60 protein-coding genes, 5 tRNA genes and 1 pseudogene (1 of these 66 running past the window's edge) are annotated in these 57,671 nt (G+C 43.6%); 9 read left to right on the top strand and 57 right to left on the bottom strand.

Annotated elements, in window-relative coordinates:
* From M2444_RS29140 to M2444_RS29075, 14 genes are all read right to left on the bottom strand, one after another.
* Positions 1-2,343 carry the 5' portion of a PKD/REJ-like domain-containing protein gene (locus M2444_RS29140; protein WP_280788740.1) on the bottom strand. The gene continues 1,485 nt to the left of window position 1, outside the view, so only the first 2,343 of its 3,828 coding nucleotides appear in the window; the start codon lies at positions 2,341-2,343; its stop codon lies off the left edge, out of view.
* Between the two features lie 13 nt (positions 2,344-2,356).
* Positions 2,357-4,621, bottom strand: coding sequence for a PKD domain-containing protein (locus M2444_RS29135; protein WP_280788739.1), 2,265 nt, complete (start codon positions 4,619-4,621; stop codon positions 2,357-2,359).
* Between the two features lie 5 nt (positions 4,622-4,626).
* A complete protein-coding gene (locus M2444_RS29130) occupies positions 4,627-5,292 on the bottom strand; it encodes a hypothetical protein (RefSeq protein ID WP_280788738.1) in 666 nt (221 codons plus the stop codon).
* A 35-nt stretch (positions 5,293-5,327) separates the two neighbouring features.
* On the bottom strand, positions 5,328-5,825 hold the full coding sequence (locus M2444_RS29125) for a hypothetical protein (RefSeq protein WP_280788737.1): 498 nt from the start codon (positions 5,823-5,825) through the stop codon (positions 5,328-5,330).
* A 20-nt stretch (positions 5,826-5,845) separates the two neighbouring features.
* Positions 5,846-6,226 (bottom strand): hypothetical protein, encoded by a 381-nt coding sequence (locus M2444_RS29120; protein WP_280788736.1) that lies wholly within the window; start codon positions 6,224-6,226, stop codon positions 5,846-5,848.
* 15 nt (positions 6,227-6,241) lie between these two features.
* Complete coding sequence (locus M2444_RS29115) at positions 6,242-6,385, bottom strand: hypothetical protein (protein ID WP_156113062.1); 144 nt, start codon at positions 6,383-6,385, stop codon at positions 6,242-6,244.
* Between the two features lie 7 nt (positions 6,386-6,392).
* Positions 6,393-6,584, bottom strand: a complete 192-nt coding sequence (locus M2444_RS29110) for a hypothetical protein (protein ID WP_094870657.1) — start codon at positions 6,582-6,584, stop codon at positions 6,393-6,395.
* Positions 6,585-6,640: 56 nt separating this feature from the next.
* Entirely contained in the window at positions 6,641-7,510 is an 870-nt protein-coding gene (locus tag M2444_RS29105; RefSeq protein ID WP_280788735.1) for a hypothetical protein, read from the bottom strand.
* 11 nt (positions 7,511-7,521) lie between these two features.
* Positions 7,522-8,571: a hypothetical protein gene (locus M2444_RS29100; RefSeq protein ID WP_094876969.1), complete on the bottom strand. Its 1,050-nt coding sequence runs from the start codon at positions 8,569-8,571 to the stop codon at positions 7,522-7,524.
* Between the two features lie 12 nt (positions 8,572-8,583).
* The gene (locus tag M2444_RS29095) at positions 8,584-10,029 is read right to left on the bottom strand and encodes a P-loop NTPase family protein (protein ID WP_280788734.1); all 1,446 of its coding nucleotides are present in this window, start codon (positions 10,027-10,029) and stop codon (positions 8,584-8,586) included.
* On the bottom strand, positions 10,026-11,090 hold the full coding sequence (locus M2444_RS29090; protein WP_280788733.1) for a CpaE/TadZ family protein: 1,065 nt from the start codon (positions 11,088-11,090) through the stop codon (positions 10,026-10,028). Before M2444_RS29090 ends, M2444_RS29095 begins: the two co-directional genes overlap by 4 nt.
* A 12-nt stretch (positions 11,091-11,102) precedes the next feature.
* Positions 11,103-11,843 carry an SAF domain-containing protein gene (locus M2444_RS29085; protein ID WP_280788732.1) on the bottom strand — a complete coding sequence of 247 codons (741 nt, stop codon included), beginning with the start codon at positions 11,841-11,843 and terminating at the stop codon, positions 11,103-11,105.
* Between the two features lie 179 nt (positions 11,844-12,022).
* Entirely contained in the window at positions 12,023-12,922 is a 900-nt protein-coding gene (purU, locus tag M2444_RS29080) for a formyltetrahydrofolate deformylase (protein WP_094870663.1), read from the bottom strand.
* Positions 12,923-12,987: 65 nt separating this feature from the next.
* Complete coding sequence (locus tag M2444_RS29075) at positions 12,988-14,097, bottom strand: deoxyribonuclease IV (protein ID WP_094876965.1); 1,110 nt, start codon at positions 14,095-14,097, stop codon at positions 12,988-12,990.
* 172 nt (positions 14,098-14,269) lie between these two features.
* On the opposite strand from M2444_RS29075, the gene M2444_RS29070 reads away from it, so the two are divergent.
* Together M2444_RS29070 and M2444_RS29065 are read left to right on the top strand one after the other, a co-directional pair.
* Positions 14,270-14,734: a DUF2621 domain-containing protein gene (locus M2444_RS29070; RefSeq protein ID WP_094870664.1), complete on the top strand. Its 465-nt coding sequence runs from the start codon at positions 14,270-14,272 to the stop codon at positions 14,732-14,734.
* 40 nt (positions 14,735-14,774) lie between these two features.
* Positions 14,775-15,680: a TIGR01777 family oxidoreductase gene (locus tag M2444_RS29065; protein ID WP_280788731.1), complete on the top strand. Its 906-nt coding sequence runs from the start codon at positions 14,775-14,777 to the stop codon at positions 15,678-15,680.
* 28 nt (positions 15,681-15,708) lie between these two features.
* On the opposite strand, the gene M2444_RS29060 is transcribed toward M2444_RS29065, so the two are convergent.
* The 14 genes from M2444_RS29060 to M2444_RS28995 all read right to left on the bottom strand — a co-directional run bounded on the left by M2444_RS29060 (position 15,709) and on the right by M2444_RS28995 (position 28,660).
* Positions 15,709-17,364, bottom strand: coding sequence for a DUF6382 domain-containing protein (locus M2444_RS29060; RefSeq protein WP_280788730.1), 1,656 nt, complete (start codon positions 17,362-17,364; stop codon positions 15,709-15,711).
* 18 nt (positions 17,365-17,382) lie between these two features.
* Positions 17,383-17,892 (bottom strand): A24 family peptidase, encoded by a 510-nt coding sequence (locus M2444_RS29055; protein WP_094876962.1) that lies wholly within the window; start codon positions 17,890-17,892, stop codon positions 17,383-17,385.
* A gap of 23 nt (positions 17,893-17,915) precedes the next feature.
* Positions 17,916-18,908, bottom strand: coding sequence for a TadE/TadG family type IV pilus assembly protein (locus M2444_RS29050; RefSeq protein ID WP_280788729.1), 993 nt, complete (start codon positions 18,906-18,908; stop codon positions 17,916-17,918).
* An 18-nt stretch (positions 18,909-18,926) separates the two neighbouring features.
* Positions 18,927-21,185, bottom strand: a complete 2,259-nt coding sequence (locus M2444_RS29045) for a hypothetical protein (RefSeq protein WP_280788728.1) — start codon at positions 21,183-21,185, stop codon at positions 18,927-18,929.
* A gap of 60 nt (positions 21,186-21,245) precedes the next feature.
* A complete protein-coding gene (locus M2444_RS29040) occupies positions 21,246-21,920 on the bottom strand; it encodes a TadE family protein (protein WP_094876959.1) in 675 nt (224 codons plus the stop codon).
* Positions 21,917-22,105, bottom strand: coding sequence for a Flp1 family type IVb pilin (locus tag M2444_RS29035; protein ID WP_094870671.1), 189 nt, complete (start codon positions 22,103-22,105; stop codon positions 21,917-21,919). The genes M2444_RS29040 and M2444_RS29035 overlap by 4 nt, the downstream gene beginning before the upstream one ends.
* A gap of 12 nt (positions 22,106-22,117) precedes the next feature.
* The gene (locus M2444_RS29030) at positions 22,118-22,993 is read right to left on the bottom strand and encodes a type II secretion system F family protein (RefSeq protein WP_373455828.1); all 876 of its coding nucleotides are present in this window, start codon (positions 22,991-22,993) and stop codon (positions 22,118-22,120) included.
* 10 nt (positions 22,994-23,003) lie between these two features.
* A complete protein-coding gene (locus tag M2444_RS29025) occupies positions 23,004-23,798 on the bottom strand; it encodes a type II secretion system F family protein (RefSeq protein WP_256989837.1) in 795 nt (264 codons plus the stop codon).
* 31 nt (positions 23,799-23,829) lie between these two features.
* Entirely contained in the window at positions 23,830-25,071 is a 1,242-nt protein-coding gene (locus M2444_RS29020; RefSeq protein WP_280788727.1) for a TadA family conjugal transfer-associated ATPase, read from the bottom strand.
* Positions 25,064-26,227 (bottom strand): P-loop NTPase family protein, encoded by a 1,164-nt coding sequence (locus M2444_RS29015; protein WP_280788726.1) that lies wholly within the window; start codon positions 26,225-26,227, stop codon positions 25,064-25,066. Before M2444_RS29015 ends, M2444_RS29020 begins: the two co-directional genes overlap by 8 nt.
* A 187-nt stretch (positions 26,228-26,414) precedes the next feature.
* Entirely contained in the window at positions 26,415-26,849 is a 435-nt protein-coding gene (locus M2444_RS29010; protein WP_094876957.1) for a DUF6526 family protein, read from the bottom strand.
* Between the two features lie 36 nt (positions 26,850-26,885).
* Positions 26,886-27,794, bottom strand: coding sequence for a copper amine oxidase N-terminal domain-containing protein (locus M2444_RS29005; protein WP_280788725.1), 909 nt, complete (start codon positions 27,792-27,794; stop codon positions 26,886-26,888).
* Between the two features lie 74 nt (positions 27,795-27,868).
* A complete protein-coding gene (locus M2444_RS29000) occupies positions 27,869-28,288 on the bottom strand; it encodes a thiol-disulfide oxidoreductase DCC family protein (RefSeq protein ID WP_094870678.1) in 420 nt (139 codons plus the stop codon).
* Between the two features lie 93 nt (positions 28,289-28,381).
* Entirely contained in the window at positions 28,382-28,660 is a 279-nt protein-coding gene (locus M2444_RS28995; protein WP_042124803.1) for a hypothetical protein, read from the bottom strand.
* A 339-nt stretch (positions 28,661-28,999) separates the two neighbouring features.
* Between M2444_RS28995 and M2444_RS28990 the strand changes: the two genes are divergently transcribed.
* On the top strand, positions 29,000-29,479 hold the full coding sequence (locus M2444_RS28990) for a glutathione peroxidase (protein ID WP_094870679.1): 480 nt from the start codon (positions 29,000-29,002) through the stop codon (positions 29,477-29,479).
* A 176-nt stretch (positions 29,480-29,655) separates the two neighbouring features.
* On the opposite strand, the gene M2444_RS28985 is transcribed toward M2444_RS28990, so the two are convergent.
* Positions 29,656-29,738, bottom strand: a tRNA-Leu gene (locus tag M2444_RS28985).
* Between the two features lie 83 nt (positions 29,739-29,821).
* Positions 29,822-30,187: a helix-turn-helix domain-containing protein gene (locus tag M2444_RS28980; protein ID WP_094874825.1), complete on the bottom strand. Its 366-nt coding sequence runs from the start codon at positions 30,185-30,187 to the stop codon at positions 29,822-29,824.
* Positions 30,188-30,419: 232 nt separating this feature from the next.
* Here M2444_RS28980 and M2444_RS28975 point away from each other — a divergent pair, with 232 nt between their 5' ends.
* On the top strand, positions 30,420-31,043 hold the full coding sequence (locus M2444_RS28975) for a nitrogen regulation protein NR(II) (RefSeq protein WP_094874826.1): 624 nt from the start codon (positions 30,420-30,422) through the stop codon (positions 31,041-31,043).
* Between the two features lie 74 nt (positions 31,044-31,117).
* Here M2444_RS28975 and M2444_RS28970 read toward each other — a convergent pair.
* The 23 genes and pseudogenes from M2444_RS28970 to M2444_RS28860 form a co-directional block, all read right to left on the bottom strand.
* Positions 31,118-31,200 (bottom strand) — tRNA-Leu (locus tag M2444_RS28970).
* A gap of 6 nt (positions 31,201-31,206) precedes the next feature.
* Positions 31,207-31,278, bottom strand: a tRNA-Glu gene (locus M2444_RS28965).
* Between the two features lie 81 nt (positions 31,279-31,359).
* On the bottom strand, positions 31,360-31,533 hold the full coding sequence (locus M2444_RS28960) for a hypothetical protein (RefSeq protein ID WP_280788724.1): 174 nt from the start codon (positions 31,531-31,533) through the stop codon (positions 31,360-31,362).
* A gap of 248 nt (positions 31,534-31,781) precedes the next feature.
* The gene (locus tag M2444_RS28955) at positions 31,782-32,651 is read right to left on the bottom strand and encodes a PhnE/PtxC family ABC transporter permease (RefSeq protein WP_280788723.1); all 870 of its coding nucleotides are present in this window, start codon (positions 32,649-32,651) and stop codon (positions 31,782-31,784) included.
* A 1-nt stretch (position 32,652) separates the two neighbouring features.
* Complete coding sequence (locus M2444_RS28950) at positions 32,653-33,438, bottom strand: ABC transporter permease subunit (RefSeq protein ID WP_094874578.1); 786 nt, start codon at positions 33,436-33,438, stop codon at positions 32,653-32,655.
* Positions 33,428-34,216, bottom strand: coding sequence for a phosphonate ABC transporter ATP-binding protein (gene phnC / locus M2444_RS28945; RefSeq protein WP_094874579.1), 789 nt, complete (start codon positions 34,214-34,216; stop codon positions 33,428-33,430). Before phnC ends, M2444_RS28950 begins: the two co-directional genes overlap by 11 nt.
* 41 nt (positions 34,217-34,257) lie before the next feature.
* Entirely contained in the window at positions 34,258-35,319 is a 1,062-nt protein-coding gene (locus M2444_RS28940) for a PhnD/SsuA/transferrin family substrate-binding protein (RefSeq protein WP_280788722.1), read from the bottom strand.
* A gap of 97 nt (positions 35,320-35,416) precedes the next feature.
* The gene (locus M2444_RS28935; RefSeq protein WP_094874580.1) at positions 35,417-36,142 is read right to left on the bottom strand and encodes a phosphonate C-P lyase system protein PhnL; all 726 of its coding nucleotides are present in this window, start codon (positions 36,140-36,142) and stop codon (positions 35,417-35,419) included.
* Between the two features lie 17 nt (positions 36,143-36,159).
* Positions 36,160-37,341: a phosphonate metabolism protein PhnM gene (gene phnM, locus M2444_RS28930; RefSeq protein ID WP_280788721.1), complete on the bottom strand. Its 1,182-nt coding sequence runs from the start codon at positions 37,339-37,341 to the stop codon at positions 36,160-36,162.
* A gap of 25 nt (positions 37,342-37,366) precedes the next feature.
* Complete coding sequence (locus M2444_RS28925) at positions 37,367-38,221, bottom strand: ATP-binding cassette domain-containing protein (RefSeq protein ID WP_094874582.1); 855 nt, start codon at positions 38,219-38,221, stop codon at positions 37,367-37,369.
* A complete protein-coding gene (locus M2444_RS28920) occupies positions 38,218-39,087 on the bottom strand; it encodes an alpha-D-ribose 1-methylphosphonate 5-phosphate C-P-lyase PhnJ (RefSeq protein ID WP_280788720.1) in 870 nt (289 codons plus the stop codon). Before M2444_RS28920 ends, M2444_RS28925 begins: the two co-directional genes overlap by 4 nt.
* A 3-nt stretch (positions 39,088-39,090) precedes the next feature.
* Positions 39,091-40,200, bottom strand: a complete 1,110-nt coding sequence (locus tag M2444_RS28915; RefSeq protein WP_094874584.1) for a carbon-phosphorus lyase complex subunit PhnI — start codon at positions 40,198-40,200, stop codon at positions 39,091-39,093.
* 4 nt (positions 40,201-40,204) lie between these two features.
* Positions 40,205-40,795, bottom strand: coding sequence for a phosphonate C-P lyase system protein PhnH (phnH, locus tag M2444_RS28910; protein WP_280788719.1), 591 nt, complete (start codon positions 40,793-40,795; stop codon positions 40,205-40,207).
* A 20-nt stretch (positions 40,796-40,815) separates the two neighbouring features.
* Positions 40,816-41,247, bottom strand: coding sequence for a phosphonate C-P lyase system protein PhnG (phnG, locus tag M2444_RS28905; protein WP_280788718.1), 432 nt, complete (start codon positions 41,245-41,247; stop codon positions 40,816-40,818).
* Positions 41,248-41,266: 19 nt separating this feature from the next.
* The gene (locus tag M2444_RS28900; RefSeq protein WP_280788717.1) at positions 41,267-41,968 is read right to left on the bottom strand and encodes a GntR family transcriptional regulator; all 702 of its coding nucleotides are present in this window, start codon (positions 41,966-41,968) and stop codon (positions 41,267-41,269) included.
* A gap of 5 nt (positions 41,969-41,973) precedes the next feature.
* Positions 41,974-42,834, bottom strand: coding sequence for a PHP domain-containing protein (locus tag M2444_RS28895; RefSeq protein ID WP_280788716.1), 861 nt, complete (start codon positions 42,832-42,834; stop codon positions 41,974-41,976).
* A 173-nt stretch (positions 42,835-43,007) separates the two neighbouring features.
* The gene (locus M2444_RS28890) at positions 43,008-43,613 is read right to left on the bottom strand and encodes a class I SAM-dependent methyltransferase (RefSeq protein WP_280788715.1); all 606 of its coding nucleotides are present in this window, start codon (positions 43,611-43,613) and stop codon (positions 43,008-43,010) included.
* 52 nt (positions 43,614-43,665) lie between these two features.
* Positions 43,666-43,800: pseudogene (locus tag M2444_RS28885) on the bottom strand (GNAT family N-acetyltransferase); the annotation flags it as partial.
* Positions 43,801-43,852: 52 nt separating this feature from the next.
* Positions 43,853-44,044: a hypothetical protein gene (locus M2444_RS28880; RefSeq protein ID WP_280788714.1), complete on the bottom strand. Its 192-nt coding sequence runs from the start codon at positions 44,042-44,044 to the stop codon at positions 43,853-43,855.
* A gap of 185 nt (positions 44,045-44,229) precedes the next feature.
* Complete coding sequence (locus M2444_RS28875) at positions 44,230-44,631, bottom strand: CDI toxin immunity protein (RefSeq protein ID WP_280788713.1); 402 nt, start codon at positions 44,629-44,631, stop codon at positions 44,230-44,232.
* Positions 44,632-44,873: 242 nt separating this feature from the next.
* Positions 44,874-44,962: transfer RNA gene (locus M2444_RS28870), tRNA-Ser, on the bottom strand.
* A 7-nt stretch (positions 44,963-44,969) separates the two neighbouring features.
* A tRNA-Asn gene (locus M2444_RS28865) sits at positions 44,970-45,045 on the bottom strand.
* Between the two features lie 151 nt (positions 45,046-45,196).
* Entirely contained in the window at positions 45,197-45,949 is a 753-nt protein-coding gene (locus tag M2444_RS28860; protein ID WP_280788767.1) for an MBL fold metallo-hydrolase, read from the bottom strand.
* A gap of 126 nt (positions 45,950-46,075) precedes the next feature.
* Between M2444_RS28860 and M2444_RS28855 the strand changes: the two genes are divergently transcribed.
* Positions 46,076-46,507, top strand: a complete 432-nt coding sequence (locus M2444_RS28855) for an Lrp/AsnC family transcriptional regulator (protein ID WP_280788712.1) — start codon at positions 46,076-46,078, stop codon at positions 46,505-46,507.
* Positions 46,508-46,715: 208 nt separating this feature from the next.
* Here M2444_RS28855 and M2444_RS28850 read toward each other — a convergent pair whose 3' ends face one another.
* Positions 46,716-53,537: an S-layer homology domain-containing protein gene (locus tag M2444_RS28850; RefSeq protein ID WP_280788711.1), complete on the bottom strand. Its 6,822-nt coding sequence runs from the start codon at positions 53,535-53,537 to the stop codon at positions 46,716-46,718.
* Between the two features lie 204 nt (positions 53,538-53,741).
* Between M2444_RS28850 and M2444_RS28845 the strand changes: the two genes are divergently transcribed.
* The gene (locus tag M2444_RS28845) at positions 53,742-54,380 is read left to right on the top strand and encodes a pentapeptide repeat-containing protein (protein ID WP_280788710.1); all 639 of its coding nucleotides are present in this window, start codon (positions 53,742-53,744) and stop codon (positions 54,378-54,380) included.
* Between the two features lie 13 nt (positions 54,381-54,393).
* On the opposite strand, the gene M2444_RS28840 is transcribed toward M2444_RS28845, so the two are convergent.
* Positions 54,394-54,864 (bottom strand): SprT family protein, encoded by a 471-nt coding sequence (locus tag M2444_RS28840; RefSeq protein ID WP_081382729.1) that lies wholly within the window; start codon positions 54,862-54,864, stop codon positions 54,394-54,396.
* A 120-nt stretch (positions 54,865-54,984) separates the two neighbouring features.
* On the opposite strand from M2444_RS28840, the gene M2444_RS28835 reads away from it, so the two are divergent.
* Positions 54,985-55,347: a hydrolase/acyltransferase gene (locus M2444_RS28835; protein WP_094874035.1), complete on the top strand. Its 363-nt coding sequence runs from the start codon at positions 54,985-54,987 to the stop codon at positions 55,345-55,347.
* 65 nt (positions 55,348-55,412) lie between these two features.
* Positions 55,413-55,550: a cortex morphogenetic protein CmpA gene (cmpA, locus tag M2444_RS28830; protein ID WP_094874036.1), complete on the top strand. Its 138-nt coding sequence runs from the start codon at positions 55,413-55,415 to the stop codon at positions 55,548-55,550.
* A gap of 75 nt (positions 55,551-55,625) precedes the next feature.
* Here the strand turns inward: cmpA and M2444_RS28825 are convergent, their stop codons facing one another.
* The gene (locus tag M2444_RS28825) at positions 55,626-55,796 is read right to left on the bottom strand and encodes a hypothetical protein (RefSeq protein WP_156113060.1); all 171 of its coding nucleotides are present in this window, start codon (positions 55,794-55,796) and stop codon (positions 55,626-55,628) included.
* A 322-nt stretch (positions 55,797-56,118) separates the two neighbouring features.
* Entirely contained in the window at positions 56,119-56,613 is a 495-nt protein-coding gene (locus M2444_RS28820; protein ID WP_094876312.1) for a DinB family protein, read from the bottom strand.
* Positions 56,614-56,780: 167 nt separating this feature from the next.
* Here M2444_RS28820 and M2444_RS28815 point away from each other — a divergent pair, with 167 nt between their 5' ends.
* The gene (locus M2444_RS28815; RefSeq protein ID WP_094876313.1) at positions 56,781-57,347 is read left to right on the top strand and encodes a CGNR zinc finger domain-containing protein; all 567 of its coding nucleotides are present in this window, start codon (positions 56,781-56,783) and stop codon (positions 57,345-57,347) included.
* Positions 57,348-57,671 lie beyond the last annotated feature (324 nt).

Here is a 57,671-nt window from a genome sequence, read left to right as displayed (position 1 = left end):
ACTGTTCGTTACTTTCCAGTAGTATTCTAAAGAACCTTGATCTGATGTATCCTCATCGATATCCTCTGACGTAAATTGTTTCGTATCATACTGATTTACGAATGAAGGTCCGTTAATCTTAGCAACAGGAACATGATTCTTAACCATAAATGTACGGGTCGCATAAGAGCTCAACCTTCCATCAGAGGCTGTGAGCTGCATTTCCCAACCATCAGAAATGGCTTTTTTATGTGATATACCGTTACGATTAATAAGATCACGAATGGTCATTGATTGATAACGGTTGTTTCCTGCCCAGTAGTAGGGAGAGTCATTAAATTTTGCATTCCAGGCATAAGATAAAACATCTCCATCTTCATCCGGATCTGGTGTTAAGTTATCCATTGTGATAATCGTATCGCGGTATATTTCGTTAGGCATTGTAAATGCTGCAGCCGGTGGATGATTGACTACCTGTACATTTTGACTGTACCCATCTGACCACAAGCCACGATTATCATGTACTTGTAGATTGAGTTGATAGTTGCCTTCACCGAATGATACGATGTTCGGCGGTGTTGTAGCTCCACCCCAATGTTCCCATACTTTATTCCATCCGTCTTTGATTACAGTCCAGTAGTATACATCTAAAGGATCATTATCTGGATCAAAAGATTTGTCTATAATGGTCGTAGATTTACGATAGGAAACGATATTCGGATCAACGGTAAATAACGCAACGGGGGGTAGATTAACAGCAGCATTGCCCACAGTACGTTGACACCAATCACTCCAAACACCGATCCCATTATCTCCATCCACATCACGGACTCTTAAACGGATGTCGTAACTGTCCTTTTCAAAAACTCCCCCAGGCGATTGCCCGTCAATCCACATCTCATCAAGACTCTTTTTATATTGCCATTGCCACTGCACAATCCCTTTATCAGCACTTGTAATATGATCTAAATCGTAGGATGAATCTGTTAATTGAACATTTCCATTGATAAGCCTTGCTGAAAAAAGCGCTATTGGCTTACGGTGAACTTTAAAACTCATCGTAGATGCGGCATCTTTACTCCACATCTGATATTCAGCAAAGCGAGCATCCTGTTTCGGTATATCCTTAGCTTGATAACTCACTACATATTGTCCGGTATACGGAAATGAAGTGTAAAGGCTCGTCCTCCATAGTCCCGAATCCCCTATAATCCCCATTGAGTTATCAAAGTAATTCGGATCATGATCATATCTCACTCGATCAGCGTACTTAGCATCCCACTCATAATCTTCATAGGTGGTGCCACTATTCTCTATAGGACTATTAACGAGAACAAAAGCGTTTCGCTTCAGTCGGTTTGTAACTTTAAAGGTCATATTCACGGATTCCGACATATTTGAAGGATCCGCTACTTTTACAGTCATCGTATAATCGCCTGGCGGGATCGAATCAGCTACGGCATCTACGGGAATAGAGAAATACTGATACCCTTTCGTTTGAGAGACTATCGTTTTCCTATAAAATACATTGGGTATCTCAGCACTTACGATAAGATCATCATTATCTGGATCATGGACATATCCCTCGATGTTAAGTGTGTTGCGTCCAGGCTCGTTTTGCAGGACTTGATTATTAGGTGTATTTAACGAAATGGTAGGTGGACTATTAGGTATCAAAGGAAATACTCTTTGAAAACTATGACCAATGTACGGCCCTCCAAATCCTTTATCTGGATTAAATCCACCAAATGAATCCTGTTGACCAGCACCAACAGCGTAGTTAAGTACTAATCCTATTGGAAGTTCACCATAACTTAAATTCCCTAAAACATTTGAATAAGCATCTGTCGCTAGATTAAATGTATGATCAAATGTATTCGGGTTAAACGGTCCAGCAAAAAAGCTCCTATACAATGGGGTCCAATTGGTATTTGGATTTGACCAGTAGCTCGGACAATTATATTGGTAGACTGGTAAATCTAATGGTGCCCCCTCTGGTATTGCCGCTACACATAACTCCGCGCGAACGACACGTCTATCTAGAGCACTTTGTGAGGGAACCAAGTTCACTCCTACAGTCAATGTTGCATCCGAACTAAGGTCAAATGTAAGTTGCTTAGTGGTACGATTAAATTTAATATTCGTTAGCTTTTGGTTATTTATAGTCCCACGCATAGTACCATAATTCCAACCAGCATCATAAAACGAAGTATCAGCGGGTATATTTATATCTTTATAAGTAATGAAATTAGGATCACCAGTCGCAGCCTCTGCTGTCTGAAGATACACTCCCTGCCTAGGGAACACTCCGAATAGGATAGTGATTATAATTACTAGTGAAAGTATTTCTTTTGTTTTTTTCATTTAAGCACCTCTCCTACCAGGACCAATCAACTTCTGGCGCTCGATTTTTCACTTCTACAATCCGTGAGCTTAACTTTTGTCCATCTGAATTTGTAGATTTCCGATCAGCTTCTGTCACAAACTCATCAATGGTTGGTTGACCAAACTCTTCAAACACTGTAAGTCGGACTTCATATTTCCCTACCTCGCTCAGTTCTAAATTTAAGCGATCTTTGTTCTCATTACTGAAGATCACCCATGCTTCTCCGCTAAAACTCCCGTCATTATTCGAATCATAGCGATACTCCCAGAGTCTCCGACCCACTACATCTTTATCTGGCGAATAGGAAATATCATCCAATGAAACCACCGCTTTATTAGCGTAGTCAGGACTTCGATATACCACTCCAGGCAGAGTAAAATAGTTGTACGGCGCTTCATCTGGAATAATATCAAAAGTGATCTCATTACTTGAAGAATATCCAAGCGTGTTTTCCACATAGATCGTAGCCTTATATTTTCCAGGTTTCTTAAATAAGACGTCTTTGCTTTCAAAATCAGACAATGTGCCACTGTACTTAATATCTGCATTCGTCCCACCAGAAACCGCAGTAATAGTAACTCGTGTTTTCGATGGTATTAACGGAAAGCGTGTTGGACTCTGGCTTCTATTGGTCAATGTCGTTTTACGATTCTGTTTAAGTGTTCCTTCTATATCTATAATTGCTGCCGGTTTCGGCTCAATGACGGTAACTTCTGTACTTGTACTACCTATTTGTCCATCATTGTCAACGACTGTGAGAGCTATAGGAAATGTCTCTCCAACTTGCTCTATGGTATACCATACATACCCCCTTGGGACATTTCCGATTTCTCCCTGCGCTCCAGATGTACTCCAAGCATAATCAGTGATATATCCATCCGGATCATAGGAAGCATTTCCGCTAACGAGCATATCAGACCCTGCTTTTATGTATCTAGCTGTTGATATTCTCGCAATAGGTGGCTTTCCTTCCGGTTCTGTTGGCTTGGTCGGAGGTGGAGGAAAAGTAACCAGGGGTTGGTTTTTATAAACACCTGCTGAAATCTGTAGGGGCTGTTCCAGAGAGGTGATGGTTCCATTCTTTGTGACGATTGGCTTTTTAAAGCGGACGAGCACGGTTAAAGCATATTCCCGAGTAAAATGTTCGCCCGTTACACTCGACTTTTTGATCTCAAAGTCAAACAAAGTGCTTACGTTAAATGTCTTTGCAGACTCCTTTTTCGTTTTGAGTGTGTTGTTCCTGTCTTTCTCTTTAGCATAGAACACCCACTCATCAATGTTTGCAGCATCATTGTATCCTTGCAGCTGCCCCATTAGTGAAATTTGAACAGGTTCATCTTTATCTCCCAATTTCGTAGGATTGGGATTAGGTTTATTTAGAGTTACCGTTCCAGTAAGTGTAGGTTCTGTAGGTAGAGTGTAATCAAAGGAGACATTTCCACTATATTTGTACGTAGTTACATTAGCCGAACCACTAAAGTAGTAGCTTAAATTTGTTTTATAACGTCTACCTAACGCATGACCACTTGGATCAAAATTTGAACTTAATTGTTCAGGATTATAATTTTTTAAAGCTGCGTTAGTTTTATAATAAATAATAAATTGATTCCCATTTACAACATTATGATTAACATATGTTGTTGGAAGCGATTCCTTAGGTACAACTAATTGGACAGTTGACTCTATGATCTGAGATGAATTAATTACCGAATTTACGTTTTTGTCGTACCATTTAATTCCCGAACGTGATACTTCAGATTGAGTCACCACTGTCATATCAGGTGGATCATTTCTAGGTGTACCATTACCTTGTCCATTCCTATCGCTATGTTTTTGAGCATTAGCGTATGGGTCCCATTCATTTATCTGCCATCTTACTCCGTCTGAATATCGCCAAATAGAATTACCGGGAATTGTTACAAAAAGGGTTTCAAATGAGCCGTGATAACCGAGCACATTATCTATTCGTTGCTTTGCTTCTACGCCCTTTAAAGTAACCTTTATTTTTCCATTCTCCATTGTCAGAGCAACCTTTTGATTGGTCCCATTATATTTAAGAGAAGAGACATCAATTGCCGAACTGGATACTCCACTTGGAAGATCTAAGTAGTAAGATTTTTGGGCATTTGCAGACCCACTAAGAATTTCCGAAGGTATTGACACTGTTTTGTTTTGCGAATTAGCTGCCTTAATATTCTGTGGGATATATACAAAAATTAATATAACTGTAATCAGAACTATCCAGATTTTTTTCATAAATATTATTCTCCTGGACGTTTAACAATATATTTTTCTTCAAAACCCCCACCAAAACTAGCATATATAGAAATAACCGAAGGGTCTTTAAAGTATCCATACATTTGATAACTAGACAATTTTTCACCCGGTTTCAATACCCAATTCCACAATGCTTCCTTATTGTTCAACTCTAACATTGTTTTTCCTGGTGTTGGTGCAAGAAGATTAACACTATCCACTTTAAGATGCCATTTCTCATTCAAATCTACCGCACTTACTTGAATGACTTTACTACCCTTATTTTCAATGGTAAGTTTAGTCCATACCATATATTTCGTAGGTGATTTATAAATATTATCAGAGAAATCATACAGCTTCATTAGAGATTGTGCTTCTTTAGACTTTACGTCGTAAAACATCAGCTTTTCTAACGTGTACGTTAATCCTCCAGCGCTGATTGTTACCGGAAGATCTACTTCTTTTTTCAGCCCAAATTTAAACAGATTATCCCTCATAATAGGCGCTAGCGTAGCTGCTGGTTTCGCCGTGGTTGCTGGTTCCATTGTTCCTGTTGGCTTAGCCGTAACTACTGGTGTAATCGTTTCCGCTTTTACAGCCACTCCCTGCCCTAAAACCACGCTAAATAACATTGCCGCTGCCAAAGTCGCCTTTACAACTCTCTTCTTCATCCCCGAATCTCTCCCTAGTCTCAATTGGATTTTTCCTACTTATTGAACTTATACTCCTGAACTGCAGGTACTCTGATTGGCTCTTGTGTTTTGGCTCTGGAGATCAGCAACGGATGTTCCGTCTCGATAACGGCAATAACCGAGGGACCCTCTATGTATTTGGTAATGCCATATTCACTATCCTCGTATAAAAGCGGAAAAGTCACTCCATCGGAATCATCAATAATATCAAACTTCACGATCTTTACATGATTCTTAAAACGACTGCCTACTTGAGGAGAAAGGCCGTTATCAAGCCCAAGATTCGCCTGCAAGGCATGTTGAAAAGTATCGTAAGCAAGCGCGGGATCGATAATTAGACGACCTCGTGTGAGTTCAGTTTCATCTAATTCCTGCGCAGCATCGTGAACAGCGATATTGTTTGCATCTTTTAGCATGCTGCGCAGCATGTCCCACTCCTGATTCTGGATCTGAAAGAACCAGGAGTAGATAAAGATCAGCAGGACAAATGCCAGCTTAATAATGTAATCCATAAATTAGGCTCATCCCTTAATCAATCGAGATATTCACTCATAATTGACCCATGGCCATAATATCGGGTCGGCTGCGAAACTGTGGAAAAGTTATACGGAAACAAATTTATCCGCGGTGCTGTTACATACACATCAATTCGTTGCTTGCGTTCTTGAATGGTATCCGTACTGCTCGTAATTTCTATAGAACTCTCTGAGAACCCAATCGCCTTGAGATTTGAAATCACTTCGTTCCGCATAGACGCTGTGACCATCCCCTCTGTTGCAGCTTTTTGTGTGATGTAGGACGTATTAGCTTTGACCTGTAAATCTAGCAAATAATCAATATAGGTAAATATGGGCTGCAGGATAATAAACAGGACAAGCCACATGAATAATGCCCGGAGGACGGTCTCCTTCAATAGAAACGCCTCCTTCTAATATTGCTCTACTTGCTTAGTATGTGTGATGATATCGTCTTGACTGCTGCCAATGATATGCGTAGCTACTGTGATAAACATCCCTGCGATCACAAAGCCAATAGCCAGAAACATTGCTATGGAGATAGAGTCTTTTTTCATAATCGAATTAAACCCGAGCAGTTGAAGTTTGGCTGGAATCCAGTGGTTGAATAAAAGTCACACCTGGAATCGTCGGTTTATTATCATCCGTAGCATCAATGACCTCCCGAACTACAGGAATCAAAACAGCAATTACGATGGCCACACATAAAAATCCAATAGCAATAAACAAACCTGTAGAAATAGCATCCTTTTTCATTGTTAAAATCTCCCTTTTATTTTATATTTTTAAAATAATATTGAATATACAATTTTTCACTGGAACATGCCGACACCATTAAAATTCCCTTTGATCAGCAAAATGTACTGCATCGCCATCGCGACAATCATCAAAAAAGTAGCAATCGATGGGATCACATTAATGATCGTAGATAAATCACCGATAAAAGACCACTTTTTCAAATACTGATCACTGGAGATTTTGGATATAATCTTACCTTGCTCACGCAAATAATTCGCCGCTTCTGTGTCGTCCTCCATACCCTCAGTAGCCAGCAAAATGGACCGGATGTCATTAATAAAACTATGATTATCCGGAAACTTGGCACAGAACCATTCAATCGCCCCCTCCACACCCTCATCTACTGCTCGTTCAGACAACTCGTACAAGTCCTGACGTATATATTGAAAATGTCCAGCCGTACTCCCGCAAAAAGTGCCAAATTGCGCATATCCGCGCTTGCGCAGCCGATTATTCTCATATAGACGGATGAAAGAGATCAGCTCACCGTCTTTTTTAATAACCGTTTTTTGATGAAGCCATGCAAGCACCCAGCCAAACGGAAGATAGCGCATCGGACTGCTAATTATGAGAATAAGTAGAGCAATTAGAGGGTCATAGATAGAAAAAGAATTTGAACGAATAAAATCACTGATGACTTGAGTTATTAAATAAATCAGCGCTGCCGAGTAACGGAAAAGCGTAATTTTACGGGCCGCAATCGATAAACCTGAATCGTTCAATAATTGCTGGAGTCTATCTCCCTGCATCCGTTCCCCAAACTTATTCCACCGCAGTCCTAATCGGACAAGATATCTTTCCTGTTTACTGCTGCTGCTTATAAAGACAAGTAAAGCGACATATACAATCCCGATTACAGTAATTAATAGTAACAATCTGTCCATAGCTCATCACCTTAGTGGTAGTCCAGTTTAGGTCTGGCAAGAATAGTGCTAATCACAAAAGAAATAAAAAGACCGGAGATGATCACCATCAAAAAAGAAAGTCCTACTGTAGTCTCAAACTGCAATTGGAAATAGATATCAGGCTTCAGCATGTACATAAAGGTTCCAACCGTTGATATCAGCACCAAAAGATTTCCGTATAAGCCAAGGCTAATCGCATCTCTACTCCCCGCTTTCACAGTCAAAATCGTTTCCCTCTGTTGTTCCATGGAACGATTTAACAGCATCAATGAGCTTTTTAAATAACGGGTCCCCTCCTTCTCGGCATAGAGCAGATCCGATATAAATTCTAGGGCGAAGGTAGTGCCAATCGCATTCGAAAATCTCCCGGCTTCCTCAACAAGCTCCTTCTCACTACTGTAATTGGAAAATGCAGCCCCTAGCAGCTTCAAAGGACCCTTCAGCACATTCTTATCCGTAAGAAAATCCGTTGTCCGATCGAGAATGGAATCTACCGACAAGTGAGTGAATTTGGTGGAGATTTTGACTACATCGAGTAAATCATAGCTTCCATGCACCTTCCTCTGCGCGTAGATGTATCTCATACGAAAATAAGGAATCGTCGCAGAAATCACAGCCATAAAAAGTGGAAATCTCCAAGCCCCCTGAATCGAACGCCCTTCGTTAAAAGTTATCCCCTCCAGAAAAGGATTGTTAAAACTCAATTGCCCAGGAAGCTCGCTTAGCGTCAGTAGTCCTGATAGAAAAACCGCGATAAACACTATTGCTGTACGCATGAAAAATCGCATAACGCTAATGCCCGGCTCATATTTTCGGTGTACAAAATATAAAAGATTATCTAGATGACGGTAGAGCCACAACCTTTTTTTCACCGAGCTAACCCTTTTTCCAAAAATACTCATTTTATGTTTGATCCGATAATCGAACTTCTGACCTACCTGTCGTAAATGCCGTTCGATTAGCGGTTTAATGAGCAGCCAAATTCCCCATACAATTAACAAATGAAGGACAAAACGAAAAATATACAATAATAAATCCACGGTTTCACCTCCTCACTCGTTAAGAATGATCTTAGATTTCAAGCTTTCTTTGATAGGCTGATCCATTGGTTTTGCTGCTGCAAGCTGTCCCAGCTCTTTCTGAAGCAACTGTGTTGCCTGCTCATTTTTCCTAGTCATCTTCAGAATCAGGTTCTTCGTCAGCTTGTCATTATAAGACCAACGCATCTTCTGAGGTTCCCAGCGCATCAGATCATTCGCAAATACAGAGTTCTTTTCCTCGTCATAAAAGACTTCCGATATTCGCGTTAACCGCTTTTTCCCGTTCGGAACACTTTCCAGAATAAAGACCAGCTCGCATGATTTCAGTGCAGAGATCAAATGCCCCTTAAGGCTCCCGCCAATCCTTGTCGACACGGCAAAAGCGCCTTGATAAGGAATATCCTCCGAATCAACGGTGTGGAAGGTTCCGGTGATGCCGTCATACCCTTTTTCCCCACTCCACAGATAAAATTCCCATTCGTTATACCGCATCTCGGTCATATACAAAATGTTTGGGTCATGCCGCAGTGACTCTACCCCTACCTCCATCAATTCCTCATTTGCAGCCTGGATTGGAATAATTCGGTGCCCTTTAATCTGGTAAGGTAAAATCGACTCCGGATGTTTTTCTATCATCACTACACCCATACAGGATGAAGATCCGAGCAGTTGCTCACCGACGATCGTGTTTGCAAAGGTTGTTTTTCCCGAGCCTACAGCGCCCGCAATAATGCTATTGCGAAAGGTAGATGATAACACCCGAATCATTTCAACCGCTTCCGCAGGAATACATTCCGTACCCGCCTGATCGTCTAGACTCAGAAACTCTACAACCTGCCGCCGTAACGATATTGTGGTGAAGCCATCCCATACTCTCGGGGATACCCAAATGGCAAGCCTAATAAATCGGCCAGGCCAGAGCGGGTCATCCATTTTAAACTCCACTGAAGGGTTGTCCTTGTTCAGCTTTTTGTTGGGATCACTTTTTAATAAGGAGCGCTTTAACTGTTCGACCCGATCTAGTGAAGGCATCTCATATGGATAAGCTACAAACTCACCTTTATGGTTATAAAAGACCTGCTTTCCGATCATCTGAAGCCCGGTTGATTCACTGTATGCACGATCCGTAAACCAACGATACGCCGGACCAAAGCCCTTCCACTCATGATAGAGCGCTTCTGCAGCTGTTCTGTATGCTTCTGGAAGCTTGCCCGTAAAGGGTGTCTTCCGCAAGTATTTCTCTATCTCATTCATAAAAAAGCTAACCGCCTGCGGATCCCCAATTAGCGCCTTCGCATTTAACTCGAAATAAGCATCATCCTCACGTTCCAGCCCTTCGTTCATATCGTTTTTCATTTTTTGCAAAAATACATAAAAGTCTTCCTTGCCCGGTTTGCTCATACGTAGGATACTTTCTTTTAGAGAGAACAATGGACGGTTAGGTTGATTTCCATTCATAGGAATATACCTTTCTTTTTAGCTTCTGGCGCCAGGCTCATGGACACGAGCAGAGAATGTACCTTATCATCCACATGCTGCAGCTCTTTTTTGCCTAGGGGTAAGCTCTCCTGCAAGGGCTGGTAATACGGCAGCTCCAGCAAAATTTCAGTCCCAAAGCGAAGCGCTAGATTTTTAGGAGAAGATATTTCTTCCACATTACTGCGGTTAATAATTAGTTGAAAATCATGTGGACGTAGATCCATATGCCCAGCAAGCTCTAGCAGAGGTTCGAGTCTGTATTCATGCTTTGGATGAGTGACGATCATACGCAGTGCCGATTTGTGCATTCCGACATACCATGCAGCACTTTCCGGAATAGAGCCGAAGTCAGCAATAACCACATCTGCATTTGCCCCAGCCCTAGCCAAAAAATATTCAATCTCATCCTCCTGATAATCTTGTGCACTCAAGTAATCGTAATTGCCTGGGAGATACGAGTAACCGTCTTGCTTAATCAATTGCTCAAAATCCTCATCATAAATCATCTTCCCAGTGAGCCTTGATCGAAGCCTATCCAGACTAATGGTAGCTTTGCGGTCATATCCGGGATCATATAAATCAAGTCCAAGGACAATAACACGAAGGCCCGCCGCGGCAATTCGCCTTGCAAACAGTTTAGCTACACTAGTGCAGCCGATCCCCGGACCAGATCCAAAAAAACCAACCAAATTACCTCGTTCCTCGCCATCCTCGTCTAGAATAAAGCGAATCTTCTCTATCACCGCTGACGAGGTAGAACGAGGAGGTATAAAATAGATCCCTAAGCTTTCACACAGCATATGTACAGCTTGGTAACCACTGATTCCCTTTTGCAAATATACATATAAGATCGTTGAGCCCGGATAATTCCGGCGCAGTTCGCTAAGTGACTGAGCTTGAATCCGGTCACTGGTAACCATTAGCATATGGCCCTCTGTATGAGATGGATCAGGAAGTACACTTTGTGTAATTACAATAAACCCTGCATTTTTGATATCATTAATGGTTAACTGATCTATGCCTAGACTAAATATTTTCAAGACTCTTCCCTCCTACTCGACCCGTACGATCCACAGCTTCTTTCCCTGCTCCAAAAATTGTCCAAGCCGCTCGCCATCACTTTTCTTCAGCTTCAATTCTGGTGTCGCCACCTTGCCAGTCGAAGTAAAACGATTATTGTTGTTTCCCTTTTCTGAATCCAGCACATCATTATTGTCTTCTGTTCGCACATAATTCACGGTGACTCCCGATATAAACACCTCCTTTGCAGGTTCACTAATTGGGCTCTGCACGATCAGTTCTTCCTCTTCCTTCTTGTCTGGGCTAAGCGATTCACTCCGCCTTTCTCGGTCTCCATCAACAAGATAAATATCTACCTTATCCCGGCTGCGCAGTGAACCATTGATGGCATAGATAGCCTCCTTCGGTATAGGAAAAATCCCTTCATCCTTTAGGGGTTCTAAATCACTAACATCCACTAAGGATGCCGTCAAAATACTTCCATTGGTCAGATTTACATTCGTAATTTTGTGCTCCACTTGTGCGATTTCTGTAATTACACCCGAAGGTATATCCTTGGTCTGAACAGAATCCAGATATAAATCACTTGCTTTCAGCTCATAGTTTTTTGGAAGCAGCTCCCCGCCTTCCACCTTGATTTTGACCACAGTTCGGGATAGTACGTAGGGCTTGAAGTAGAGATCATAGCCTAATAATCCGCCGACTCCAGTAATCAAAATGAGACTTGCGAAGAAATAATTGCGTTTCAACAGTTGCCTACGCTGTAAAGCCAAGCCTTCCGCCTCCTCAAAAGCACAGTTTTGAAAAACGACAAAAAGCAACTTGGCGTAAATAGCCAAGCTGCTGGTAAAATGCTTTTTTTACCTGTAGAGATTTAAAGAGCTATTAGATTATAGGGTTCCGATAAAAGCGCTCAGGTTCATACCATAGGCTCTCACCGGAAAATAACCTTTTATTTAAACACTACGGTCTTATTTTGATGGACGAGGATCCGGTCTTCGATATGCCACTTCACCGCACGAGCCAGAACAACCCGCTCAATGGTGCGTCCAATCCGCTTCAGCTCGATGACATCATCACCGTGACTAACCCGCTGTACATCCTGTTCAATAATTGGGCCACCATCAAGCTCTTCTGTAACATAGTGAGCAGTTGCTCCGATAATCTTCACCCCGCGTTGGTACGCTTGAGCGTAAGGATTGCCGCCAATAAAGGCTGGCAGGAAGGAGTGATGAATATTAATAATTTGGTGGCGATAGTGTTCAATAAACGACGGCGAGATAATCTGCATATACCGAGCCAGAATGATAACATCAATGTCGTCTCCGATGACCTCAAGCTGACGTACTTCCGCCTCAGCCTTAGTATCAGCTGTAACTGGAATATGGTGAAAAGGAATGCCGAAGGACTCAACATACGATTTCATATCCAAATGGTTGCTCACGACGAGAGCGATGTCGGCTTCTAGATCACCAGCTTGCCACTGCCAGAGCAGCTCCACAAGACAATGGTCTTCTTTAGAGACAAATATGGCTAATCTTTTCTTATGACGAACATTGAAAATTTTCCAGTTCATCTTGAAACGTTCAGCCACCCCGCCGAACAAAGAACGTATCTCTTCCAGACGATCTCCTAATTCGGGAAGGTCAAACTCAACTCTCATGAAGAACATTCCGCCATCTGGATCCATTGTGTACTGATCCGATTGCACAATATTCGCGCCATGCTGATACAGAAAGTGTGATACAGCCGCCACGATTCCTGGTCCGTCAGGACAAGAAATGAGCATACGCGCGCGGTTGGAATAAGACTCAACACCTGACGAATTGTTTCTTTTTACGTGTAATTCCATGACCCTCATCCCATCCTCTCATCTACATGTGCAATCTGAAGTCTAACTTATGCATGAACGAGCACTTACTTGCCTGCTAACCATGCAATCAAGCGATGATTAATGGCTTCTTCGCTCAATTGCGGGAATAGCTCGGCAGCGATGACTTCATCATATAGACGTTCCAGTGGTTCACGTGGATCAGCTTTTTTAGCCTTGGCATCGTTCTTCAGCAACTCCCAGACATTAAGCACAAATTGACGGGAGTCGATCTCCTTATTCGCAAAAAACTCACGCAGTTTTTCAACATCCTCTATAAACTCCGGTCCAAATCGTTCCGCTACGTTGCCACGGAGCAAAGCAATCTCAACCTCATACATCGGACGCTGTTTCTTCGCATCTTTACCAACCCATGGCGTCTCAAGAATGAATGGCAGACCTGTCAATTTCTCATGATGGACGATTTTGTTAATCGTATCAAAACCGATCCAACCCGAACCAATTGGAGTGTGACGGTCTTTACCTGCTCCACATGGATTTTTGCTGTCATTGATATGGATAACCCCAAGACGATTCAAGCCGATAATCTCATCAAACTTGTTAAGAACGCCATCCAAATCATTAACGATATCATAGCCGGCATCATGAATGTGACAAGTATCAAGACATACGGATAAACGCTCGTTATGTTCAACCTTATCAATAATAGAAGCTATCTCCTCGAAGCTGCGCCCGATTTCTGTTCCCTTACCAGCCATAGTTTCTAGGGCTATATGAACTTCCGTTTCATTGGTTCCTCCAAGAACCTCGTTAAGTCCATCTGCAATCCGCTGAATACCGTATTCTGCATCCTTATCAGTGAATGCACCTGGATGTAATACGATATGCTTGACCTCAAGCGCATGCGTACGGCGGATTTCCTCTTGTAAGAAATCAACAGCCAACTGATACGTGTTCTCTTTATAGGAAGCGAGATTAATAATATAAGGTGCGTGGACGACAATTTCCTCCACACCGTTTTCTTTCATTGCTTGCTTTCCTTCAACCGGATACATGGCATCAATCGGCTTGCGGCGCGTGTTCTGTGGCGCTCCTGTATATATCATAAATGAGCTGGAACCATACTCATTTGCTTCATTTGCTGCGGTCAAAAGACCCTTGTCCGAGCAAGACACGTGTGAACCTATTTTCAGCATACTTCTTCCCTCTTTCCTTCACGAATTACCCCCTATTCTACCGTGATCAGAAAAATAAATCTAGACAAGGTCAATATGCTGGGTTCTGCTTCGCAAAACTTTGGAAATAAGCTATACTTTAATATGAGATTAAATTATGTGAGAATACTCATTGCCAAAAGGTGGTGTATGCATGTCTATCCAATCAGGACTTGGTTTATTATCCGCAACACCGAGCAATTGGTTCATGAACTCTATCGCTTTCTGGACATTTATGCTGCTGGGTTCCATGTGTATCGGCGGTTTTTTTATGTTCCGGAAATTCCTAAAGGTATTGCCGAAAGCCGATGGAAAATCAAAGCTGGACTGGCAAAATTACTGGGTAGAACGCAGTCGTTCACTCTGGAGTGATGAATCAAAAGCTTTCTTAGACCAGCTTGTACAGCCTGTGCCTAGCCCTTTTCGCGATATCGCCAAACATTCCATTGCTGCCGAGATCGGTAAGATCGCTGTGGAAAGTAATGCGAAAGAGGTTACTCGTGATCACTGCATTAAAGGTTACATAGTCGCCACACCACGGCGTGACAATCGTTTCCTCGTCAATTTTCTTGAAAAGAATAAAATCGACTACACTGCTTATCAGCATTTGTTCAAGTGATTGATAATCTGATGTTGCATTCAGAACGGAGGCCAACCTTATGAAATATGTAATATGTGGCGGCACCGGTTTCATTGGCAGTGAACTAACAAAATACTGGCTACAGGCAGGAAATGAAATTGCAATCGTCGGTCGCAATCTACCTAAAGCTGCGCCATATCATCCTAAGCTGAGTTACCACACATGGGACAGCCTACACACTGATTCAACACCCGTCGAAAATGCGGATGCTTTGATCAATCTTGCTGGAGCTTCTCTCAGCCAACGTTGGAGTCAGAGCGGCAAAACAGCAATTATGCAATCCCGTCTTTGGGCCGTTTCCGCTGCAGCTAAGCTACTCGCCCGTTTGAAACACAAACCTCCTGTAGTCATTCAGGCATCAGCTGTGGCTATTTACGGAACCTCTTTGCAAGATACCTTTAATGAATCATCACCAGCCCATGTCATGGACTTCCCTTCTGACGTGGTTAAGACATGGGAAGAAGCTTCTGATGAAGCATACACGAATATCCGTATGATCAAGTTGCGAACTGGGGTTGTTCTTGGTAACCGAAACGGAGCATTCCCCAAGATGAAGCTTCCCTATTTATTAGGATTTGGTGGTAACATCGGAGCGGGAAACCAGTGGGTCTCCTGGATTCACCTGACCGATATCGTTCGTCTAATCGATTTTTGTATTCAAAACCCCACCATCTCCGGACCTGTTAATGCGACTGCTCCACAGCCGGTTACGAACGAAGAGTTCGGTAGAATGATTGGCAAAGTATACAACCGGCCGCATTGGTTCCCACTGCCTGCCATGCTGTTAAAAACAGCAGTAGGTGAATTGTCTGAGATCTTGCTCAAAGGACAACGCGTCCTTCCTTCGGCAGCATTAGAGCAGGGCTTTAACTTTACCTTCCCTACACTTCAAACCGCTTTAGAAAATTTGAAAAGCCAAATATAGCAGAATCAACACTCTTTGCTTGCGCTCTTCATTCCATGTGGAATGTGTAACTTCCTTTTACAATCTTAAATACGGTCCCCTCTGACAGCGGGTACTCTTTGTAAGGGATCATGGCTTCCCCTTGAAAAAACGTTCCGTTTCTGGAGTCGAGATCCTTTAGTACGTATCCGCTTGGGCTTCTAGATATCTCCGCATGTACTCTTGAAGCTCCTTCCGATTTTTCTACATACTGAGCTACTTCCGCCGATCGGCCAATGATAAAGCTAGGTCGGTTTAACGCAATGGTTTCCGACTCTGCCTCTTCCTCATCGCTTCTTTTAAGATAAGGAACATTTCGAGCCAGCTTCTCATTTCGTTTGCCTTGCTCAGGTGTTTCCTCCCGTGATAATAAAGCTGTTGGGGCTATTGGACCTGGTGGTATTACGAAACTCTCCTCCTCTTTCCTTGATTCAGATCGTACTGACGGAATGTCAGAAAAAGGGTCGGATGGATGCTGATCACCCTTTGGAATTGACGCTGCTGGACGCACAGTGGTCACAGGATTCCTACCAAAATTCCACTCCAGTTCTCTTCGATTCGGACTCCGGTTTGTATCTTCAGAATCCTCACTCTTATGTTCCTTTTCTTCGTCACTTCCAAACCTTATCCTTTCGCTCCATACCATCCAGCTAAAAGTAGCCAAGACAATCGTTGCGATCCCACACACGGCTAGCCATAAAGGTTTTTGGTTATTTAGATATAGGAATTTCCATAATAATGCATCACCCAATAAGCACCCTAGAATAACATAGGTTCTTGAGCTTGAGGGTTGTGAATTCGTCAACCTGTTATCTTCTGTAGACCGAAGAGACCTCTCCTCTACTTTCCCCCTAAGATTCGGACTGGAATAGCTGTTTAACCACGGAGCTGAGTTCTGCTGAGTAAGCAGACCCTTTTCCTCGTTCCGCTCACTCATTTTTTTCTGGGGAGCAGCTACCTCATTCACAAACAGTTCCCTTACTCTCTCTTGCATTCGTCTTTCAGGCTCTGCCGGACGTACTTCTGTCATCTTAGGTGATGTGTATGCCATTTCTGCGTTACTACTGAATTGTCCTCTACTAGAGTCGCCCTCTGTCAACAGCTCTGAGAGAAGATTCTTTAAGCCGGCTGGTGTAAAATCTTCTTCCCCACAGTATTGCAGTACTCTTTGAACACCACTGCCAGTAAGCTCTGTGATAGATGCCATCATCACCATGATCAGGGACTTGAGGGAATGTCCCAGCCTAGAAGCAGGCTCATTCCCCTGCACAGGGATATAGGTGAGATATACCTTACCACTCTGCAATGATCCTTCAATAAAAATGTAATCTTCATGCAAAGCATACTGATCCGCCCGAAGCATATATAACCTGCCATCTTCCATCCCTTGCGCAATTTGCAGAAGTAATCCAAAAAATGAGGCCATGCTCAGCTTCTCACTTTTGAGTAAATGACTGAGCATTTTTTTACGCAGAACAGCATATTCCATCGTAACCTTTAAATCAATTTCCCTAAGTAACAACCTTAAATGATGAGGGATGTCAGTGTTCATCAGCATACGAGCTTGAACCATGTTAAGCTTCCCCACCGGCATCCCTTCTGGTTCGCCAAGCATCATATATATACCGTCCTGCTGCATAAAGTCACGGGATAATCCGTACAACAAGCATTACCACCTCCTATTTTAAAAATAAAGATAAGCGCAAATGGTACCAGGGACTACAGCCAGCATGAAGGGAAACTTCAACAGCTCATTATCTTTATTTCGTAATAGGAATGAACTCTTCAATAATATAAATCCGGAAATTATGTTAAAGATCTTACGCGTACGCCTGCCTGTCTCCCGTCTCTTTAAGACAATTAGCCAGCCTATCAAAGCACCAAACAGTACGGAGTACATCACGACCTGCAATGTAAATAGCATCCCTGTCCACGCTCCAATCCCGGCAAAAAGCTTAACATCCCCCGCACCAACCGCCCCTATCAAATGCAAGATTAGAAGTATTGTAAATCCTGCAGCGGCACCCACACCAGCCTTCAGCAGTCCATCCCAGCCGTTCATCAGCGCTTGAGCCAGCAGACCCGCAAGCAATCCTGAGACAGTGATCCAGTTTGGTATTCTCATCGACTTTATATCCGTAATAAATGCAGCTGCCAGAAACGGCAGACATCCCCAGAAGGCCCACTCCGCCATGGATTACCCTCCTTCCCCTTCATTCATTTCACTACTGTGAACATCACCTCAATAGATCTACCGTCATCGAGCTGAATTACAAATGGCCACGAGCCCGGTGTGGTATTCACACCTATTTTCCACTCCCAATCGATATATCCGTCCGCATCCGCTTGTTTCCAGCCTAAATATCTAGCAGTACTTCCCCCGCTTTTATAAAAAACGGATAAGCTAGCGGAAGCATTCGGCGGAATTTTAGCACGAACTTTGCCTTGCTTATTGGCTACAGCTGGATTCGGCTTCTCCAAAATCTTAATAAAATCCTCTGGTTGACCAGTGCCGTCATTGCCCTTATTTGTACCCTCTCCTGTATCCCCGATCCAAAGACGTTCAACAGCACTTGCCTCAAGTACAATGCGTTGGTTTAGAAAGGGCACCTTCATCGGCAGCTCATAGCTAACAACCATTCCAAAGTAAGGTCGGGTACCCTTCTTTAACTCAGGCACGATAATGTTAGATACATGAATTCGATCATAATCCAACAAGTCTGATGACAGATAAGGCTTTAATAGGGGTTTAATCGCTAAATCCAGTACACTTTCAGAGGTCTCAGCCTGTAGCTTCTGCAGAGGTCCCTCGCCCTTCTCTAAAGCTGACATGACCCACTCATTCAGCGGCTTAGGTAATGACATTGCATAACTACTGCCCCAATCTGTAAGTGACAAGCGAGGGATCGTCCAATTCGATTCAGCTTGATTGCCAGCGGGTAGATCCGTACCACCCTTCACTGGATCAGCACCAGCTTCGCTTGTTGCTCCCCATTTCTGCACCGCCAAAGCTACCGGGTACATATGCGTTGAAATAGATTTCACAGTATCGGATGCTGTGCTTTGTAAGGCTGTCGAATACAAGGTCATCTGTACGATAGAAATTAGGAACAAAACAAACAGTAGGAAGATCGGGAGAACCATCGCCGCTTCTACTACCATACTGCCTTCTTCCTTCGTCTTCCCCCTAATCCGGTACCTGTCCCCCATATCCTTACCAACCTCCTGCTAGTATGAAAAATCAGCCTGTACTGTTCTCATATATGTACTGCCTTGCACTTCTCCAGAATACCCAGCGCTATAATCCAACAGCTTCACAACACCCGGCAGAAACCATAGCCGCATCCCAAGCTTAATATTCGAAGAGACATACGTACTTCTTTCATCTGGATTTATTCCTGTGTTCAATCGGATTAGAGCCAGCATTCGAGATAACTGAACATTTCCGCCTCCATGCAGCATCATGAACAGACGCAAATGATCGCGATAAGTCAGCTGGGCTGGTAAGTATTTAGACAGTGTTATGGAATTTTTCTCACAGAGTAACAACATGTCCTGAATAGCTTGCTGGATGCCATACAACAGTGCTGCGGCCAGAACGGCCAACGGGTTTCCTAAACTTGCCTTCTCAATAAAACCTTCCATCGTTCGAATAGACAGCCTCATGGCAAATATTTCAGCATACGCTGCGGCTACATTTCCAGCAGGATTATGAAATCCATAAAGAATGTATTCCAGCTCTTGCGCTTGAGGATTAAGCTGGTCTGTAAGTTCGGTTGTACCCTCAGAACCTTTTGCTAGAGTGGCTAGCTTGGAAACGTCAAAATGTTGAAAATAGAACGCAGAATACTCTGTTTGGAAAAGTCTATCTCTAGCTCCTCCCATAATGCCACCCATCGCTGCATAGATTCCGTCCATATCCTCCATTGCCGAACTCCCAGCAGTATACGGGTTAGTGCTTACTTCAGATTTAACAAGTGAATCGGATACTAATTCCTTATTAAAAGCGATATTCTCCTCGTAATATTGACGAAGTGTTTGATAGCTTGTCAGAGAATCTGTCACTCCGTTACCCATCATTCGAATCTTATCAAGCAATGCTTTCGCTTCACCCAGCTTAGATTTTGCTTCTCTCTCCAACTGCTTTCGCTCTTTATCTGAGCTACGGTGCTGTTCGATTACAGCCAAATCACTAACGATAATACTTCCCTTCTTACCGTAATTCTGCAGATAGTTATTCACTACGCGTGAAGCTTCTAGAACAGAAGAGATCATTTGATAGGAGTCACCATATTCACTCAAAGCTTCATACAGCACACCCGACATTCCTGTCACAATCGGTTCGATGGCACCGTAAGCACTTTGCTGCGTGGATATACTATTCTCCATCTGACTTAGATCCGTTGAGGAGAGAATCAGTGCATCTTCCTGCTCACGCAGCTTTTTAAGCGGGTCTGAGCTTATCTCTCCTGAGCTTCCCGGAATATCCCAGTCATTAGCAGGATCATTTGATAGATTCACCCCCTCCATTCGCGACTGTTCCAATATATTTCTCATCTCGTCATTCAATTGCTCTGCCTTCTTTATCGCTTCATTCGCTCCCTCCATTGATCTTTCATGATCTTCTCGAAAAGCTGTTAATAAGCCAGGAAACCGCGATAACATCTCAGTAGTTCGACTCCGATAGAGAGACAATTGATAAGTGTACTTTGCAGGCTTTTTACTATCACGATAAAGATCATCGTAATATTTCCCAAGATAGTCACTATACTGTGCGGGAATATCCGCCGCCGATTGTATACTTCCGAGTGAACTGGCAGAAATGGACTCTGCAAGCGGATCCATAATCGATTGAAGCAACCTTCTCCCACTCTCCGCAGCCTGGCTTCTCCGTTCTAACATAAGATCCAAAGCCTCTTCCCGCTCGTCATATAACGGCTGTAGCTTACTGAGTAATTCAGTAACCCGTGAGGCCTCTGCCATTACTCCTGACATCGGCTTGAATTTACCTGCCAATTCCAAAGCAAAATCCACAGGAGCCTTATACTTCATTTCCTCCAGTATTTGTCGACTCACAACATCATAGCTACCCAGCGGCCTGCTCCATTTCAAAGATGACGTTTCCAACACGAAGGGTACCAGATTGAACACGTCACTCCTACCACTTTTATGCATATTATCATTGAGTACCTGAGACAGCAGCATATCCCCGTCACTCTCTCCAAAGGCGAATAAACCATACTTTTCTCGTAGCTCAACATCGTAAGATGACATTACAGAGCGAACGCTAGCCCTCGCTAAACGTTCCTCCTGAACATTGAAGGCCGCAATCCGCGCATAGTCAATCAGCACAGCGGTAAACAGAAAGACGAAAGCCAGTACCATAATTAAAAAAATGGATACTGAACCTTCCGTTTTGCCCTTACCCTGCCTTTGTTTCTTTTGACTCTTACCGCTAACAAGGCAACTGCTAAAGATACTCCTCATCAAAACCTCCCTCCTTATCCCTACCTTCAATAGATATAAGATCCATTAGCAAGGAAATATTCACTTATCCTGAAGCTTGGTCATCATCGCGGATGCATCCTTCTTCTCCATGTGGACTCCAGACCCACTAGTACCCTCTGAGCCACCCTTGAACTTAGCCCCGAAGTAACGCATCAGGTCTACCGTACGGATAAACTCAACAGGCTCAGCGATGATAGATTGAGTTCTTACAGTTGGCTTTGCCTCATCAGACAAAACTTCATCAAGTACAGGTAAGTGCAGTAGACGATTTAATTCACCGCTTACTTTCCGCCCCGTAAGCGTGTATTCGTAGTTCATATTTCCCGGCATATTATTCGGAATCATAGAGGACGAATGTCTGAGTTTAAGATCTGGTAGATCACTCTCATCTGACACTTCACCAGGTAGCTGTATTGTCGCGCCACCTTTCCCAGCTTCTCCGCCGAATAATGAGGCCAGCAACGCATCATCTCCAATTCTCCAATAAAGGGAGTCATACTCACCAGCAGCATAGGAGCCAGAAACCTCTTTATGGCTGTTGTCCCAATTGTAAGCCGCACGCTCAGCAGCCCCTGAGGCTACTTGCAGCAGCATGGACTTTTGGTAGCTATACAAACAAAAGAACAGAAGAAGCATTGTAATACACATGACCATAGGTAGTAGAATTGAAGCTTCAATAGTAAAGCTGCCTCGATCGTCCTTAAGCTTATTCACTCAAATACTTCCTGGCTCTTTTCTCCTGCAGTTTTAATCAAAGCCTCTACTACCTCCTGAATTTTGTCCTTAAACAAAAGAACGACCGCAATCAGCACTGCAATAATCAGAATCATTTCCAGTGTCCCCAGGCCTTCCTCGTCCTTCCAGAAATTCTTCACACTACCCGACATTGTCGTCATCATTAGTTCACCCTCCTACATTTTTAACATCATGAATGCTGGTGTTCCCACCAGTACAATTACTATTAAAAAAATAACTACCATCGGAAAGACTAGTTTAGAGGAAGCTTGCTCCCCTCGCGTTCGGCTGATAGCTTTACGTTTATCCCACAGCATCCGCGAGAGATCGCGTAGCGATAACACAAAATCCGCTCCACCTCTGCGGTAATTCAAAAGAACCGTCGTCGTGAACAACGATACTTCCTGCACTGCACATCTCTTGCTAAAATTCTCGAATGCCTGCTGAAATGAATACCCTCCTTCCCATTCACTGGTCATGATCCTAAGCTCCTTGTATAATGGGTGATTAACATCACCTCGGCGGCTCTCCACACAGCGGATAATCGCCCGTTGTACGGTCTCACCTGCTCCTACCAGCAATACAATGCTGTTCAGAAGTTCTGGTAGCTCGAGCATAATATTTTGCTCTCTCACCCTCACCTTTTTATGCAAATCACTCACCATAGCAGCTGGTAGAGCTACCGCCAAGAAAATACCTAGAATCAGACCTGTCTGATCGCCGCTAAACCCTGTGATCAAACTTCCACCCACAAGCAACAACCAACTGTAGCTAAGCATCTCACCCATGAACAGCAGGGTTCGTTCTGCACTGTAACGCATCCCATAACTTCGCTGCAGGGAACGTTGAATCCTGAACATCAATGATGGAAAACGACTGACAATGCCGCTTTTCTCAATGAGCAGCAGCAGCGGTTCACCCAGCTTCCGAAGTCGTAGTCCTTCCATAGGAAGTTCTCTTAATCCGTCATATCTTTTTCCGCATTTAATTCGTAACAGAGCCCAGACAACAAGTAAAAATATAGTGACTACTGCACATAGCCATCGCATGATTACTTCCCCTTCACAGCGGAATGTCCATTATTTTAGTAGTCCAGAGATAACATAAAAACAAAGCTACTAATGCAAGCGTCGATATAGCTATACCCGCTCCTGTGTACATGGGCTGCATATAGTCTCCTGCAGTCAAACTCATAAAGATCACCATGATTAGTGGAGATATTAACAGCGCTTTCGCTTCGAATTTCTTCTGTGAAATGCTTACAGCAATATCTTGCTGAATATCCAGCTTCTCCCCAATAATCGTAGACGTACGGCGCACTACTTCTACCAGATCGCCGCCTGTACGTTTACATACAGTGAACACGTCAGCGAACCGCTCAATATCTTCCATTCCTGCTCTTGCACTGAAATCCCGAAGCGCTTCCTCCACTGGCTGACCGTATTCCATGCGCGTACAGATAATATTTAGCTCCGAGATCATATCGCCGCCCCCCTCCGGGTCCAGCATACGTAAGTCCTGGACCGCTTCCCGGAAAGCATTCTCGACCGATCGCCCTGCTGAGAGTGAGGAAGACAATGAAAACAACGTCTGTTTAAACTGTAAATTAAGCATACTCCGGCGTCTTTTCAGCAAATAATTACGCAGCATACGAGGTGCATACAGCCCACCAGGCATAAGTAGTAACGATAGTATCCAATGATGATAAAAAAGATAGCCCACTCCAAACAGCAGCATACCACCTACTGCAATAGCCAGAGTTTTCTGTACCAAGGTCAATTCGTATACCGTATAATTCGGCAATAATGAATGGTCTCTGGCATCAGCTTCCTTAGATTTTTCAGCAGCAAACTTAATCTTAAGCACTACTTCTTGCCCCCTTTAGAATTTAAAATCCAGCCTGAGATAACGGGTAGGAGGTTACACCAGCCATTCTAAGCTTTGCTGTATGCATAAGCAGGTTTCCAGAGGAAACTAGCCCCCCTTGTACCCGTCCCTCTCGCTCACCGGATTCTTGAAATTCATATAGAGGGTTTAAGAACACTTCTCCATCTTTCAGGCCTGCAACCTCACTAATCTCCATCACTCGCCTAGAACGATCACGGAGCCTGGATAAATGTACGAAAATATCAATCGCCGATGAAATCTGCTGACGAACAACCGTTACCGGCAGATCCGCTGCACTTAACACCATCGTCTCCAATCGACTGACCATATCGTGCGCACTGTTACTATGCCCTGTGGACAAGCTTCCATCGTGCCCAGTGTTCATCGCCTGTAGCATATCAAGACATTCCGCTCCACGCACCTCACCCACAACAATTCGATTGGGTCTCATCCGCAGTGAAGAACGAATCAAATCTCGAATGGAAATCTCCCCTCTACCTTCTGTATTCGCGTTCCTAGTCTCCAGGGATACAAGATTTGGCACCGTTACAATCTGTAGCTCAGCAGAATCTTCTATTGTGATGACCCTCTCCTGTGATGGGATAAACTGAGATAATGCATTTAGAAAGGTGGTCTTCCCCGAGCCGGTTCCCCCGCTTATAAAAATGTTGTATTTAGCAGCTACTAAGATTTGCAGTAGCTCTGCTGCTTCCAGGCTTAAAGCTTCACGGCTCACCAATTCATTCATCGTCATCGGCTTCTCCGGGAATTTACGTATGGTCATCGCGGGTCCTTTCAGCGAGACTGGCGGAAGAACAATATTCACGCGAGATCCATCCTTCAACCGGGCATCAACGATAGGAGAGGAGTCATTTACTACCCTGTTAACACCGGATACTACCGTTTGGATGATGTCTTCCAGCCTGCTGCCGGACTCAAATTCCATAGGAAGACGACGAATCTGACCCTCCTCTTCCACAAAAATCTCAGTATGACTGTTGATCATAATCTCCGTGATCGCCGGGTTGTCCACTAATGGCTGAAGCACATCCAATCCCCGGAAAGAATCAAACAATCTCTTCACTAGCTCATGCTTCTCCTGCGCTGTTAAGTAACGGAGTCTTTCACTTTCTAGAATCGTTCGTTCGATAAACCCGGTAAGTTCACGGTTCTCTACTGCAGATGTTACATCAAGTCCTGCACGAATCTCACTACGGAGCGCCCTGAACATCTCTTCATTCATGCAGGTTCTTCCCGGTAAACACCAGTGGGAGCGCTGGTTCTACAATCCGTTTGCATAACTGCAAAATTTCTCGCTGAAATTGCGGAGAGTTCAAAAAAAGCTCCTCACGGTGTTGCAGTGTCCATGACGGGATAAAAGGGCATATGCCTTCAATGGTAATTCCCTCTGGAGGCACCCACTCTTCCAAGCGATCTACTGCAAAATTCACTACAAATTTACTCTTGTCCATCACATGGGGGGACATTCCAGAGTTAGGAGCAGTGCAATGCGACAGCCATCTCATAGCCTTATACATGCTTACATCATCATTTTTCAGGACCCAAAGTAAAATCCCACTCCGCTGTAGCACAGCTTTCGCACGCTCTTCCTCGATGCTTCCGGTGTCCACAATAACAACATCAAAGTTTCTCACGGCAACCAGCCGCTCTAATAAATCCAGCGTATCTTGCAAAGTCATCTGCAGCATTTCCTTCACATTAATAACTGGCCTGAAAGAAGCAGTTCGGAGGTGATCATATCTAATGAAGTATTGTCCTAATTCGATCGTATCCGCTTCATCCTTATCTCGATGGGCCTTTATTTCATATAGCAGTCGCTCTAGTCCAGGCGTATGACCTGCAGGGATTCTGAGAAACAACCCACTGCTGTCAACACTCTCAAGGTTCAAATAAAACACCGAAAGGCCCATTTCACCAAGCTGCTTAGCCATATTCAATGCTATCGTCGTTTTGCCCATGTTGCCGCTAGAAGAGACAACCCCCAGCAACAGCGTTTCATCTAGTACAGAAGCTCCTCTACCTCTTTGAACTTCACATAACTGGAGAAATGCTCCTAGAAGGGAAGGAAGCGCCTGATATTTGGCAATCATCACTCCTCCTCCCAGACTCTTAGCACTCTTACCGAGATAACCTCCATCCTCACTCAAAACTGCCCACGGAACCATGCTTTTCCCCTCTACTAGCCAAGCCTCAATAAAAGAAGAGTCCCCCACAACAGCATCCGGGATGTCCTCTCCCCTCATAAATTCGATAAAAGCATCCATTCGGCTAAAAGCCGTAATACGCAGCATTTCTCCGTACTCGCTGTGATGAAGATAGTGCAGTAAGGGTTCGATATATTGACTTTCACGCACTGCGAGCACAATCCTTGCCGCCATGAAACCACGCTCCTTTCGATAAGAAGAAATCCATTATTTTCTCAAAAAAAGACAGCAAAAAAAGCACCGACAATAACCGTGAATACGGTAATTGAACGGTGCTTCCGTTACTATTCCTTTAATTTACAGCTATAGTAGCATATACATAAGAAGGCAGCAATAAGTTTTTTCACACACTAGCTGGATACTATACTCTCATCTTATCTTCGCGCCAGTACTTAATGGCAGACCGAATATCGGCAGGGTTGAGCTTCTCCTTCACCGCCCGCTGACACAGTGCTGGAAACTCATCATCACCCGCATAACGTAGCGCTATAATTTGGGCTATTTCAAGCTCTGGGCTCAAAGCTTCGCCTGTCAGACGGAAATAGCGAAACTGCTCTTCCACTCTCACCACGCGGTCCTGATTTTTTGTCGCATATATACGAATTCTTGTAATCGCAAAAAGTAAGCATAAGGACATCCCGAATAACAGCAATGGCACCGTTAAAGCACCATCATCACGTATCTCTTGAACAGCATAAATCGTCGACCACACAAACGAAATCAGCGCAAGCGGCATCGTCACAAAATGAAAAGGCCAATCAAAACGCATAAATCCCTTGGGCTTCCCTTTATTCATAATTCATCTCCATATTTTATATGACTTGTAGAGCGTTTAAAGCTTCGTCTCGCCGGGAATAGCCACGATAAAGGGCTTGTTGTTCTCCCAGTTCAGCGACTTCCCTGATACTTTAGTTGTTCCATCCACATTAACGATTCCGCAAATAATCTGACTACCCCATACACTCGTATAATAATAGGCATAGGATGGCGCTAAAACAGGGGCTTTGCCATATTCCTTCGCAATGGGGTGTCCGAATATCGCGGTAAAATCTTTTTTATCAGCCTCTTTCGAATTGTCCAAATCGGCTTCCCATACGACTGTTCTAATATTGTCTTTAATCTCATAATACGATACAAAATGCCCATAGATTATGAAATATCCATCAGATCTGCCTTCAGGAAAATAATACGACATAGACAACGCTTCATTATCACCCGTTAATTGAGACGGTTCTCTTTCATCAACCGGGAATTGTAAAGCAGCAATGCGGGAAACTACTAAGTCGTTACTAGTATAATTCTGCACAAGTTTTGCATTAGCACGTTCCTGAACCCAGACAGTCTTCGTAGCAGCATCTACCGTTACTCTAGCCCCAAGAGCTTCTGCAATAAATCTCAGCGGTACCGTAACTCTTCCATCCATGATTCTAGCAGGTGCTGCCAGTTGCACAGATTCCGAGTTCTTCCACGCCGTTCGAGAACCTGCAGCAAGCTTAAGCTTCATAGAGTCTCTAACGATCGTTACTTGCTTTGTACGGGCTTCCCACTGAATAGAAGTATTCTTGAAGCTCTCAAAAGCCTTCAGCGGAACCATCGTCTGTCCGGAAATGATTTGTACACCGTAATTCAGGCTCGAATTATTCACCATAACCCTGAGCTTAGAATCTGCGGATATCGTCCCCATTGTACCTAAAGAAATTAGCATAAGAATTAAAAGATAAAACCCTACCTTTCGCGCCATCCCTTCACCCCTCGCTACATGTCCTTAACCATACCAAATTATGGTTACATTATAACATCTAGCCAAATTGCGGATTACAAAAATCTTTGTTTGATCTCCGGTGTGGGGAGCAGACACTGCTCATCACGCCCGAACCAACGGTAACGATTCCTTGCAACATAGCGGTAAAGGGTATTCCGTATTGGGCGCGGCACTATAATGAAGATATACGCAGCAGGCCAAGGCCATCTCAATCTACGTGCAATTCGCAGTACAGCAGCCGACTCTGTATAATACATACCGTTCTCCAGCAATACAACTGTGTTCAACTGCCCAGGTTGAAGTCCAGCCTCACTCATTAGCTTAGCGGCAATTTCACTTTGTAAAGGCGCGAATAGAAATTTAGCCTTGGGATCACGCGGGATGATGAAACGAATCAAACCTTGGCATAGATGACACACCCCATCGATCAACACAATGGATTTATTTTGCATAATGTTCAGCTCCTCGTTCATAGCTCCCCCTCCCTATAAAGATAAGTGTATCGCATATTTTGGGTAAACAAAAACGCGGGATAGAATCCCGCGCCAACATGTACCGTTCTTTAATTATTCAGCAATTGCCTTTTCAATCCATTGATCACCGATCATTTGTCCTTCGAAATCAGCAGTGAATGCCTCCATGCATTTACAGATGAAATCTTTGCGGCAAATTGGACATGGAGTTTTAAGCAGGCGGCTGATGTTCGTCATTTTCCATTCCGGAAACCGATTATAAAACGCACGGCACTCCGTTCCATCAGCAAGCTTGATAATGAACTCGTACAATCCTTCCTTATCGTTGCTGCTGGCTTTGGTCACATTCGTAATATTCGGTCTGTAAGACATCTTCATCACCCATTATTTAAATTTTTGGTTGTAAATTGCACACGCAACATATTCTCAGATACTTAGACATATTAAAGAATTTTAAGGGTGATGTCAACCAAAGACGGCTAACACGGAAGCTATTTATTGCTCTTTTCTGATCAACACCTTTATTCAGTCATTATTTCCATAAAATATATACAGATACATTTAATTTATGATCATTCATTTTGCTGTGATTTGATAAACCGAATTGGCGTTAATGGTTCATAGAATTTTCTTATTTGGCTCCCCATCATAAATGGTGTACAATTAAATTGCGATAAATTAAAATTGGGAATTACAAAGGAGGTGGCATCCATGAGTATTTATGATTTTGAGGTCAACACTCTTCGGGGTGCAGAAGAATCATTGTCCAAGTACAAAGGTAAAGTACTCCTTGTTGTGAATACAGCTAGCAAATGCGGGTTTACGCCTCAGTATAAAGGGCTTCAGGAAGTGTATGATAAATTTAAGGATCGCGGATTCGAAGTGCTTGGTTTCCCAAGCAATCAGTTTGCCGGCCAAGAGCCTGGCGAAAGTGATGAAATTGCAGAATACTGCGAGATTAACTATGGGGTAACTTTCCCCATGTTCGAGAAGATTGATGTAAAAGGCGACGAAGCACATCCATTATTCAAATACTTATCTAAGGAAGCTCCTGGTGTTCTAGGCTCAAAAAGCGTGAAATGGAACTTCACCAAGTTCCTGGTGGATCAAGAAGGCCGTGTCCTTAAGCGCTTTGCTCCTAAAACTACTCCTCAGCAGATCGAATCCTATATCTCCAAGCTTCTGAAATAATCCGTTCAATAAGAAATTTTGAAAAAGGGTACTGGCCACATCCCTCAGACCACCAGGTGATATGCGGTCAGTGTCCTTTTTGTCATTATCCATTATACGAAAATACAGCTTTCCGATTGTTCGTTAAGCACAAAAAAAGAATCCTTGCATCGCAAGGATTCTTTCATCATTCTATATGCGGTAGAGAGGACTCGAACCTCCACGGGTATACACCCACTACCCCCTCAAGATAGCGTGTCTGCCATTCCACCACTACCGCGTGGTGAGATAAAACTTAAAACTTTGTTTGAGGTCAACATTCATTATTATAAATGTACTTCCCCAAAATGTAAAGGCGTTGATTCAAGAATTTTCGTCGGCCCATTTCTGCTTACGATATTCAGTGAATGCTAAGTATTCTTCAATGAATTTCCTTTCCTCTGGAAGCAATTCATTCGTTCGATCTTCATTCAACTTCACTTCTCCGAAATCATAGTCCTCATTGCTCTCTTTCAATATTTCAGATGTATTTCTACCTAAAATAAGCCAGTCTAGACTTACATGAAAAAAAGCGCTGATCTCAATCAATTTGTGTGTTCCCGGAGTAGACTTGCCCCGCTTCCAATCTCCCATATTACCTGTGCTTATATTTAACTGCTCACAGAATGATTTCTTAGTGAGACCTTTTTGCTTAATCAAATACTCTATACGTTCATATATGGTCTGCATCCATAATCCACCCTTCACAAAAAAATAAAAAAAAGACTTATTTAAGTGATTTACCTATTGCAAAATAACGTAAAAAAGTATATAATTGGTGTTACTATGTATTATCCGATTATATCATATGGTTAGAGTGACGATAAGAGGCGACTCAGGTGACAAGTGTCTGATGTAATGCCGTCTGACCCCCTTTATTAGCTTATCATCCTGAAGGATCTCTAGGAGGGAGCGGTGACTTTTGTCAAAGTGCTTATCATCTTCCATTATCCATTCACTTGAATATCTGCCGCACAATGCGGTGGTCATCAACAGCCAAGGCGTTATCCAGTTCACCAACAGGAAGTGGAAGGCATTTAATCATGAATACGGCCTCTCCCCTCAGAAACAATGGATTGGAGCTTATTATTCGGAGCTTATGCAGGATGTGATCCTCGATTCCGATCAATGGGCCAAGCTTTATGATTCGGTGAAAATTATACTCCGCAGAGAGTATCAGATTTATACCTCTGAGTTCTCCATACAAACCACCAATAAAGGAAGCCGTATCTTTCGTTTAGAGATCTATCCTCTTCTGTCAGATGATCACTTAGACAATGCTTTTATAATTTCTCTATATGATTTGGGCGCATTTAAAGAAGGAGCTCAGTTGTCAGGGATCGCAAGCATCTGTTCGACCTGTAAGCCAACACAAGACTTAATTCCCATCTGTGCTTCCTGCAAATCCATTCGAAATTCTAAGGATGAATGGATCAACATTGAACATTTTTTAAAACATCAGCTTTCTCTGCAATTCACCCATGATATTTGCCCAGACTGTGTCAGACAACTCTATCCCCAATATGCAAGAGCCTTTAAGAACTAATCAACTTGTCTAATCCTATAAAAAAAAGTAAGAAAACCTCTGCGAAGCAAAGGATTTCTTACTTTTTATTTGTATGCGGTAGAGAGGACTCGAACCTCCACGGGTATACACCCACTACCCCCTCAAGATAGCGTGTCTGCCATTCCACCACTACCGCATAATATGACCCGTATGGGATTCGAACCCATGTTACCTCCGTGAAAGGGAGGTGTCTTAACCCCTTGACCAACGGGCCTTAGCAAGGTTGTCTTAACGTGACAACAAAATTATGATACCAGAAATATAAAGACATGGCAAGCATTTTTTTCATACCACTTCAGCCTGTAGCATTCTTCGATGCTTCAATCCTCTCTATAGCCCAATCACGTCTAATCCTTGCCTTGATCTCCTCATATTGTTCCCTGGAGTCGCCGTGTATCTCATGAACATAAAGAAGCTTCCTTCTAGGACCATGATCCTCGTAACGAACAAGTTCAATAGTATGATTCACGCAGCAAGCCCACCAAAGATCAGTCCCGCAAGACCGTTATAATAAGACATATCCCCTTGATGTGACTTTTGCATAGGTGATTGAACGTTCTATTTTCCTAATATCCATGTTCCTCACTCCCGCTAACTAACAAAAAAAGAGCCCTTATAGGCTCTAACTTGTGTGTTCTGTCAAACAGATTTATAACTTAACATACTATTTTGAACCAAAACAAATGCTTTTTCTTACAACTAGATTAAAAGAAAGCTTTACACTTTAACCTTCAATGTCTTCTTTAAACGGGTTGCGAGCAGCTCCATCAGAACGGCTAGGACTAAAATGAAATACGTTATAGCTCCAATCTCTCTCACATCATAGTAAAATGCACTCGCCATAAACATATCATATCCAATACCACCCGCTCCTGCCGCAGCTCCCATGGCTACTGCTACGGCGAAGTTAATCTCCAGTCGCATAAAGGTCCAGGAAATCAAGTATGTTATGGACGAAGGAATCACGGCTTGAAAGACAATCTGCCACCAGCCCGCTCCACTTGCTTTCAACGCCTCAATCACTCCGTTATCCAGCTCTTCAAATGATTCTGAGTACGCTTTTACTAGATAGCTAATGGAATGAAAGGTCATACCGATGACAGCTGCAACACTGCCCAGACCAGCGGCAACGGCGAAGATAAGTACCCATAGTACGGTAGGAACTGCGCGGATAAAAGCAACGACACTTCTTACGATGGTCGACAACAGTGGGGAGGATAAATTACGTGATGCTAATAGTCCCAGAAACAAAGCGATCACAGCGCCAAATAATGTTGTTAGAAATGCAAGCCCTAACGTGATTAGCACCTGGTATAACGCATGACTAAAATTGAAATGATTAATAGAAGGTGAAAAGAACATGGTTCGAAGTGTCTGCAGTGTCGAATCAATAGCTGCTCCGAAGTCCAAATCTTTATAATCAAAGGAGAAAAATCCATACACGGTTAGAAAAGCGAGCACGAGCAATGTCATTACAATCGCAAACGAGCCTTTGTTGAACGGCTTTCTCGGGATCAACTCATCTGGGGAGCGATCATTGTAGTGCTCTCGTTCATAGGGGGCTCGAACAGCTTCTTGAAGTTCCATACTACAAAATCACCCTCCTGACATAGTTGGAGACTGCTTCAATAATAAATATTACGGCTATAATTGCGATCACGACTAGAGAAGCAGAGCTGTAGTTTAAGCTTTTATAATATAAGCTGAATAAAAAGCCAACACCTGTCCCTGTTAATATCCCGATGAGTGTAGCCTGTCGAATATTTGTTTCTATCATAAATAGAATCCAACTAATGAGCTGCGGAATACTCGATGGAATCACCGAATGTACGATAATCGAGAAATAGCTGGCACCTGTCGCTCTTAAAGCTTCCACAGAGCTATTACTAACCTCATCAATAGATTCCATAAAAGCACGGGTTAGAAATCCAAAGGAGCCAAAGAAAAGGGCGAAATACCCTGTCATCACGCTCTGTCCAAAAGAAATCAGTAGGATCATCGACCATGCAGCGACATCAATATTCCGAAACAAGGTGGCGATCCAGCGGCTTAATAAACTAAACACGCCGCCTACACCAGTCGTAGTGGAGCCAAGTATAGCAAAAAAGAAAGCGAATATAGCCGCTACCGTTGTTGCAGCGATCGACACCAGCAAGGTCTCCATTAAGGAATCCAGAATATTAGGTAGCCGCGTCATTGCTTTTGCATTCGGATAAAAGTTGCTAACGGCCCACTCCGCCGCCTTCGGTATAGACGTAAAGCCCTTAACCATATCATATTGTGTAATGATGATTGCAGCCATCGTGATAAGAAAAAGCAATGCACAATAGAGTGACGTGTTTAAACGTTTACGAAGAAAGAACCTATCCTGCATACGTATCCCTTTCTTCCGTCATATATTCATCCAGCTCTGCTCCATAAATGGTTCTCAGCAGTTCATTTGTGATTTCAGATGGAGGGCCATCGTAAACAATCGATCCCTCGTTCACACCAATAATGCGGTCAGAAAACTTCATAGCTACATCTACCTGATGCAAATTAATAATTACAGTAATCCCCATATCAGAACAAATCCTCCGCAAATACTCCATAATTGTCTTGGAAGCATTTGGATCCAGCGATGCGATCGGCTCATCACAGAGAAGCAGCTTAGGATTCTGCACTAGTGCCCGTGCAATGCCGACACGTTGCTTTTGTCCTCCGCTCAATTGATCACAGCGCTTATGAACTTGCTCCTGCAGACCAAGAAGGTTCAAGATATGATAGGCCTGCTTCTTCTCTTCCTTTGAATAGAGACCAAGTATGCCTGCCATGGTCGACTTGTAACCCAGTCGGCCATGCAAGACATTCTCAATGACACTTAAACGATTTACGAGATTATAATGTTGAAAGATCATTCCGATTTGGGTTCGAAGCTTCTTTAACTCACTTTTTTTATAATTCATAATATTATCGGTTTCAAACATGATTTCTCCGCTGCTAGCATCGATCATACGGTTAATACAACGAAGGAGAGTGGATTTACCTGCTCCCGAAGGTCCAATAATGGACAGGAACTCTCCTTCTTTCACAGCGAAGTTGACATCAGATAACGCTCTTGTATCCTTGCTGTATTGTTTTGATACGTGCTTGAATTCCAATAACGTTGTCATAGTTAACTCCCTCGTTAGATCAATGTCTTCTTGCTGCCCAATTATTGCGTCAATTCTCTGATCGGATTGAACCATGCATCATCGACGGTTAAGAATTTTTCATTTCCTGATTTTTGCTTGAAAATGCCTGTTTCTTTCGAGTCTTTTGGAAGGAAAATCTTCGTATTCTTAGTCACAGCATCAGAGATAAATAACGCCTCAAGCTTCTTTTGATCTTCTGCGCTTACCGTTTCCGTATTAATTGTAATCGGTGAGTTCAATACCGCTGTTGTAGAAATTAACGAGAATTCCTTACCAATCAAGGTATTGAATGGCTCTGCAGCGCCTTCCTTCACTTTATAAACTGCACCTGGCTTACTGTCTGTTCCGGACTCCAGATCCACATAGTTGGCTACACATGTATCACAAAATGCCGCAACGTCAGCTTTACCAGTCAGCAGGTTAACCGCGGAACCTTGGTGAGAGCCCCCATAAAGTACTTCACTAAAAAATTCATCCTTGCCGCCTTGTAAAAGATCATCGCTAGTAAGGCTCTTGTACTTATCCTGTGTACCAAAATAACCCAAGATACCCGCTACTGGAACTTTAAATCCTGAAGTAGAAGAGTTCGAGACAAATGAGAATTTCTTACCCACAATATTATCGATAGCAAATTTGTCACCAGTCTTGTAAGCTTCTTCTTCCCCTTTTTTCACGCTTAGCCAGCTGTAATACAAAGCATCATCGAGCGTCCCAGACTCCCCACTAGGTACCACCAGCGGAAGTACTTTATCGTTCTTGGCATGTGCTTCAACGTATCCTTGTGGTCCCATAAATGACATATCCGCATTGCCATTTGCGATAGCTTCGATCGCGATTATATAGTCGGTTGTTGTTTGATTAATTACTTTTTTCCCTGTAGCATCGCCAATAAGTTTGGAAAATTCATCGCGAGTAGCTTGCAGATCCGCCCCTGATTCATTTGGATACCATACCATGGTGATTGTATCCTTTGATTTCGTTGTTGAATCTGCTGCTCCAGATGCTTCACTATCATTTGAACTGCAACCTGCTACCGTGATGAGTGATAGTGTAAGAATTGTTGATAGTAACATCTTTTTCACTTGAATTTACCCCTCTCAAATCCTAATTTATCTTTCTTAACTCCATTGTATATCTGGAATATTTTCGTGATATATTCTTAATGTTTACTTTATTTAATTAATTTGTAATTTTTTCGTTATTACTTGAAAGACTCATATGCCCACCCTCGATGTGGTACTCTCGATTACAGAGATCATGCATAAATTCAAGATCATGAAAAATCCCCAGCATGGTCGTACCTTCCTTCATTAGCTGTTCAATCAATATCTTCACCTTAAGTTTAGAAGCTTGATCAAGGCTTGCTGTAGGCTCATCCAATAAGAGAAGTCTTGGCCGCTTCACCATCGCTCTAGCAATATTCAAACGAAGCTTTTCACCACCAGAAAATGTAGCTGGATAGCTGTCCCATAAGCTGCGATCCAGTTCAAAGTGCTCCAGCATACGTACGGTTTCTGCTTCAGCGATCTCCTGCTCATGTCCCATTTCCATGATCGCTTCACGAACAAGCTCTCTTGCTGTTGTCCGCGGCATCACATTCAAAAATTGCGAGACATAACCTATCTCAAATTTTCGCAATTCAATGATCATTCGCTCAGAAGCCGTTGTCAGATCAATGACGCCATATTTCGACGAATGGTACCATATGTTGCCCGTATGAGGCAGATATGTACGGTAGATACATTTCAGAATCGTCGACTTGCCGCTTCCGCTCTTGCCAGTAATCCCAACAAACTCTCCTGCTTGTAAATGCAAGTTCACATCCTGTGCAGCCGGAATATGTTTATTCAGATTATGCAATGTAAATGATTTGGACAGATGTTTGATCGATAACAGATGATCCACGTCATCACCACCTTGGATTAAATTCTGTAATTCGTTTTCTGAATCAGCCTGCCATCTACAATTACACCTGTAACTACTGGGAAGTGATCTGGCTCCAGTCGTTCGATAATCAGTAAATCGGCCTTTTTGCCTACCGTTATGGAGCCGTAATCCTCTGCGATATTCACCGCTTGAGCTGGATGCAAAGTTACTAGCTTAAACATCTCTACTAAATCCAGTGGAAAAGAGCCTGCGAGTTGGAACACAGCATGGAGCATAGAAGCTGGATAATAGTCACTACATAGAATATCGATGCAACCATCCAGCACGGCTTCCGTTGCAGATAAATTACCGGTATGTGAGCCGCCAAGGATGACGTTCGGCGCACCTGCTACCGTGAATAACCCCATTTCTTTAGCCTTGCGAGCAATCTCCAACGTGATGGGAAACTCACTGATCGCCGTCCCGAAGCTCTTCACAAGATCTAACTTTTCCAGTGAATCATCATCATGCGAGGCGATTGCTATGTTTCTCGCACTTGCGAGCTCTGCAATTTCCCGAATCACATCAACAGTCATTTTCTCCTTCGTCTGATGATTCTCGATCAGTACCGCAATCCGATCATCCGATAACGTATCGTAGCCAAGAACCGTTGTCTTGTACACTTCCAGATCACGATATTGACCTTGACCAGGAGTATGATCCATGAAGGAAACAAGATGCACTTTTTCTTCTTCAATGTAGCTTTTCAAATTATCAACTTGGTCGATATTATCAATCTCAAAACGAGCATGGAACCGATGACGAACCAAGTGCTTACGGGTATGTGTGCTATCAATTAAATCAATCAGCTTGCGTACATTTTCCGGCTCTCGAATTGGGCGATATTTGTAATCGGCAGATTTAAATATCGACATGGAATGGTACATTGTCGTAATCCCATGGCCGATGAGTTCTTTTTCTGTCTCCCGTAGCCCAATCTGGAAATCTATCAGTGAAGTAGGTCTAGGTGCTGTCATATGTTCGATATAATCGGAATGAATGTCGATCATGCCAGGTGTTATATAACCTCCGTTTGCATCGACAACTTCCATATCCACATCTGGTGTCACCTCTCCGCGAGGGATAATCTGAGCAATCCGATCTTCATGGATGAGCAAATCATAATCAACTAGTAGGGCTTCATCCGTAATAATTGTTCCGTTTGTTATTAATAACATCAGATGACCTCCTCCTGAGAAATCTCTATAATAATGAATGGACAAGCTGTTGCGTATAGGCGTGCTGCGGATCTTCAAGTATTTGATCCGTTAAGCCTTGTTCCACGATTCTGCCATCTAACATCACCATCGTTCGATCTGCTAGCATACGGATAACACCAAGATCATGCGATACGAGAAGTATGCTGATCTTCAGTTCACGCTGCAGATGCTTTATCAAGTCCAGCACATTCGCTTGGACAGATAAATCCAGTCCCGTTGTTACTTCATCTAACAGCAGAATGGGAGGATTATTGGATAGTGCCTTGGCGATTTGTACCCGCTGCTGCATACCTCCGGAGAAATTCTTGGGTGCTTCCTTCATCCTTGCAAGGGGAATATGAACACGTTCCAGCAGCTCGCCACCACGATTCTCCATCATCGCAACGTTGCGATTGCCCGCTGCAATCATCTTCTCGGCAATATTGCCGATAGACGAGAACTTCATCCGAAGCCCTAGTACGGGATTCTGATAGACTTTTCCCATCAGATGATTACGTATAAATTTCTTCTGCTGAGAGGACTCCATGAAAATATTTCGCAGCCCCTCCTTATATTGTTGAATCTGCCCTTCGCCTGATGTAACCTCTTCATCGAAGTATAAACAACGCATCAATGTCGACTTTCCACTTCCACTCTCCCCTACAATCCCTAACACTTCTCCAGGGTATAAATCGAAGGAAATATCCTGACAGCCATACACCGTGCCACAAGTGCGGCAGAAGTTTTTTTCCAATTGACGATGCTCCGGTTGACTGCACTGCTTACAGCCTGGGCCAAATTGCTTATTGAGATGCTTCACGGTCATGATAGGTTTATCTTGCTGACGCTGAGCAATCATGAGATCACCTCTTTTAACACTTTGTTCTCAGCCTGCTGATTCAAGCGATCTAGGCAGTAGCTCGTATCATTGCATTGATAGTAGGTTTCGTCCGCTTCCTGGTCATACAGCTCATCCATGAATGTATCCTCGGCTCCGCATATTTTGCAGCTATGCCCATTGAACGTCTCAGGCTCAAACGGAACATCGTCAAAAGCCATCGAAACCACCTTTGTATAGGGTGGGACTGCATAAATCTTCTTCTCACGACCTGCTCCAAGCAGGATCAGTGCATGCGAATAATGCAGCTTCGAATTATCGAATTTAGGAATGGGACTTGGTGCCATGACATAACGATCTTGCACGCTAACGGGATGATCTGCACCTGTAGAAACGGACCGGTACTTCATAATTTGCTCGAACAACATTAACCAAGCACCGCTGTAGTCATTCTCCCCATGCAGACGCTTCGTCTTTAGCTCACTGGATTCATACATCCGCAGCGGCTCCGGCATCGGAACCTGAAGCACCAGAATTTGATTTGATTTGAGGGGAATCTCTGGAATACGATGGCGAGATTGAATGAGTGTAGCTGCTTCTGTATCCTCTACGGATGGGACTCCTGTCGTTCGGTCGATCAGCTTCTTGATACTAACGGCATTCACAGATTCATCCGAGCCTTGGTCAATAACCTTCAGAACATCGTTTTTTCCAATTAACGACAGTGTGAGCTGCAATCCTCCCGTTCCCCAACCCCGACCGACAGGCAGCTCCCGCGAAGCAAACGGCACCTGGTATCCAGGAATCGCTATGGCTTTTAATGTCGCTCTACGAATTTCGCGCTTTGACCCTTCATCAAGAAATGCAAAGTTATATTGGATTCGCATGGCCTATCCCTCCCTACGCGTCTTGCGCACATCGTTCAGCTTTGCCTGGAATGTAACATAGTGCGGCATTTTCAAATGCGAGATAAAGCCGGTTGATTCTACAGAATCGATATGAAATAGAACGAATTCCTCGTTCTGCGTTGGTATGGTTTTATCACCTTGCTCAAGACTTTTGTCCAAGATGCTCATCGCGATCGCTTTCGTTTCATTCTGTCCATAACACAATCCATAGCCGAACTCTAAGTTTAATTCCTTCTTCCCGTTTTCCCGTTCGACCATGGCAGGAACAAGCATCTCCACTTCTGTCACCTTGATATCCCCGATAAAATAACTATCACCCTCATTATCTGAAGGATACAGCGGGCTATCGATGTATACCGGAAGCAACCCAACGCGGAGCTCTCCGACGGTGGGATGCACCATACCATAGCCTCGAATGACAGCATAAGCGAGTGACGTAAGAGCCCCTGTCTGCCCACGGGTCAAGATTTGGAGCTTCTCACTGCGGCTTGCAGGAAATGTTAAGCTCGTTCGGGTAACATCGTCTGGTTCACTGAAGTCGGTGGGACAGTCAGCAATCAGACCTTCTTGGCGCAGGTAATCCAGCACTTTCGGGACAGAACCGACTTGTGAAGTGATTTCCTGCTCGTCGCCAATCACCTGATCTTGGTTGAATTCCTGGAGCCAATGTTCAACCGTTATCTCCGTCTCATCCATCAGGTCAAAATCCAATAAGCGATGAGAGTAATCTGTAGATGCGCCTAAAATCTGCCCGCCAGGGATATCCTTAAACGAAGCCGAAATTCGTCTTTCGACACGCATCTCATCTGAACTTACATCTTTTGAATAATGCTTACGAGGCAAGGTCGAGCGATAGGCTCGCAGTAGGAAAACAGCTTCCTCCGGGCTACCTTCCGCTTGCTTAATGGCAAGCGCTGCAAGCTCCTCGCTATATAAGCTACTCTCCGACATCACTTGGTCAACAAGACCACGCATGCCTGCTTTTATGGCTTCAACCTTTAGTACCTTGCCACTACGTAATCGCTCATACTGCAGTCGTAGTAACGATTGTTCAATGGCCTCCGTACCACCTTTCACTGCTACGTAACCCATATGGCTATACCTCCTCTTTCACGACCTGTGTCGTTCTTGGTAAGGCAAGAACTCTATGGTCTACATCTGTAAACAGAAGATCTACACCTAACGGAAACTCACTGTTACGATCAGCACGAAGTTCAACCCAATCTTCTCTCATATTCATAGCTATGGAAGCTGTAGTCAGGATTCCAGGACCTGATAGACGCAATGTTGTACCACCGAATAAATCCTCTACTTCAAAAATGATCGTGGCTGCCGCATGAGGATCAATCAACTCACCGACTTTCGCCGCTTGTATCGTTTCAAGCCAGGCACCAGAAACAGCATCCTCCAGCACAAAAATATAATCTGCCGCTTCAATGGCCGCTTCCTTTGCATAGGTCATTTGGCTAAATAAGCTAGTTATCTCTGCTGCTCGCGAAGAAACAATGCTGAAGGTAACTTCTGTATCTAGCAGGGTGCGAGCGATCAATTGAGTACTGGGAAACACGCCTTGATTATCCAGCTTCTCAGCCTCTTCCGAGAGATTTGTGATCGTACCTGGTCTTGACATGCTGTGAACTAATTTGCGGTATACTGATTGAATATCATGAACCATATCGAGCATCATATATGTTCTCCCTTCGGATCTCATTCTGAGTCGGTGTCCATCGTCTCAAAATCTACTTTCGTTCGCATTACTTTAGCGTGTTCTGCTAGATAGGCTTGTTCAAGAAGGGCATGTTCCATATATAGCTTGGCAGACCATGCCGCGGTCTCCACTAATTCAGCCGCATAAGCCGCGTCAATTATAGCAAGGTCATACGATTTTTCAGGCTCGTCACCCTTAATAAGTCCTACACCCATTTTCCCGGCAATCTGGACCTTACACTCCGTAACTAGCACCTCACCCAAATAAAACAGGCTTTTCTTAGCTGTTTCTCTGACCTTTACCATTACTAGACCATGATTAGGTTCCTCCATTAGGTCAATGTCGTAACGGCCTTTGATCTCATCAGCCAGAACAGTTGCTAGATTAGATGAGCTATTAATTAATGTTTCAGTTCGTTGTCTACGGTTCATTTACGTACCTCCTTCTTTGCTACAGCTCATACGTGAACATATCTCCGCGATACATAATTCTGCTGCATTCAATCATCCGGCCCGTTTCCTTATCCCTGCACTCTGAATTCAGGACTAGCAAGGGAATCAAGCTAGAGCAGGCTAGAAGCTCACGTTCATACTTGATCGGATATGTGATACTTAATATGCATTCTGATAATTGGAAATCTGTATATCCATGTCGTTCATAAAATTCGAACATGGAAGATATCTCCCGACCTACATGTTCAATGTTCGGAAATAGCGATTCCGCCACATAAGAGATATGAAGCGCGACGGGGCAACCATCGATCTTGCGCAATCGCCCTATTTTGAATACACGATCTCCATCACCAATGCCAAGTGTTGCTTCGATCTTATGATTCGACTCCACAGGTTCACAGAATATGTTCATGGATTCATAATTGAATCCGAGCTCGATCATCTTCTTACTGAAGCTTTTGCCACCTGAGAGAGCGAGGGGAATGCGCAGTTTTCTATCCCGAACAAAACTTCCCTTCCCCTGCATGGAATAAATAAGCCCCAGCTCCTGCAATCGTTCGTACGCTTTCCGAGCAGTCATACGTGGAACCTTGAACTGTTCTGCAAGTTCATGCTCAGATGGCAATTTATCGCCAGACACATACTCGCCTGATTGAATAGAAGCTACCAAATAATCAACAATATCCATTTCTTCAGACATTCTGATCACCCCCACAGCAGTAATGACTTGCGTTCCTTCAGTGCAATCACAACTGCAGCGTCAGGACTTTTACTGCCAAGTGTGATAGGATTTTCACCATAGAAGCCATGAAAATCTGTCCCTCCGGTCATGATCAGGTTATATTTCAATGCCAGTGCCTGTGCCTGAAGCTCATCTTCCTCTCCATGCAGTGGATGCCATACCTCAATCCCTTGTAAACCAGCCTGCACAAGCTCATCTACAGCTTCAAAGCTCTGGTATTGACCCGGATGCGCTAGTACAGGAACACCACCTGCCTGAATAATGGTTCCAACTGCATCTCTCGCATCGACATATTCTGTTGGAATATAGGCAATGCCAGGCTGCTCCCCTCGCTGCCCTCGTGAGAAAAGCTTTTTATATAAGTCGCCATAAATCCGGTCCGTATATCCTTGATCAATCAGCGCATGCATAATATGCTGCTTATACACTCCCGTTCCACCCGCGGCATAGCTCAGCACATCCTCCCAGCAGATGTTATACCCTGCTTCGATTAACCGCTCAGTTGCCAAACGACAGCCTTCATGACGCCGTAAAAGTAAAGGTCTACATAGAACATCAATAGCTTCGTGATCCTGTTCAATAAAATAGCCAAGAATATGAACTCGACGTTGACGTTCAGCATCATAGCCTGATATTTCAATACCTGGGATAAATTCGATACCATGTGCTCTGCACATCTCGTCCATCTCAGCTAGTCCCTGTGTTGTATCATGGTTGGTAACAGCCAGATGTCCAATTCCCTCTTGAACAGCAAGCTCCAGCAGCTCTGCAAAATGAAGTGAACCATCCGACATTCTCGTGTGACAGTGCAGCTCAACTTTCATAGCTTCCTCCTTCAATTTACTTCTTGAGCCCATTCTAACTTGATGCCAAGTAGCAAGGGTCATGGCAGTGTAAGCGGGACGTTAAGATTTGTAATCATTTAGACATAAAAAAAGAGCAAGCCCAGGATGATACCACCCTGGACTTGCTCTACTCTTCATTTATTACCAACCTGCTATTTTTTATATATGTAATCAATAAATCCTTGGCGTATCCATTCACCTTCGAACTTTCTTTCCAGCACTCGATCTTCCTTATATATTAATTGCATATCATCAAACATAGAATCTGCCTCATGATAATCATAATAAGAGTGTATTACTAATTCATCATCTTCCATTTGTTCATACTGATGTTCTCCTAAATCAACGCCATCACCCACTCGAAAATCTTTAAGGGTAAGAAAATTAACAAATAATAATCCCCCTGGTTTTAGCACCCGTTTCATTTCATTTATCGCTTCTTTTACATCTGTTTTTCTCATATGAAAAATAGAGTTATAAGAATATACAAAACTTATTGACTCATCGTTTATTGCCAACTCTCTCATATCTCCTTGTTGTATGTTTAATGTCTGTCCTCTTTCTGCTGCGAACTGATTCGCTCTTTTGAGTTGTTCGCCATTCATCTCTATTCCATATGTAGCGTATCCATAATTCACAAACAAACTTAGTGGAGGAGTATCCCCTCCTGCCCCACAATCTAATATAGTCTTTTTCATGCCACTTTCATTACATAATGCCAAAAATCTGTACAAGGGTATTTGCTTAAAAAGCTCCATGTCTTTCTGCTCCTTTGAATATTGATGCTGATAATACTTTCATTAACTGATCTTACTCAGGGTTAAGATCCTTCTTGTAGTAAAAGTGCTTACTCCCAAGTGGAGCATCTTCGATCGTTGCAATTACTTTATATCCATATTTCTTATAAAATTCGGGCGCTTGAAAACTGAATGTATCTAAATTGATAAAAGCAATCTTATCGGAAGTTTTCGCTTCAAAGAAACACCAAAGAAACACCTTAAACCTTCTTATCAATTATATGTTTGTTGTTCTTAATTTCTATTCTAAGCATTCTAATTTCATCAATTAAAACATCCATCTTCTTTGCCGTATTTGATCCATCGATTGCACTTCGAATTATTAATATAAAAACAGAAAAAATAAATACTAACAAAATAATTCCAAATATTATCAATAATACATTATCCATTAATTACCCTCCTTCAAATGTTTTTCCCCTTACTACAACAGGTGGTTTCCGCAGGTATGAATTTAAGAAGCTGAAGGCACCCAACGAGGGTCCGTATACCCAAACTCGAAAGGCTGTCTGCCTGTCGTACCTTCTTCGACTTTCCTTCTGACCGACCTAGAACTGAATAGCCCGAAGCGTGAATGTTATGCACTGGGAGGTTGAGGCGAATATTTTTTATGTCCTCTTATAACTCCATCATGAAAGATCTCAATTACAAATTCATTGGGTCGATAAAGCCATACATCTGGTGAGACAGCAATTACATCATTTAAATTCTTTAATGCTGATTCTAATGTGTTTTGTATGACTGGATCTTCGCTATGACTCCACAATACATACATTTCGTTTGAGCAATCAATATATGTTTTGATGTTTTCTATTATTTCTGCCGTTAGTTCTATAAAATCATAATTTGACCATTCAATTCGACCATAAAATGTGATTTTATACTCTGTACTAAAGCCTTTATATATTTCCTTGGATTTCTCTGAACTAAATATAATAGTCTCTGGATGCCAATGATGCATTTGATACTCAAATGCCATTTCTCGAATGTCTTCTATTTGCGTGTACTTCAGTAAACATTCGCCTTTCTCACTCTATTCACCTTCCAAAATATAGAATATGATCATTGATAATTCAGATTAAAAAAGACAAATCACTACTTAAAGTGATCTGCCCCAGGTACTTCCTCCATTCCAGATAATTCGTATTTAGCCACCGCAAAATAATTTCACACAACAAAAAAGAGCCCCCAAAATGGAAGCTCTTCTTATGTAATTCAGAACGGAGAGAGTGGGATTCGAACCCACGCACCGCTTACGCAGTCTAACCCCTTAGCAGAGGGTCCCCTTATAGCCACTTGGGTATCTCTCCATAAAAATGGCTCCCCGAACAGGACTCGAACCTGTGACAACTCGATTAACAGTCGAGTGCTCTACCAACTGAGCTATCAGGGAACATTAGAAGTAAATTAGAAGTGAACATGAATTAATTTATCATGATTTCAAGGTCTAGTCAAGCAAGTAAAATAATTTTTGTGATCGTTTTCAAATTCATACATTATTTCTGCCTGTAGGTAGATTTAAGAGGGGATTACTCCCCCTTTGTTTATACGTAACACCATTCTCCATCTTCCGGAAGCTGTACTCGATCCTGTAGTTCCTCCTTCTCCAAGTGAGCTTTTAGCTTATCCCGGGTAACAAGGCAATGATTGATGGCGTTCATGTGTATTGCAAACACTTTAGTAGAAGGAGCATATTCACATAAATCTACGACATCCTGCTCATTCATTGTAATATGACATCCGCTTAAAAACTGTGCGCCACCAGCATTAACAATTGTCACCTCAGGATTAAAAGCATCCAATGCTATCTTTACCTTATCACACCAAATCGTATCACCTGCCACATATAGAACAGGTTCGCCTTCGGCCTGAAACACAAACCCGGATACCTTACCCATAAGTTTACCAGTCACTCCAGTGCCATGCCGTCCATCAGTACGTATTATAGTTATTCCATTGAATGTCAGAGAATCGCTAATTTCCGTGGTATGCTCAAACCCCTGCTTCGATAATTTATCCCCATCTCCTTCCTGACATAATAGTGGCAGATTATGCGACAACAAAGAAATGGCATCTTCATCCCAATGATCTGGATGAAGATGCGCGACAAGAATTGCATTAGGACTCAACCATTGTTCTACTGCTCCCGGCAAAGGAACGAGTGGATTGCGACGATCATTTTCCGTATTAAAAATGGGAGGATTAACACCCTCCTCACTCAGCATAGGATCAATCAAAAATGTACTTCCCCCATACTCCAGCCATAAAGTTGCGTTGCGAATATGCTGTATTTTCATCATAAGCCCTTCTTTCTTTCAGATCTCTTCTGCTACAATTCATTATAGAAGGACCTTGAAACAGAATACATTGAGATTGGAAAGAGATTGGCCTGTTCTACTTTCACGCAGAAAGGATTTTTGATAATGATGAGTTCTTATTCTATAGATAATGTGGATTTTCGCATCCTGCAGCTTCTAATTGAAGATTCCACGATCAGTCACAGAGACATTGGGCAGCAAGTACATATGACTGGCCAAGCCGTGGGCGCGCGTATTCGCAAAATGCAGGATACTGGAGTGATTGAAGGCTACACCGTCCGCTGGAATCCAGATAAGGTTGGGGAAGCGATCCATGCCTTTATTACTGTTTTTTTGAATTCAAATATGGTCCATCCAGCCTTTCAGACATTCGCACAACAACATGCCAGTGTAAAAGAAATGCATCGGGTCAGTGGAGAAGGCTGCTATTGGATACGTGTCCGTACTGGAAGCCAAGAGGATTTGAATCTCTTTCTCGACGAGTTGCTGAAGTTCGGAAATTACAGAGTTAATCTATCGATGGGAAAGCTGAAGTAAAACTACATCGTATATGAGGTCGCTATCGGACCCAGTTGACCTTATAAGCAGCATAATCGAATATTTGGTATACTTACGGACCCTCTAGTCGCGATTGGCATTGAAAATCATCAAATATGTTCGTCCAAAAAAACGTAGAGCAGCGATTCTCCAATTACTCGAGAATCGCTGCTCTTTTAGTAGAATATTGTAGCTTTTATAACGAAAACTAATTTAATAATCCAGCAGTTTTAAGTAATCTCGCTAAGATCACAGCGGCCTCTGCACGGCTAGTATCACTGTCAGGTGCAAAGCTGTCTGCGGATTGGCCTTTCATGATTCCTTTTGCGGTTAAGGCATCCACCGCCTCTTTAGCCCAAGAAGAAATCGATGAAGCATCTGTGAAAACATTTGTAGCCGCATTTGCTCCAGATTCTTCACCTCCAAGATTCAACAGCTTCAGTGCTCTAGCTGCCATAACAGCCATTTGCTCCCGTGTAATAGGAGCATTCGGACGGAAGGTTCCATCCTCATAGCCTTGAACCAGTCCTAAGGCTGCAGCGCCTCTGGCATCTGCTGCATACCATGATAAATCGGACACATCGCTGAAAGTCTTCGTTGTGTTCGCAGCGACTAGCCCTAGTGAACGAATCAGCATGGCTGCGAACTCGGCACGACTGACAGATTTCTGAGGTGCAAACATATCTGTGGATTGTCCGGTCAAGATCAATCGACTGGCAAGCATCTCGATCTCATTCTTCGCCCAGTGTGGAGAGAGATCTCCAAAGGTCACAGGGTGCAGCGCAGCGACGAATATACCACTCGCACTACTGCTCTTAACAGTAACCTTGGTCATCCCACCTACGAGCTCGAACAATGCAGGTACATAACGGAAGGAACCCGTCAGTTCATCGTAAATAAGGACTACTCCATTCTTAGCGTCTATGGACTCCTTAATGATAAATGTACGTTCCACATATGTGGTACCGAACCCATTTGCAAGTACAATGGTTTTACCATCTGTGACCTTTAAGGTGACACTTGCCGGAGTTCCTTGCACCATAAAGCCTTGTTGCTTAGCCTTGGCAAGCAGTTGTTCCAGTCCTTTTCCACTTAGCGGACTTAGTTGGAACTCCAGTGTGCCCACTGGCATCTGTGCAGCTTTCAGTACACTCTCTACAAGTCCCAATGGGAAGCGATAGCTCATATCGCCACTTCCAATGACAAGCACCGCATTCGGGCTGAGTGCTGCCGCATTGCGTAAAGCTTCTGCACTAAAGCGGGCTATACCGTCGCCGTTAGCTGAAATCTCGATAACCGTCTGCCCATCAGTCGCCTTAGCTTTTAGCTGCACATCATAATTAGCAGCTGGTGTAGGCGTTGGAGTAGCAACAGGTGCAACAGGATTTACTGACCCCGTAGAGTCTGTAGGACTAGGAGTACTTGTTGGTTCCACCGGATCTGTTCCACCATTTGGTCCTACCACCTCAAGTGTATACATTCTCATCTCGTTGCCAAAAGTTACCGTGAAATCTGTACTTCCCACTTTAGTTCCACTAAGACTGCCGTTTGTAAATGTAGCAATATCACTGTTCATAATCTTAAAGGTAGCTTGTGTAGTAATATCCGTTCCTTCTTTGTCCAGTACCTGAAGGGTAGCAGACTTACCCTGCTCTAATACTACAGGTCCGCTCTGTCCATCTGCTAGCTTGATGGAGAAAGGTTTAACAGCTGTGGCTATTCCTTGGTTTTGTTCTATAATGCTTAATTCAGGAGATGCATTAGTCAGGAGATTCATCCGTTCGCCACGAATAATCAAGTTGTCGACGAGCAGGTTACCTTTCAGATTTTTCGTAACTTCTATACCACTTGTGCCTGCCCCGTCTAAGACATTATTCGTCAGCACAACTCCATCAATCGTCGTGAGCGCTTCTCCCTCAAGATTACCGTGGGCAATCAGGCCAGAATAGGTGCTGTCGAGCGCCGTATTGTTACGGATGAACACTTTTCCTTTCAGTTCACTCTCACCAGCGTACAGCCATAACGCACCGAGATTCACCCCATAACCGGAATCATAACTACCTGTGCGAAGCAATGTATTCCGCTCAACGATAGTCGTTCCTTGGAACGGCTCTGCGGAGAAACGGGTAGATACAGCGATCCCGGCTCCGTTAGTCACAGTGTCTTTTACCACGTTATCTTGAATTCTGTTATCTTTACCACCGAAGACCACAATGTTATCGGCCAACCACGGTAATGAGACGTTATTAAAGCGTGCCGTATTGTTATAACTCAGTGTACGTTCCGTACCATTCATATCATTCAATTTGGCATCTGTGAACGACCACATCGCAATTCCATCATCCCCTGGATAGCGGATGTCACTTTGTTCCATCATGCTGTTGCCAGTGCCTACGGCAAAGTTAATTCCGTCCGCCATCAGATTGCGGATTCGAAGACCTGCCATATACAGACCATTCGTGCGAGCCTTCTCACCAATCGGTTGTGTTAACCACAAGCCTGCTTTGGTATGTTCAATCCATACATTCTGAATGACCGAGCCTTGACCAAAAGCACCATGGAAAGCGTTCGTGAACGCCTCATCATCCCGTACATTAATGCCGCCTTCAATCAGTAGATCGTATACGCCAATCTTGCCGCCGTGACCGTAGAATTTGGCTCCATTCAGCACGGTATACCACATGCCGGCTCCTCGGATTTCAGCCTTATCCAGATCGAGCAGACCCTCTCCAACATTAAAGGTACCCGCTGGGAACCACACCCCTTTTCCTGTCGCATTCGCTTGCGCAAGGGCTGCCTTGAAGGCTGCGGTATCATCACCCTCATCATTCGCTACCGCGCCAAAATCCGTTACCGAAATAAAGCCGTCAGGACGAGTTAACTCAGGAGCTACCTGCTCCATATCCGCCAGATCGATGACATAAGAAGCTGCATGGTCTCCTGTTCCCTTTTCTAAACGAATAGTCGCTCCAGCAGGAGCATCGCCAATCAGAGCATGGATTTCGTCAAAGAAGCGATGTCCACTACCTTGGCGTGGATCATTTGACCATGGGTAGCTGCCATATTCCCAAGCGTATTTTGAAGTTAGATTCAGCTGTTTCTTAACTCCATCTACAAATAGGGTCAACGTTTCCTCCCCACCAGCACCATCCGGACTATCCGGAATGGAATAGCGAAGAACAATAGAATTTGCTGCTTCTGCAAGCTTGAACTCTATATAGTCCCCAGTATTCTTCAAGGCGACGGCTTGTCGTCCAGAAGCCTCGGAAGCCATCGTGCGATATTTCCGCGAAGGACCGATCAGAGTTCCGTTAGTGACTGCATCCTCAGCTTCATAGCTGATATAAGGAACTGTTGCCCCGCGGTAAACTTTGTTCACGCTATTTTTTACTGTCAGGCTATCAATGTTTACTTTATTCCAATCGATATTGTCGTTGCTTAGAGAAACGGTGTTGATTCCTGCACGCAGCTTCAGTTTCACCTGTTCAGTCTTCCAAGAGGAAGTATTGACCACATTCACTTTAGCCGCTTCCTTCAGGCCGTTCACCTCAAGCAGCAGATCCGTTACATTACTGGAATTATTCTTGTAACGAACAACGGCATCATATTGTCCAGCCTGCTGAGCATTGACTGCAAACCGTATAACATGATCGCCTTGGAATGCTTCTCCTCCTGCATAAATTGCATCTGTAGGGATAGGCAAGAAGCTCCAAAGAACGCTGTCAGTACCCACAGCAGAACCCAGTTGAACAGCCGATGCGTCATGAGTAAGGAAGCCCGTTTTATCCGCACTTCTCAGGAGATTGTAGCCTAACTTCTCTTCCAGGGTCCACTGGGAACGTTCTGTTTCCCCAGAAGCTAACAAGACGGCTTGGTCTGCTTCATTTAAAGAAAGATATTGTTTGGTCTGAACATTCAATATGCGTTTACGTCCATTTACATCTTGGACGATCCATTGGGAGTGAGCCGCCGTGTTGGAGGCTTCTGCATATACGAGTGCCCCTTCTTGTTCAGCCAATACTTTGCCAGTCAGCCCTTTTGGCACGATCGTTATCATGTTGGTATCATTCTGAACTGGAGTTGTTGTATCGTTATTGCGCAGTTCTCCAGACGGAGTAGTAAACTCCTGCTGAGCCGCTTCAAGTGTCCATTGCGCTAAGCCGTCACTCTCTAGTAGGAGCGCACGTTCTGCATATCCCGTCTTATTCGCAATGTTTATTAATTCATCGTCGTATTCTCCATAGAGACTACGAATAGTGTAGTGCGTATAATCGGAAGCCAAGCTTACTTCCCAAGCAGATGCTCCGTCTATAGCCGGTTCCGCGATACTGCTCTCCAAGTATGAATAATCTCCATTCAATGTTAAATAATGTCCTGTTGCTCGATTGATAATCGTCTGTTTACCATCCTCCAAAGATATATTCCAATGTGAGAATCCATTGTCTGCTGACGGCTGTCCGTACAGAACAACGCCGTGCTCATTCTCGTATAAATACTCCCCACTGCTTGCATTCTTAAATCTTACAGGGTAAGCAGGGATCGGTGGCGCAATCGCTTCAACGGCTTCGGCGGTAAAGTGTGCACTTTTCCGATCCACTGCATCTGCTGCTTTACTGATTCGTAGAATAGGATTGCCATTGTCACCCGGAGCACCGTAGATATAATGACCCGCCCACGAGCTCATAATGGTAGTCACACCGGATGCCTGCGTATCCACCTTCCACTTAATGCTGGCCCATACATCGTATACAGTTTGTAATGTCTGAACGCTTACGTTAGGCTCAATTTCATCTACAGCCCCACCTATATGCTCCAGGGAGAGATAACGTCCGGTACCTTTATTTTTAATCTTCACAGATCCATTGCTGCCAGCTATTTCTTGCAGCTGCCAGACAAAGGTATCGTCATTCATATCAAGTGAACCATAAGTAGCCTGACCTACTGTTACATCCTCGTTCGCAGGAGTTAAAGCTACAGGATTTGGATCAGCGGTTACAGATTCCGGCTTATCCTGCGGCACCACTACTTCAGTAGCCTGCGAATCATAGACAGCTTCGGTGACAGTCTTAGATGCTAGCAATTTCTCTAGTACATCTGGAGAAGTCAACAAAGGACCATCCTTAAGATATTGATCCTCACCATTTACAGCGTCTAGCTTGAAGCGGAACAAGTCCGGCTTTTTCTCAGTAACGGTAACAAATCGCCACTGTGGGCTGCCCCAGCCTGGATTGATCACACCATACTCAGCGTATTTCGTAAGATTCTGGAGGGAGATAAACTTTTCAGGGAATTTATTAGGTTCCTTGTCGAGAACACTGCTGATTACGTATGTGTTGTCGCCAATATTTTTGCCTGTCCAGATATATTCTCGTTCCACATTATTCCTGTCTGGAAGCTCAGTGACCTGGATATGGCCATCTGGCATATTCATCGTGTTAATGTAGTGGCCTGTTTTCTTGTTCTTGAATAACTTACGGCCATTATATTTCTCAATCAGCCATTGATCTGAGCCATCCTTCTGTATATTTCCATATTTCAAGAGGCCGTCAGCAGACTCATACCAATAAAAAGACTTCCAGCCATTCTGAATACGATAAAATGGAATGGTGCCATCCGTTGGTGTATTAGGATCTAGAAGCTGCCACTGGGCGCTCAATGAAGACGCATCCCCGATTGCTCCAGCACTGTCTCCACCCAAGGTAGATAGATAGATGCCTTTGCTCTCTACATTTTCTAGTGTCAGATAATCATCATAATCATCAGAATCTTTAAAATTCCATTGATCCGATGGTTGGCTTCCACTGATCTGCTCAGCCTTGGCTGTGCCATCACTATATGAAAGATAATGATTAGTAGCTGCATTACGGATACGTTTATTGCCGTCATAATCCTCTATATACCATAGATAATCGGATGAATCAGCAGGATCTGGAGCAATTAATCCGTGCTTAAGCGCGCCATTTGCGGATTCATACAAGAAATCTGTAGCTACTTGTGCATCTGTATAAGTGGCCAAGCGTATAGGCTGCAACTCGGAAATAGGTACGATTTTCCACTGAGCATTATGACTGGTTGCTTCACCCGGCCAACTGTTAGAGCGCACGTTATTGTCTTCATCAAACTGAGGATTCAGCCATAAAGGTGTAGCTCCGTCGGTTAATCCTTTATTACTTAAGGTAATGAAACCCGCTCCATCCTCGCCTGGTGCATCTTCTTTCACCCATTCACTTAGCTTTACGTTCTCCGCATCGATTTCTTGCGAAAAAACACCTGCCCAAGTCACTTCATTTTGCTTAATATAATGGCCCGTCTCACGGTTTCGAATCATCAGTGTTCCATCGTCCGTTCCCGGCTCAAGAAACCACTGGGCTGCCTCATTCTTTAAAGGCTGTTTGCCGTAAAGTACATTTCCTTTTTCCTCATACATCACCTGACCGGGACGCATCCGGCTTTCCAACCGTACAGGCACTGTTCCTGCATTAGGGTCGATAAAAGCCCACTGTGGACTCTCAAACGTAATATTGATATCCGAGCTTACTTGCGCATAACCAAGCTGATTCTCCTCGTGGATCACCAGCTTACTCTCAGGCACGCTCGCGCTTCGGATGATCATGTATCCATTTCTATTGGAAGTATCGATCAACCACTCATCCTTAACACTTCCCGCTCCTTGGAGATCTGCCGCCTTAAGCGTATCCTCTTTGCCGTTATTACCAGCCAGTGTAATGTAGTGACCGGTCTTCACATTCTTAATGCGTGACAGACCATTCACCGTCTCCACTGTCCAATGCGATGATGTGTCCGCTGGATTGGTCATGCCATAACGCACGATTCCGTCAGACGTTTCATATAAAAAGTTATTTTTCCACTTATTCTTGATGAGTACCGTCCCTGATGGAATTAGCCCTGCGCCTGTTCCGTTGGCCCCTTCTGCTCCTACGGAACCGCTACCGATTCCCCTCACAGGCAAGCTTGAGAAAATCAGCAGCATCGCGAGCAGACCCGCCATCGCGGACCTGAATCGTTTCATAAATGTGCCCCCTCTTCCTAATATGGACTTCCCTTCCATCTTAGTTTGACAACGCTTACAAAACGATGTGTGATTTTATCCAGAAAAAGGTGTATTTGTACGTATCTCCCGCAAGACCTTAGCGCATATGAAAATTGACAAATCTGCTAAACCCTATGATAGTTAATTTAATTAGAAACAAGCATTCATTAAATGGAGGTACATATGAAATTCAAAATGGATTCACCTAAAATAACCGATCCAGAAGCTCTACTCCCTGAGCAAATATACTCACTACAAACTAAAGATGAATTCAGTCGTTGCAGCATAAGCGATACAGTTATTGATAATCAAGAGGCTAATAAGGTCAGCTTTGATCAGGTAATTTTTAAAAATGTAACGATTATCGAGTCCTCCTTAACGGGTATTGAGCTGATGGATGTGATTTTTGAGCGATGCGATCTATCCAATGTGGATTTTACGAATGCGATTATTCATCGAACAGAGTTTAGAAACTGTAAGCTCATCGGTACGGACTTTACAAAAGGCAGATTCCAGAATGTTCGCGTGGTAGATTGTATCGGGGATTTCGCAACCTTTCGATTGGCTAATCTGAAACAAGTTGCTTTTGAGAATAGTTCATTGATGAGCTCTGATTACTACCAATCGAATTTTCAGAAGGTCAGCTTCAGCGAATGTAATATTGATCAAGCCACAATGTCAGGATCAAAGCTTAACGGGATCGATCTTAGTGACTGCGAGTTCAGTGGCTTGATCGTGGATATACAAGATTTAGAGGGATGCATCATTTCGCCTCAGCAAGCTGTTTCCTTTGTAGGATTGATGGGTTTGGTTATAAAATAACACCCTTGCCTGCTTACTGGACTTCCAGTGCCAGCAGCTTCAGCTTACCCGAACATTTGCCGCATCGGTAGCGCTTTGGGTCTACTTTTCGCTTACGCGGATACTCCATGGCACACGCTGTACAGATCAGCTTGTACCGATAAGGCAGTGACTTCCGTGCTTTGGCACCCGGCAATGTCTGACAATAGCGACTCCCGCCGACTTGTGCCAGCAGTCTTTTGAAATCCGTGTCACGATGCATATACCCTCGCTTCGCCAAATGCAGATGATAATGGCAAAGCTCGTGTTTTATAATTTTCTCCGTCTCTTCTCTACCGAACATAGCAAGCTGATGGGGATTAATCTCTATATTATGGCTCTTGGTAAAATATCGACCACCTGTTGAAGATAATCGGCTGTTAAAGCTTGCCTTGTGCCTAAAGGGTACGCCAAAGCTGTCCCGTGATACCTGCTCAATCCACAGCTGCAGCTCTTCGTTGCTCATCGTTTCCATAGCGTTCTATCACAAGTCCTTTCCACGGGAATTAAGATCTCTACTTGAATTGTAACTTGTGCATAGGCTAAACTGTCAAGAAGGAAGACAAGTACGGAGGGAGAATGACCAATGCCGAAAATGCGGTATGTAATTTTGCAACAACATCAACAATTGCAATTCGTGGAAATGCCCGAGGAATATGCGTACCAGCTAAGTGCGCTCAATTTACGTCTAAACAAAGAAATCGACAAGCTGACAGCCGATAATGTACCGGATCTGCCCTTAGCCATTGCTGAATGCGATTCCCTGGATCTGCTGCGTGAGGACTACTCCCTGGAGTCTGGCCTGGATTATATCAATAGATTGGAACAGGCCTTTGCCTCTGTTCAGGAGCAGAAGAACTATCCGCTCATTTCCCTGCTGACCGAGATTCGGGCGCTGCAAGCTCAATTAGAGCAGTGGTATGAAGAGGAAGCAGAAAGCATTCTGTAAATCGTCACCTTTAGGCTCATTTCTCCATATGCTAACTTACGTAAGCAGTTAGAGGAGTGATACCCTTGCCACAGTGGCTCTGCCATCAACTGATGAAAGCCTATTACAAAAAAGACCGCCGTCAGATCAAGCTGCTGAACGAGTGCTGGTTCTTTTATCGTAATTCTGCGGAATCACCGGATTCCATCCAGAGAAATTTATAGGATTCGTTACATTCAAAAATCCATCCCGCTTCTTACAGGGGATGGATTTTTGTATAGGATTCGTTGTGTTCCCAATTAGAACATAGGGAATACATATCTGACCAAGAAGAAAAGTGCTCCGAAAAAAATAATAATATAAGCTGCATATTTAATAAAGGTAGATGCGACAACACTGGAATCCGATTTCCTTTGCACCTCTGTATGCTCCACTTCAACGCTTCTATCTTTATAGCCCGGTTCCATCATCAATCTCTCCTTTCGAATATAGGCTGGTAGATAGTCTCCATTAACCCGGGGCTTTCAGAGTTGAAACAAAATTCCAAATCGAACCAGTTATTATCCGGCATCATGAAACTGCTCTATTTCTTTTACGCTTTCAAGCACATCGCCTTGTGCTATAGGGATGCAGGACTCCCATTACTTCTCTAGATTGTTCAAAAAATAATGGGCTGCTCACCGATTCCATATCACAGCATCCCCAAAGGTTAACATCAAGAAAAGCCACACAACCGCTACACCAGGTAAACCAGTATAGAGGAGTGTGGCTTATATTTTCATTGTAGAGGTTCTAATTAAAACTACGGTTGGAAACCCAGGAACCTTGCAGTTTACGAAGCATAATAATTTGTCCAGTGTGGTATGAATCATGCAGGATAAGACTCATTACCTCTTCCCCTGGGGCATGACCCGATCCACCCCAATCATATGCGCCTTCTTCCAATGCCTCAATGATTTCTCTAAGAGCAGCATGCATGTCCTTCAGCTCTGCAACGGTCTTCGCCCATGCTTCTTCCCCTTCCGTTGTTACAGTGAAGGTATCATCGTTGCTTTCAGCATCAGGTTGTTTGGGCAACCCTTTTAACTTTCGCAGCAACCGTACCTTATAATATGTTAGATGGTTGACCGTCTCCCAGATGGAATTGATTGTACTCCCCTCTGGCTTCCAAAGCGCTTGATTGCTGTCCACACCTTCCAAAGCATCACTTAACGGCGGAGCCCAATCCTCGACATCCATGCAATAATCCCAATTTTGCAGCAAAACCTCACTGATTTTATTTTGCATGTTAACCTCCTAATACAAGCTGAATTATGTAACTACTTAAACCAACATATAGTGGTTACAAAAGAAATGTAGCATAATTCCACCATCCTTTCAAGTAACTAGCTAATCTTATTTTTAACTGTTACAATTAATGTTATAGAGCGTTGTGCGGAAAGGATGAACCGAACGTGTTGTGGGAGGATTTCATTAACAGTTACTGGCGGGATTGGCGAACAGGGAATAAAAATAACGATCAGGATAAGCTCGAAGATCCGGAGTGGCTAGCAGAACAGTTGAAGAAGTATACTCTACTAGAAACAGAAATGCCAAATACTATAGAACTGAAGAAGCTCAAAGCGCTTCGTTCCCTACTATGGGGATGGGTACAGGCTATTGTACAAGGAAAATCGTCGATGGATGGAGAAATGGTGAAGCAGCTCAATGTCTATATGGACAAGGGTCCTGTTACGCGACGAATTGTATGGTATAGCGACGATCAAGCGGAGATTTCATTATTACCACTATATAGCGGCTGGGAGCAGGTAATGGCGGAGATAGCGGCGTCTTTTGCGGAGGCATTGCTTGAAAAAGAGCCCTCTCGATTCCGCATCTGCGATAATCCTGATTGCCTTTGGGTGTATTACGATGATACACGTAACCGTTCTAAGCGTTACTGCGATGACAAGGCCTGCGGCAATCTCATGAAGGTAAGACGGTTCCGAGCGCGAAAGAAGGCTGAGTCTGAGGGGGAATAAAAAGTCGCTTTGATGAGGGGTCCGATATATGACCTAGCTGAGCTGTTGTCCTCTAGCAGCATTTTCTAGCAATTAAACGATCCCTATTACTAAAACATTCAGGCAACGCTTCTCCGATTATTTATCTGTGGAATAGCTGTATTTCATACACTTATTCCGTTTGTATATGGACTTATGGTGACTTTAACTGTATTCTATACACTTAAAAACCTGAGATTAGGCCCAGAACGGTAGCGTCAAGAAGTTTGTGTAAGAGAACAGAAAGTAGCTTCTCGGGTATCTGTTAGTGGGTGTGGATGTTCTTTGGGGCGGGGAAACCCGCCC

This window comes from Paenibacillus sp. PastF-3, from assembly GCF_029893135.1.
Taxonomy (GTDB): domain Bacteria; phylum Bacillota; class Bacilli; order Paenibacillales; family Paenibacillaceae; genus Paenibacillus_AQ; species Paenibacillus_AQ nitricinens.
Note: the sequence above shows the minus strand (reverse complement) of the source record. Positions and strands in the feature narration are given on the sequence as shown.

Excerpts from the sequence above, each read along its gene's own strand:
- M2444_RS29135 (WP_280788739.1), bottom strand. The coding sequence starts at position 4,621 with ATGAAAAAAATCTGGATAGTTCTGATTACAGTTATATTAATTTTTGTA.
- M2444_RS29130 (WP_280788738.1), bottom strand. The coding sequence starts at position 5,292 with ATGAAGAAGAGAGTTGTAAAGGCGACTTTGGCAGCGGCAATGTTATTT.
- M2444_RS29125 (WP_280788737.1), bottom strand. The coding sequence starts at position 5,825 with ATGGATTACATTATTAAGCTGGCATTTGTCCTGCTGATCTTTATCTAC.
- M2444_RS29115 (WP_156113062.1), bottom strand. The coding sequence starts at position 6,385 with ATGAAAAAAGACTCTATCTCCATAGCAATGTTTCTGGCTATTGGCTTT.
- M2444_RS29110 (WP_094870657.1), bottom strand. The coding sequence starts at position 6,584 with ATGAAAAAGGATGCTATTTCTACAGGTTTGTTTATTGCTATTGGATTT.
- M2444_RS29105 (WP_280788735.1), bottom strand. The coding sequence starts at position 7,510 with ATGGACAGATTGTTACTATTAATTACTGTAATCGGGATTGTATATGTC.
- M2444_RS29095 (WP_280788734.1), bottom strand. The coding sequence starts at position 10,029 with ATGAATGGAAATCAACCTAACCGTCCATTGTTCTCTCTAAAAGAAAGT.
- purU (WP_094870663.1), bottom strand. The coding sequence starts at position 12,922 with ATGGAATTACACGTAAAAAGAAACAATTCGTCAGGTGTTGAGTCTTAT.
- M2444_RS29075 (WP_094876965.1), bottom strand. The coding sequence starts at position 14,097 with ATGCTGAAAATAGGTTCACACGTGTCTTGCTCGGACAAGGGTCTTTTG.
- M2444_RS29070 (WP_094870664.1), top strand. The coding sequence starts at position 14,270 with ATGTCTATCCAATCAGGACTTGGTTTATTATCCGCAACACCGAGCAAT.
- M2444_RS29065 (WP_280788731.1), top strand. The coding sequence starts at position 14,775 with ATGAAATATGTAATATGTGGCGGCACCGGTTTCATTGGCAGTGAACTA.
- M2444_RS29055 (WP_094876962.1), bottom strand. The coding sequence starts at position 17,892 with ATGGCGGAGTGGGCCTTCTGGGGATGTCTGCCGTTTCTGGCAGCTGCA.
- M2444_RS29050 (WP_280788729.1), bottom strand. The coding sequence starts at position 18,908 with ATGGGGGACAGGTACCGGATTAGGGGGAAGACGAAGGAAGAAGGCAGT.
- M2444_RS29045 (WP_280788728.1), bottom strand. The coding sequence starts at position 21,185 with ATGAGGAGTATCTTTAGCAGTTGCCTTGTTAGCGGTAAGAGTCAAAAG.
- M2444_RS29035 (WP_094870671.1), bottom strand. The coding sequence starts at position 22,105 with ATGATGACGACAATGTCGGGTAGTGTGAAGAATTTCTGGAAGGACGAG.
- M2444_RS29020 (WP_280788727.1), bottom strand. The coding sequence starts at position 25,071 with ATGAATGAAGAGATGTTCAGGGCGCTCCGTAGTGAGATTCGTGCAGGA.
- M2444_RS29015 (WP_280788726.1), bottom strand. The coding sequence starts at position 26,227 with ATGGCGGCAAGGATTGTGCTCGCAGTGCGTGAAAGTCAATATATCGAA.
- M2444_RS29010 (WP_094876957.1), bottom strand. The coding sequence starts at position 26,849 with ATGAATAAAGGGAAGCCCAAGGGATTTATGCGTTTTGATTGGCCTTTT.
- M2444_RS29005 (WP_280788725.1), bottom strand. The coding sequence starts at position 27,794 with ATGGCGCGAAAGGTAGGGTTTTATCTTTTAATTCTTATGCTAATTTCT.
- M2444_RS29000 (WP_094870678.1), bottom strand. The coding sequence starts at position 28,288 with ATGAACGAGGAGCTGAACATTATGCAAAATAAATCCATTGTGTTGATC.
- M2444_RS28995 (WP_042124803.1), bottom strand. The coding sequence starts at position 28,660 with ATGTCTTACAGACCGAATATTACGAATGTGACCAAAGCCAGCAGCAAC.
- M2444_RS28990 (WP_094870679.1), top strand. The coding sequence starts at position 29,000 with ATGAGTATTTATGATTTTGAGGTCAACACTCTTCGGGGTGCAGAAGAA.
- M2444_RS28980 (WP_094874825.1), bottom strand. The coding sequence starts at position 30,187 with ATGCAGACCATATATGAACGTATAGAGTATTTGATTAAGCAAAAAGGT.
- M2444_RS28955 (WP_280788723.1), bottom strand. The coding sequence starts at position 32,651 with ATGGAACTTCAAGAAGCTGTTCGAGCCCCCTATGAACGAGAGCACTAC.
- M2444_RS28950 (WP_094874578.1), bottom strand. The coding sequence starts at position 33,438 with ATGCAGGATAGGTTCTTTCTTCGTAAACGTTTAAACACGTCACTCTAT.
- phnC (WP_094874579.1), bottom strand. The coding sequence starts at position 34,216 with ATGACAACGTTATTGGAATTCAAGCACGTATCAAAACAATACAGCAAG.
- phnM (WP_280788721.1), bottom strand. The coding sequence starts at position 37,341 with ATGTTATTAATAACAAACGGAACAATTATTACGGATGAAGCCCTACTA.
- M2444_RS28925 (WP_094874582.1), bottom strand. The coding sequence starts at position 38,221 with ATGATTGCTCAGCGTCAGCAAGATAAACCTATCATGACCGTGAAGCAT.
- M2444_RS28920 (WP_280788720.1), bottom strand. The coding sequence starts at position 39,087 with ATGCGAATCCAATATAACTTTGCATTTCTTGATGAAGGGTCAAAGCGC.
- M2444_RS28915 (WP_094874584.1), bottom strand. The coding sequence starts at position 40,200 with ATGGGTTACGTAGCAGTGAAAGGTGGTACGGAGGCCATTGAACAATCG.
- phnH (WP_280788719.1), bottom strand. The coding sequence starts at position 40,795 with ATGATGCTCGATATGGTTCATGATATTCAATCAGTATACCGCAAATTA.
- phnG (WP_280788718.1), bottom strand. The coding sequence starts at position 41,247 with ATGAACCGTAGACAACGAACTGAAACATTAATTAATAGCTCATCTAAT.
- M2444_RS28900 (WP_280788717.1), bottom strand. The coding sequence starts at position 41,968 with ATGTCTGAAGAAATGGATATTGTTGATTATTTGGTAGCTTCTATTCAA.
- M2444_RS28895 (WP_280788716.1), bottom strand. The coding sequence starts at position 42,834 with ATGAAAGTTGAGCTGCACTGTCACACGAGAATGTCGGATGGTTCACTT.
- M2444_RS28890 (WP_280788715.1), bottom strand. The coding sequence starts at position 43,613 with ATGGAGCTTTTTAAGCAAATACCCTTGTACAGATTTTTGGCATTATGT.
- M2444_RS28880 (WP_280788714.1), bottom strand. The coding sequence starts at position 44,044 with ATGGATAATGTATTATTGATAATATTTGGAATTATTTTGTTAGTATTT.
- M2444_RS28875 (WP_280788713.1), bottom strand. The coding sequence starts at position 44,631 with ATGGCATTTGAGTATCAAATGCATCATTGGCATCCAGAGACTATTATA.
- M2444_RS28860 (WP_280788767.1), bottom strand. The coding sequence starts at position 45,949 with ATGAAAATACAGCATATTCGCAACGCAACTTTATGGCTGGAGTATGGG.
- M2444_RS28855 (WP_280788712.1), top strand. The coding sequence starts at position 46,076 with ATGATGAGTTCTTATTCTATAGATAATGTGGATTTTCGCATCCTGCAG.
- M2444_RS28850 (WP_280788711.1), bottom strand. The coding sequence starts at position 53,537 with ATGAAACGATTCAGGTCCGCGATGGCGGGTCTGCTCGCGATGCTGCTG.
- M2444_RS28845 (WP_280788710.1), top strand. The coding sequence starts at position 53,742 with ATGAAATTCAAAATGGATTCACCTAAAATAACCGATCCAGAAGCTCTA.
- M2444_RS28840 (WP_081382729.1), bottom strand. The coding sequence starts at position 54,864 with ATGAGCAACGAAGAGCTGCAGCTGTGGATTGAGCAGGTATCACGGGAC.
- M2444_RS28835 (WP_094874035.1), top strand. The coding sequence starts at position 54,985 with ATGCCGAAAATGCGGTATGTAATTTTGCAACAACATCAACAATTGCAA.
- M2444_RS28825 (WP_156113060.1), bottom strand. The coding sequence starts at position 55,796 with ATGATGGAACCGGGCTATAAAGATAGAAGCGTTGAAGTGGAGCATACA.
- M2444_RS28820 (WP_094876312.1), bottom strand. The coding sequence starts at position 56,613 with ATGCAAAATAAAATCAGTGAGGTTTTGCTGCAAAATTGGGATTATTGC.